Raw genomic sequence first — 55434 nt, forward strand, 5'->3', positions numbered from 1 at the left:
CTCGCGTTGGTACGCAAACACCGGTGAGTACGGCCAGCTGCTCCACGAAGACATCAAGATCCGCAAGTATCTTGAAGCCGAGTTGAAGCAGGCCGCGATCTCCAAGGTCGTGATCGAACGTCCGCACAAGAAGTGCCGCGTGACCATTCACGCAGCACGTCCGGGCCTGATCATTGGCAAGAAGGGCGCCGACATCGAAAAGCTTCGCAAGAAGCTGATGGAGATGACGAAGTCCGAGACGCACCTCAACATCGTCGAGGTTCGCAAGCCGGAGACCGACGCTACGCTGGTCGCACAGTCGATCGCACAGCAGCTAGAGCGCCGCATTGCCTTCCGTCGCGCCATGAAGCGCGCGGTGCAGTCGGCCATGCGTCTCGGCGCAGAGGGCATCCGCATCAACTGCTCGGGCCGTCTCGGCGGCGCTGAAATCGCTCGTATGGAGTGGTACCGCGAAGGTCGCGTTCCGCTGCACACGCTGCGCGCCGACGTCGACTACGGCACTGCCGAGGCAAAGACCGCCTACGGCATCTGCGGCGTCAAGGTGTGGGTGTTCAAGGGCGAGATCCTCGAGCACGATCCGATGGCTTCCGAGCGTCGCGCAACCGAAGGCGAGCATTCGCATGCTGGCGAGCGCCCTGAGCGCCGCCGTCGCGAAAACGCCTGATACGCATAGGAATTTGGAGTTAGAACGATGCTGCAGCCAAAGCGCACAAAGTTCCGTAAGCAGTTCAAGGGCCGCATCCACGGTACCGCGAAGGGTGGCACCAACCTGGATTTCGGCGGCTTCGGACTGAAGGCGCTTGAGCCGAACCGCGTCACCGCGCGTGAGATCGAGGCGGCTCGCCGCGCGATCACCCGCGAAATGAAACGTCAGGGCCGCGTCTGGATCCGTATTTTCCCGGACGTCCCCGTCACGTCGAAGCCGACCGAAGTCCGCATGGGTAAGGGCAAGGGCGCCGTCGACTACTGGGCATGCCGCATCAAGCCAGGTCGCGTGATGTTCGAGATCGATGGTGTCTCTGAGGAAGTGGCGCGTGAAGCGCTGCGTCTCGGCGCCGCCAAGCTCTCGGTCAGGACGCGCTTCGTTCAGCGCATCGCAGAATAAGGAAGGGCTGATCATGAAAGCCTCGGACATCAGGACGAAGACCCAGGACCAGCTCACTGACGAGCTCGCCAGCCTCAAGAAGGAGCAGTTCAACCTGCGCTTCCAGAAGGCGACCGGTCAGCTGGAAAAGACGGCGCGCGTGAAACAAGTTCGTAAGGACATCGCGCGTATCAAGACCATCGCCGCCGAGAAGTCGGCCGGCAAGAAGGCTTAAGGACGAAAACCATGCCAAAGCGCATCCTGCAGGGTACGGTCGTCAGCGACAAGAACGAGAAGACGGTCGTCGTCAAGGTCGAGCGTCGCTTCACGCACCCGGTGATGAAGAAGACCGTGCGTATGTCGAAGAACTACAAGGCGCACGACGAAAACAACGCCCACAAGGTGGGGGATCAGGTGTCTATCCAGGAATCGAAGCCGATTTCCAAGGATAAGCGCTGGGTCGTCATCACCCCGGACCAGGCGTAACAACGAATTTTGGACAAGCCGGGGAGGGCGGTAGCCCATCCCGTTAGAGAAGAAGAAGGCGGCCAGTCATGATTCAGATGCAAACAAACCTCGACGTCGCGGATAATTCCGGCGCCCGTCGTGTCATGTGCATCAAGGTGCTGGGCGGCTCGAAGCGGAAGTATGCTTCTGTTGGCGACATCATCGTGGTGTCGATCAAGGAAGCCATTCCGCGCGGCCGCGTTAAGAAGGGTGACGTGATGAAGGCGGTCGTGGTTCGCACGGCCAAGGACATTCGTCGTCCGGACGGCAGCGTGATCCGTTTCGACAAGAACGCGGCCGTTCTTGTCGATAACAAGAAAGAACCTATCGGCACGCGTATCTTCGGGCCGGTTCCGCGCGAACTCCGCGCCAAGAACCACATGAAGATCATCTCGCTCGCGCCCGAAGTGCTGTAAGGAGCCGGAACAATGCAGAAGATCCGTAAAGGCGACAAGGTTGTCGTTCTGGCCGGCAAGGACAAGGGCCGCACCGGCGAGGTGCTGTCTGTCCAGCCGAAGGAAGACAAGGCAGTTGTCCGCGGCGTGAACATGATCCGCCGCCACCAGAAGCAGTCCCAGACCCAAGAGGGCGGGATCATTACCAAGGAAGCGCCGATCCACCTGTCGAACCTCGCGCTCGTCGACCCCAAGGATGGCAAGCCGACCCGCGTCGGCTTCCAGGTCCAGAAGGACGGCACGAAGGTGCGTGTCGCCAAGCGCTCGGGAGAAGTCATCAATGGCTAAGGCAACCAACGAGCCGCGTCTGAAGAAGGTCTACAACGAGACCATCCGCCAGGCGATGCAGGAACAGTTCAAGTACGACAACGTCATGCAGATTCCGCGCATCGACAAGATCGTGCTCAACATGGGTGTTGGCGAAGCCACCGCGGATTCGAAGAAGCCGTCGGTTGCCGCTGAAGACCTGGCCATGATCGCCGGCCAGAAGCCGGTCATCACCCGCGCCCGCAAGTCGATCGCCGGCTTCAAGGTGCGTGAGCAGATGCCGATCGGCGCCAAGGTGACGCTCCGCCAGGAGCGCATGTACGAGTTTCTGGACCGCCTCGTGAACATCGCATTGCCGCGCGTTCGCGACTTTCGCGGTCTGAACCCGAAAAGCTTTGACGGCCGCGGAAATTACGCTATGGGCCTGAAGGAGCATATCGTGTTCCCCGAGATCAACTACGACAAGGTTGATCAGATGTGGGGTATGGACATCATCGTTTGCACGACCGCCAAGACGGACGAAGAAGCCCGGGCTCTGCTCAAGGCCTTCAACTTCCCCTTCCGGCAGTAACGGCAGCGAGAAAAGGAAAAATCTGAAATGGCAAAGACCAGCTCAGTCGAGAAGAACAATCGGCGCCGCAAGCTTGTGGACCAGTACGCTGCCAAGCGTAAGGCCCTCAAGGACGTCGTCATGGATCAGGCCAAGCCGATCGAGGAACGCTTCCGCGCGCAGCTCAAGCTCGCCGCGCTGCCGCGCAACTCGGCAAAGATCCGTATTCGTAATCGCTGCGAAGTGACCGGCCGCCCGCGCGCCTACTATCGCAAGCTTAAGATGTCGCGTATCGCGCTTCGCGACCTGGGCTCGATCGGGGCGATCCCCGGTCTGGTCAAGTCGAGCTGGTAAGGAGCATTTGACATGTCTTTGAGTGATCCTCTCGGCGATATGCTGACCCGCATCCGCAACGCCTATGGCCGCAAGAAGTCGACCGTGTCGACGCCTGCGTCCAGGCTGCGCGCCCGTGTTCTCGACGTGCTGAAGGCGGAAGGCTACATCCGCGACTACAGCCAGACCGACTTCGAAAACGGCAAGTCCGAGATCGAAATCGAGCTGAAGTACTTCGACGGCCAGCCGGTTATCCGCGAAATCGCCCGCGTCTCCAAGCCGGGCCGCCGCGTCTACGTCTCGTCCAAGTCGATTCCGCCTGTTGCCAATGGCCTCGGCATCTCGATCCTTTCGACCCCGAAGGGCGTGATGGCCGACCACGAAGCGCGCGAACAGAACGTCGGCGGGGAAATCCTCTGCCAGATCTTCTGATCTGCGTAGGCTGAAACAAGAAAGGCACGAGGACTATGTCTCGTATTGGCAAGAAACCCGTTCAGCTTCCGCAGGGCGTTACCGCTTCCGTCGACGGCCAGACCGTCACGGCCAAGGGCCCCAAGGGCGAGCTGAAGTTCGTGGTCAACAACGAAGTTCTGGTCACGATGGAAAACGGCGAAATCGCTGTTCAGCCGCGCGACCAGTCGAAGGACGCGCGCTCCAAGTGGGGCATGTCGCGGACGCAGATCGTCAACATCCTGACGGGTGTTAAGGACGGCTTCGAAAAGAAGCTCGAGATCACCGGCGTCGGTTACCGTGCAGCGCTCCAGGGCAAGAACCTGCAGCTGGCACTTGGCTTCTCGCATGACGTCGTCTATCAGACGCCGGAAGGCATCACCATCACGGTGCCGAAGCCGACCGAAATCGTGGTCAACGGCATCAACAAGCAGCAGGTCGGCCAGGTCGCTGCCGAGATCCGCGAATACCGCGGTCCCGAGCCTTACAAGGGCAAGGGCGTGCGCTAGGCAGGCGAGAAGATCGTCCGCAAAGAAGGCAAGAAGAAGTAACAACAACGCCGCGGTGCGCGGTCGCGGGAAGCAATTGGGCTTACCGCAGATGGCCGCGCCCGTTTCAGAAGGCAAGGAACTGCTACTATGGCTTCGAAAGAATCCACCCTGCGCCGTTCGGCGCGTATCCGCCGCCAGATCAAGAAGGTCGCCAACGGCCGTCCGCGCCTGTCGGTTCACCGCACGTCGAAGAACATCTACGTCCAGGTCATCGACGACGCCAACGGCCGTACGCTCGCTGCCGCTTCAACCCTCGAGAAGGATCTCAAGGGCTCGCTGAAGACCGGCGCCGACACTGCTGCCGCGACCGCGGTTGGCAAGCTGATCGCCGAGCGTGCTTCGAAGGCTGGCGTCAAGGACGTCGTTTTCGATCGTGGCGCCTACATCTATCACGGCCGCGTCAAGGCACTTGCCGAAGCCGCGCGTGAAGGTGGCCTCAACTTCTGATGCAGTCTACGGCGTAGCGCGTGGCGCTGCGCCGCATTACTGAGCAGTTGCAATAAATCCGGCGACGCTATAGACGCCGGATTTGGTTTTTAACCCCCGTGCTTCCGGAAAAAAATAAGGATAGGAATATGGCACAAGAACGTAGGGAAGGTGGTCGCGAGCGTAGCCGTGACCGCGAAGAGCGCGACAGCGAGTTCGTCGATAAGCTCGTCCACATCAACCGCGTCGCCAAGGTCGTCAAGGGCGGCCGGCGTTTCGGTTTTGCAGCACTCGTCGTCGTCGGCGACCAGAAGGGCCGCGTTGGCTTTGGTCACGGCAAGGCGCGCGAAGTGCCGGAAGCGATCCGCAAGGCAACCGAATCGGCAAAGCGCGACATGATCTTCGTGCCGCTCCGCTCGGGTCGTACGCTACACCACGATGTTGAAGGCCGTTGGGGCGCAGGTCGCGTTCTGCTCCGCTCTGCCAAGCAGGGTACCGGCATCATCGCCGGCGGTCCGATGCGCGCTGTCTTCGAGACGCTCGGCATGCACGACGTCGTCGCCAAGTCGATGGGTTCGTCGAACCCGTACAACATGGTTCGTGCGACCTTCGATGCGCTGAAGAGCCAGATGCATCCGAAGGATGTGGCTGCACAGCGCGGCATCAAGTACTCGACGCTTCAGGCCCGCCGCGGCACCGCCGTAGCGGCTGAAGAATAGTCGCTCGAGCTGACCAGGGACAATGACCATGGCCAAGAAAGCAACCAAGACCATCACCGTCGAGCAGATCGGCAGCCCGATCCGTCGTCCGAAGGAACAGCGTGCAACGCTGGTCGGCCTCGGCCTCAACAAGATGCATCGCAAGCGCACGCTGGAGGATACTCCTTCGGTGCGTGGCATGATCGCAGCTGTCCAGCACCTCGTCCGCGTTGTGGACGAGGCGTAAGCCGAGCGCAGGAGATAGAAGATGAAACTCAACGATCTGCGTGACAACGCCGGCGCGACCCACTCCAAGAAGCGTCTTGGCCGTGGTATCGGCTCCGGCTCCGGCAAGACCGGCGGCCGCGGCGTGAAGGGCCAGAAGGCTCGCTCGGGCGTCGCGATCAACGGCTTCGAGGGTGGCCAGATGCCGCTCTACCGTCGCCTGCCGAAGCGCGGCTTCACCAACATCTTTGCAAAGAGCTTCGTCACCGTTTCGCTGGCCCGCATCCAGGCCGCGATCGATGCCAAGAAGCTCGACGCAAAGGAGGCCGTGACCGGTGAGGCGCTCGTCAAGGCCGGCGTGATTCGCCGCGTCAAGGACGGCGTCCGCATCCTCGGCGACGGCGAACTCAAGGCCAAGGTGGCCTTTGATGTTGCCGGCGCTTCCAAGCCGGCGATCGAGAAGATCGAAAAGGCTGGAGGATCGGTGAAGCTGCCTGAAGTGGCAGCCGCCGAGTAAAAGGCTTTGCAAAGTAAGCGGCGGTAGAGATACCGCCGCTTGCATGTTTGCCTCCCGGAGCCTATCTCGTGGCTTCGGTGACACGCGCCGCGCCCATCGCGGCATTTCGGCGTGACCAAGCGGAGTACCCTGAATGGCATCGGCTGCTGAACAACTAGCATCCAATCTGAATTTCGCAGCCTTCGCCAAGGCCGAAGACCTCAAGAAGCGTATCTGGTTCACGCTTGGCGCGCTTTTGGTCTACCGCCTCGGTACCTACATTCCGCTTCCGGGAATCAACCCCGACGCATTTGCGCAGGCTTTCACCCAGCAGAGCCGCGGCGTGCTCGGCATCTTCAACATGTTTGCCGGTGGTGCTGTCGAGCGCATGGCGCTCTTTGCGCTCGGCATCATGCCCTACATCTCCGCTTCCATCATCATGCAGCTCATGACGTCCGTCGTGCCGTCGCTTGAAGCGCTGAAGAAGGAAGGCGAGCAGGGCCGCAAGATCATCAACCAGTACACCCGCTACGGCACCGTGCTGCTGGCGGTCGTCCAGGCTTATGGTATTTCCGCCGGCCTCGAGGGCGGCAACGGCATCGTTACCGATCCGGGCATGTTCTTCCGTGCCTCGACGGTCATCACGCTTGTCGGCGGCACAATGTTCCTGATGTGGCTCGGCGAGCAGATCACCGCGCGCGGCATCGGCAACGGCATTTCACTGATCATCTTCGCCGGCATCGTCGCAGGCCTGCCGAGCGCCATCAGCGGCACGCTGGAACTCGGCCGCACCGGTGCTCTGTCGACCGGCCTGATTCTCGCGATCATCGTTCTGGCGATCGTCGTCATTGCCCTGATCGTCTTCTTCGAGCGTGCGCAGCGTCGCCTTTTGATCCAGTATCCGAAGCGCCAGGTCGGCAATCGGATGTTCCAGGGCGATACGTCGCACCTGCCGCTGAAGCTGAACACCGCAGGCGTTATTCCTCCGATCTTCGCCTCGTCGCTGCTGCTGTTGCCGGCGACCGTCGCGGGCTTCTCGAACACCGCAACGCTGCCCGGCTGGGTGAGCACTGTCATGGCCGCTCTCGGCCATGGTCAGCCGCTCTACATGCTGCTCTACGCCGCGATGATCGTCTTTTTTGCCTTCTTCTACACGGCAATCGTCTTCAATCCGAAGGACACTGCCGACCAGCTGAAGAAGCATTCGGGCTTCATCCCCGGCTATCGCCCCGGCGAACGAACGGCGGAATATATCGACTACGTGCTGACCCGCGTCACCGTCATCGGCGCTGCCTACCTGGTCGTCATCTGCTTGATGCCCGAGTTCCTGATTTCGGCAACCGGCGTTCCGTTCTACCTTGGTGGTACTTCGCTTCTGATCGTGGTCAATGTAACCCTTGATACCGTGGCGCAGATTCAGGGTCACCTGATCGCCCACCAGTACGAGGGGCTGATCAAGAAGTCGAAGCTCCGTGGAGGTAAGAGGGGAAGATGAAGCTTATTTTGCTGGGACCGCCCGGGGCGGGGAAGGGCACTCAGGCGCAGAGGCTGGTTGAAAAGCACGGTATCCCGCAGCTTTCCACTGGTGACATGTTGCGGGCCGCAGTGAAGGCCGAGACGGAAGTTGGCAAGCGCGCAAAGGCCGTCATGGACGCCGGCGAGCTGGTTTCGGACGAGATCGTCAATGCCATCGTCGCCGAGCGAATCGACCAGGACGACTGCGCCAAGGGTTTCATCCTCGACGGTTACCCGCGCACGCTGGCGCAGGCCGATGCAGTCGCTGACATGCTGGCCGAACGCGGCCTGCATCTCGACGTGGTGATCGAGCTCGTCGTCGACGACAAGGCACTCGTTGGCCGGATTCTGAAGCGCGCCGAGGAAGCACAGGCTGCTGGCCAACCGGTTCGCAAGGACGACAATGCCGAGGTGTTCGAAGAACGCTTGCGCGAGTACTACAAGAAGACGGCGCCGCTGATCGGCTACTACTATGCCAACGACCTGCTCAAGCAGGTCGACGGAATGGCCGACATGGACGACGTTACCGCGCAGATTGAAGCTATCATCGCAGCGGTCACGCACTAAAAACAGCCGTCGTGCTTGACTGACGGGCCGTACTGGCGTATGGCGGCCCGTCTTCCATTCAGGCATGACGGTGTTTGCCCGTTAGGGCGCATAGTCATATTGATACGGAAAACCCGCATGGGCCGGCCTCCACCGGACGCGGGGCAACTTGAAGCGCCGGCACAGTCCGGCCCAAATGGAGTGAGAAAATGGCTCGTATAGCCGGCGTTAACATCCCGACCAACAAGCGCGTTGTGATTGCGCTTCAGTACATTCACGGCATTGGCAAGAAGTTCGCCCAGGAGATCGTCGAGAAGGTCGGCATCCCGGCTGAGCGCCGCGTCAACCAGCTGACCGATGCTGAAGTCCTGTCGATCCGCGAGACCATCGACCGCGACTACCAGGTCGAAGGCGATCTGCGCCGCGAAGTTTCGATCAACATCAAGCGCCTGATGGACCTCGGCTGCTACCGCGGCCTGCGTCACCGCCGGTCGCTTCCGGTCCGCGGCCAGCGCACGCATACCAATGCGCGCACCCGCAAGGGCCCGGCCAAGGCAATTGCCGGTAAGAAGAAGTAATTTCGTTCCCGGCGGGTTTCGGCCCGCCGGTTTCGCCTTTTATGGGCGGGTGTTCGGCCTGACACCTTAAAAGCAGGCTGGTGTAGCCGCTGGTATTACGGCGGTGAAGAGATCAACTGAAAGGACTACCATGGCTAAGGAAGCCGCTCGCGTTCGTCGTCGCGAACGCAAGAACATCTCGTCGGGCGTCGCCCACGTGAATTCGACCTTCAACAACACCATGATCACCATCTCCGATGCCCAGGGCAACACGATTGCCTGGTCGTCGGCCGGTGCACAGGGTTTCAAGGGTTCGCGCAAGTCGACCCCGTTCGCTGCCCAGATGGCTGCCGAAGACTGCGCCAAGAAGGCCCAGGAACATGGCATGCGTATGCTCGAGGTCGAAGTCTGCGGTCCGGGTTCGGGTCGTGAATCGGCGCTGCGCGCGCTCCAGGCTGCGGGTTTCACCATCACGTCGATCCGCGACGTGACGCCGATCCCGCACAACGGCTGCCGCCCGCGCAAGAAGCGTCGCGTCTAATATTTCACCCCGTGCGAGCGCCTTGGGCGCTCGTTACGGTTTCCAGGTCGCCCGCCACGATTGGATGGTGGCGGGGCAACGGAAGGAAGCGAATATGATCCAGAAAAACTGGCAGGAACTGATCAAGCCAAACAAGATCGAGTTCTCGTCCAAGAAGAAGACGCTGACCACGCTCGTCGCCGAACCGCTCGAGCGTGGCTTCGGCCTGACGCTGGGCAACGCGCTCCGTCGCGTGCTGTTGTCGTCGCTTCGCGGCGCTGCCGTCACTGCCGTCCAGATCGACGGCGTGCTGCATGAGTTCTCGTCCATCGGCGGCGTTCGTGAGGACGTCACCGATATCGTGCTCAACATCAAGGAAATCGCCATCCGCATGGAAGGCGACGGCCCGAAGCGCATGGTCGTTCGCAAGCAGGGCCCCGGTGCCGTGCTCGCCGGCGACATCCAGACGGTCGGCGACGTCGAGATCCTGAACCCCGACCACGTCATCTGCACGCTCGACGAGGGTGCGGAGATCCGTATGGAGTTCACCGTCGACACCGGCAAGGGCTACGTCCCGGCTGAACGCAACCGCGCAGAAGATGCTCCGATCGGCCTCATCCCGGTCGACAGCCTCTACTCGCCGGTCAAGAAGGTTTCGTACAAGGTCGAGAACACCCGCGAGGGCCAGGTTCTGGACTACGACAAGCTGACCATGACCATTGAGACCGACGGTTCGATCACCGGTGAGGACGCGGTGGCTTTCGCTGCTCGCATCCTACAGGACCAGCTCGCTCTGTTCGTCAACTTCGACGAGCCGCAGAAGGAAGTTGCAGCCGAGGCCGTTACCGAGCTTGCCTTCAATCCGGCGCTGCTCAAGAAGGTCGACGAACTGGAGCTTTCGGTCCGTTCGGCCAACTGTCTGAAGAACGACAACATCGTTTACATCGGCGACCTGATCCAGAAGACGGAAGCAGAAATGCTGCGTACTCCGAATTTCGGCCGCAAGTCGCTCAACGAGATCAAGGAAGTTCTGGCCGCGATGGGCCTGCACCTCGGTATGGAAGTGCAGGACTGGCCGCCGGAAAACATCGAAGACCTCGCCAAGCGATACGAAGACCAGTACTAAGACGACTTAGTCGAGCAAGGTTCCTAGGACCGGATATTCCGGTCCGACGGCCTTGCGGAAAACCATCAGAGGCCGTGGCCTCTTGAACAAGTGAAGAAGGAAAAGAGCCATGCGCCACGGTTTCAAAGGCCGTCGCTTCGCCCGCAGCGTAAGCCACCGCAAGTCCATGTTCGCCAACCTCTCGGTCTCGCTGATCGAGCACGAGCAGATCGTGACCACGCTCGAAAAGGCGAAGGACCTGCGTCCGATCGTCGAGAAGCTGGTGACGCTCGGCAAGCGCGGCGACCTGCATGCCCGCCGCCAGGTGATCGCCCAGATCGGCAACGAAAACGTCGTGAAGCGTCTGTTCGACGTCGTCGCGCCGCGTTACGCCACCCGCAACGGCGGCTACCTGCGCATCATGAAGGCTGGCTTCCGCCGCGGTGACAACGCCGCCATGGCAGTCATCGAGTTCGTCGATCGCGACACCTCCGCCAAGGGCGCCGGCGACCGCGTTCGCCTCGAAGCCGAAGCTGCCAACGAAGCTGAAGCTGCATAAGCAGCCCGCATCGTTGTTTTGAACCGAAGGGGCCCTCGCGGCCCCTTTTGTTTTGGGCGACCGCCAGAAAAGGCTGCAGCGGTTGTTCCGCATCCCGCGCCAACTATGCGGAAATAAGCGCTTTCGCGCGCATACAGCCTTTCAATTTGCACAATCGTCGCGACAATGGCGCCGACTAGACGTTGGAGGATTCGCAATGCGTGCGAAACGTTATTTGCTGCTTGCGCTGGGTGCCTGGATGGCCGTTGCAGGTGGTGTATCGGCCCAGGAGGCCACCAAGCCCGCCGAGGATCCCGGCCTGTCGGATGTGCTGACGGACCTTTTGAACGGCGGCAAGGATGGCACGGCCACGCCCGGCCCCGACCGTCGCGTGCCCTTCGGCCGCGAGGAGATGCAGCTTTCCTTCGCGCCGCTGGTCAAGGATACGTCTGCCGCAGTGGTCAACGTCTATGCTTCCAAGCAGGTGAAGGCACGCTCGCCCTTTGAGGGCGATCCATTCTTCGAGCAATTCTTCGGCCGTGGCGCGCCGCGCAATCGCTCCTCGCTCGGTTCCGGGGTACTGGTCGATGCGAGCGGCATCGTCGTCACCAACAATCACGTCGTCCAGGACGCCGACCAGGTGAAGGTCGCTCTGTCGGATGGCCGTGAATTCACTTCAAAAGTTCTGCTCAAGGACGACTCGCTCGACCTTGCCGTGCTGAAGATCGATTCCGACAAGCCGTTTCCGACGATCGCCATCGGCGATTCCGACGCGCTACAGGTTGGCGATCTCGTTCTTGCCATCGGCAATCCCTTCGGCGTTGGCCAGACCACGACCAGCGGCATCGTCTCGGCACTGGCCCGCACGCATATCGGCGTCTCCGATTCCGGCTTCTTCATCCAGACCGACGCCGCCATCAATCCGGGCAATTCCGGTGGCGCGCTGATCAATATGGGCGGCCAGTTGATCGGCATCAACACGGCGATCTTCAGCCGCACCGGCGGCTCGATCGGCATCGGCTTCGCCATTCCCTCCAATATGGTGCGCGCCTTCACCGAGGCGGCCAAGGGCGGCGCGGAGTTCTTCGAACGGCCGTTCATTGGTGCCTCGTTCGAGCCGGTGACGCCACAGATCGCAGAATCGCTCGGCATGGACCATCCTTCCGGCGCGCTGATTTCGTCCGTCGACGAAAACGGTCCGGCGGCACGCGCCGGCCTCAAGCCCGGCGATGTCGTTCTGTCGTTCAACGGAGCCGCCATCGAGCATATGGAAGCGCTCGACTATCGCCTGTCGACCCAGCCGATCGGCGGCAAGGCGACGCTGTCGGTTCTGACCAAGGGCGAGGAAAAGGCCGTTGAAGTGGCGCTCGAGCGCGCGCCGGAAGGCGCCAGCACGAACGAGGTGTTGCTGGGCGGCCGCAGCCCGTTTGCCGGCGCCAAGGTCGCCGTGCTGTCGCCGCGCCTGGCTCAGCGCCTGCGCGTTGCGACCGACACCAAAGGCGTCGTGATTGTCGGCGTTGACGGCGGCTCGGCGGCCGCCGGTTTCGGCTTCCAGGCCGGCGACATCGTGCGCGAGCTCAACGGTGAAACGATCGACACCGCAGAGAAGCTCAAGCTGCTTTCCGAAGAGGATACACGCTGGTGGCGCTTCACCGTCGAGCGCGACGGCCGCATCATGCGGCAGATGCTGCGCTACTGAGCGTTTGACCATGCTCGAACTGGACGTGGCACATAACTGGATCGTGGGGAGGGCCACCGCATGAGCTCTCTCTTCGACGAGGTCGTGCCGCGCCCGCTTGCCGAGACATTGCGTCCGCAAAGCCTCAGCGAGGTCATCGGTCAGGACCATATCCTCGGTCCCGACGGTCCGATCGGCCGCATGGTCAAGTCGAAAAAGGCATCGTCCTTCATCCTCTGGGGGCCGCCAGGCGTCGGCAAGACGACGATTGCCCGGCTGGTCGCCAAGGAAATCGGTCTCGATTTTGTTCAGCTCTCAGCGGTTCTCTCTGGTGTCGCCGACCTCAGGAAGGTCGTGGACGCTGCCAGGCAGCTGCGCAGCGGGGCAGGGCGCCAGACGGTGGTGTTCGTTGATGAGCTCCACCGCTTCAACAGAACCACCCAGGACGCGCTGCTGCCGCATGTCGAGGACGGCACCATCGTGCTGATCGGTGCGACGACGGAGAACCCGAGCTTCAGCCTTGTTGCGGCTCTGCTGTCGCGTGCCAAGGTCTACACGCTCAAACGTTTCGAGAAGCCTGACCTTGCCATCCTGGCCGAGCGGGCCGAGGCGCATGCCGGCAGGAAGCTGCCGCTGGACGCTGACGCGCGTGATACACTTCTAACCATGGCGGATGGCGATGGGCGCTACCTGATCGGGCTCTGCGAGGAGCTGCTCGCGCTGCCTCCAGGCGTGGTGCTCGATGTCGGCGGCCTCGCCGAGACGGTGCAGAAGCGTGCTCCGGTCTACGACAAGGGGCAGGAAGAGCACTACAACATGCTCAGCTGCTTCCATAAAAGCCTGCGCGGCAGCGACGTGCAGGCGTCGCTCTACTGGGCAGCGCGCATGGTTGTCGGCGGCGAATCTCCGGCGACGATCTTCCGCCGCCTGGCTTGCGCCGCATCCGAAGACGTCGGCATGGCCGACCCGCAGGCGATGCCGCAGGTCATCGCTGCCTGGACGGCGTTCGAGCGGGTAGGGTGGCCGGAAGGGCGCCTGTTCATGGCCCAGGCGATCACCTATGTAGCGACGGCGCCCAAGTCGAACGCGTCCTATATGGGTTTCAACCAGGCGATTGCCATGGCCCAGCAGACTGGTTCTCTGGCGCCACCAAAGCACATCCTCAACGCCCCGACCAAGCTGATGAAGGAACTCGGCTACCACGAGGGCTACAAGTACGACCACGATTATCCCGACGCGTTTTCGGGCCAGGAATTCATGCCAGATGAGCTTGCCGGCGCCAACCGTCCGGAATTCTACGCGCCCAATGAACGCGGCTTTGAACGCGACATCAAAAAACGCCTCGAATTTTGGGCACGCAACAAGGCCAACCGCAGCCACTCCGACGACTAGTCGCCGGCGATGTCGTCCGTTGCACATTTGCCCGGACGCGAGCTCGGTCCATGACCAATTTCTGCCGTTTGCCAATCCGCACGCTTCGTTTCGCGCCTTGACATATGCAGAGTATCGATTGCAAAAAAATGCAATCATATATACGTAATTTATGAAAGCGAACCAATGCGGGCGCCGTCAAACGGACGCTAGGGCGATCCGGACATGCGCAAATCCAAACCGAGGTCAATGCCGTGAATCCCGAAGCCAACAAGGCGATATCTGAACTGCTTGAACGGGCGGGGGAGGCTTCAGAATTTCTGAAGAAGCTCGCCAATCCCAATCGCCTGATGATCGTTTGTGCCCTCGTCGACGGCGAGCGTTCGGTGCGCGCCCTCGAAGACCGCCTCGACATCCGACAACCGGGCCTGTCGCAACAGCTCGCCGAGCTGCGCGACGCCGGATTGATTGCCGGCCGCAAGGAATCGAAGTCGGTCTTCTATCGTCTGGCCGACGAGCGCGTCGCGGAAATGGTTGCGCTGCTCTACCGCATGTTCTGTGCGCCGGCGACCGCGCCAATTTCGAACGAAAAGCAGGAACAATGACTGAATTTACCCCCATCGCGTCGACAATAGGCGGCATCCTGATCGGCCTGGCGGCCGTGCTGCTGATAGCCTGGGAAGGGCGCATAGCGGGCATCAGCGGCATCGCCAGCCGCCTTTTGCCGCCCTAAGCCGACGGTGCTTTCCCGTCGCACCTCGGCTTCGTTCTCGGCGTGGTCGCCGCACCCCTGATCTATCTGATGGCATCCGGAAACGAGGTGCTCCAGACCGTTTCATCGAACCTGTCGCTGATGGCCATCGCCGGTCTGCTGGTCGGTTTTGGTTCGGTCTATGGCAGCGGCTGCACCAGTGGACACGGTGTCTGCGGGCTGTCGCGGCTGTCGATGCGGTCGCTGCTTGCCACCGTCACCTTCATGACCACGGCCTTCGTCACGGTTTTCATCGTCCGGCACGTCTTAGGAGACTGACCATGTCGTTTCTTGTCAATCTCGCGCTTGGCCTGGTGTTCGGCATAGGCCTCGTTGTTTCAGGCATGTCCGACCCGGCCAAGGTGTTGAATTTCCTTGACGTGACTGGCACCTGGGATCCGTCGCTGGCCTTGGTCATGGGTGGCGCCGTCATCACCGCATTCGTCGGCTATCGCCTTGTATTGAAACGCTCAAAGCCGTTGGCCGCTGCCGCGTTCCAGCTTCCGGCCAAGACGGAGATCGACTGGCCGCTTCTGTTGGGCTCGGCCATTTTCGGCATCGGCTGGGGACTTGGCGGCTTTTGCCCGGGGCCAGCACTGACGGCAACCACGCTCGGAGCTGCCGGCACATATGCCTTCCTGCCAATGATGCTTGTCGGCATGTGGCTGGCCAGGGTGTTTGAATCCAGGCGCGTCGCGGCACCGGCATGACCTGTTGCTGTGCCGCCGCGACCTTGCGGCGATCCAGTAACGACTAATATACGGGCAGGGTGGTCGTCAGCCCCGTTTGCGGAACGTGCTGAACTGGAATAGCTGCACGCTGTCCCATGGCGTCCTGTGTTCGTGGCGGCGCGTGTCGACGAGCTCGTAGCCGTCGCCCAGCAATGTGCCGATACTGCCGGCATCGTGCCTGACGATCGGCAGCCCGCTGCATTTCTCAGGACCGTCGGGTGCGAAAGTGCCGATGATCGCATGGCCGCCGGGCTTCAGCGCGCTGTCCAATACCGTGGCGTAGGTTTCCTGATCGCTGGCCTCGGTAAGGAAATGAAACGCGGCGCGGTCATGCCAGATGTCGTAGCCGCGGTCCGGCCGCCATGCGGTTACGTCGCTGCGGATCCAGGTCACGCGGCTTGCGTCCGGTCCAAGGCGCGCGCGGTCCGCATCAAGTGCTGCCTGCGAGATGTCCAGCACGGTGACATCGTCAAAGCCTCGTCCGAGCAACACGTCGACCAGATGCGAGACGCCGCCGCCGATGTCGATGACGGCTGATGCCGGTGAGGCGCCGACGAGCTCAAGCAGCGTCAGCGACTGCTCCGGCGACTGCTGATACCAGCTGACTGCGTCTTCGGCCTTGGTACCGTAGATGCCGTCCCAATGGGTTTTGCGTTGCCTGTCCGACGTCACGTCCTGTCTCCATGGCCATCATAGCAACAACAAGGCTAAAGCGCTTCCGCTGCCGCATACAGTCACTCGTTGTGATACGGATTGCTGCTCGACCTGCCAGCGGATTGGTTCGATGTAACCGACGATTTGCCGCGCGACGCACCGCCGACGCTTGCGCGCAACTCGGGCGTCGGAGCGCTCCAGTTTTCGATCGCCCGCTACCACAGCGGCAAACATCGTGCTGGCAACGTACACATTGCTATGGGGGTTGGCGATCCGGAAATAGCGCAAGAGCTGGCCGAGGCAACGCGGATGATCGGATCAATCGACTTTTGATCGTGACGTTCGCATTGTGAGTTCTGGGCGAAGTGCGACTTTGAGCCATGGCAAGGTAGCTGGTTCATCGCCGGGCAGCCAGAAGCTTGTGCCTGAACACTTCCGCTGGCGTTCTGAAGCCAAGACATTTACGTGGTGTCGCGTTGAGATGAGCACCCGCTTGCTTGAGGTGGCGGTCATCGAAGGGCAGTGGGTCGGTGTCACGCGACAGCCATTTGCGAGCGCGCCGGTTGGTGTTCTCGACGGTACCTTTCTGCCATCGAGACTGTGGGTCGCTGAACACCGAGGCCGGCCTGCAGGTAGGGCCAGTCGGTGAATTCCGTGCCGCGGTCGAAGGTGATGGAACGACGTGCTGCAGCGGGCAGGGGCGCCAGCGCCTCGATCAATCCATCCATGATCGGTTTTGACTGACGGTCGTTGTTGCGCAGGAAGACCGTGAAGCGACTGACCCGTTCAACCAGTGACGTCACATTGACCTTGCCGAACTTCTTGCGGAATTGCAGCAGGTTGCATTCCCAGTGCCCCAGCTGTTTTCTGTCCCGGACGATGTCAGGACGGTGCAAAATGCTCAATTCCGGGCTGAACCGTCGGCCATGGCGACGCCGCGCATAGCGCGGCCGGCGCCTGGCACGCGCTTCCGGCAGTGGCGCCAGAGCTTCATGTCGCGGCCGTCACTGGAATAGGCAAAGCGGTAGATCGTCTCGTGGCAGACGCGGACGCTGCTGCGCTCGCAAGCCACCGGCCGGCTATCTGCGCCGGCGACCAACCATGTTTGATCCGCTCGATGATTGCGGCCTGGAGCTGCGGATGTCGAACAAGCTTGCGATATCGCAGAAGTAGCCGGTCAGATCGGGCATCTCCCGATCCTCGAACTTGTTCCGCGCGATCTCGCGGAAGATCGTCGAGAGATGGCGTCCGCGCTTCTCAGCGATCGCGTCGACACTTACTCCGGCTTGGCGCCAGCGCTCGATCTTACGGCGTTCATCCAAATCGATCTGGGAGTAGGTGCGTCTCATCTGCGGTTCCTTGCGTGCGATAACCCATTGGTATCGCTGCAAAGTCGCACTTCAAGGTAGAACCCACCCGGCTACAAATTTAAGTCGCATAAGATAGATTATGGAACAATTCAACTTTTCAGAAACGCCGATTAGCTGGGTTTTTGCTGTTCCCGGTCGTCTCTGCAAGCTTGGCTGACGATCGGCTTGGACGCATTCGCCGCAATGCGCGTTATTGGCCGGCTGCGATGCCACTCAGGCGCGCGTCAAACTGTCGGCTTATCACTCTGTCGAAAATGGCATTTCGATCGTCATGCCGTCATAGGCCGGTTCGACATGTGCCGGCGTGGCGTCCATGACGGCGGCGTAGTCCAGCGGCACGTGCATATGGGTCAGCACGGCCTTGCTTGGTTTGAGCTTCCCGATCCACTCCAACGCCTCCGAGAGCGACAGATGGCTGACATGCGGCCTATGCTGCAAGGCGTCGACGACGAGCAGTTCCAGGCCCATCATCAATGTGACCGTCGCATCAGGGAAGTCACTGACGTCGGAACAATAGGCCAGAGGCCCGACACGGAAGCCGAGCGAGATGATGTCGCCATGGATCTGCGGCAGCGGCAGAAAGGTGAGGGCACCCCCCTCTCCCGTTATGACGAATGGTTGGTCGTGCGCGATCGCATGCGGCCGCACGATCGGTGGGTATGAGCTGCCCGGCGGCGTTTCGATGCAGTAGCCAAATGCCTGTTTCAGCCTGTCGAGCGTGAAAACGTCGGCCCAGATATCAACGAGGCTACCGCGCTCGAGCACATAGCCCCGGAGGTCGTCAATGCCGTGGATATGGTCGGCATGCGGGTGCGTGTAGACCGCGCCGTCGATGTGGCGAATGCCGGCGGCCAGCATCTGGGCGCGGAAATCCGGCCCCGTGTCGATGACGACGCGCGTGACGCCGGTGTCGGAAATGCGCTCGACCATGGCGGCCGCGCGGGTGCGCCTGTTCTTCGGGTTTGTCGGGTCACAGGCGCCCCAGTCGCCGGTGATGCGCGGCGTGCCTGGCGACGAGCCGCAACCCAGAATGGTAAGGCGCAGCACGTCGGCCATGGCGTCAGGCTGGCCTCGGCATCTTGGTGAACAGCCGGAAGAAGTTGGCTGTGGTGATGTCGGCGATTTCAGCTGCGCTGACACCGATGGTTTCGGCCAGCACTGCAGCCGTCTGCGCCACGAAGGCCGGCTCGTTGCGTTTGCCGCGATGCGGCGGCGGCGCAAGGTATGGCGCATCGGTTTCGACCAGCAGCCGGTCGCGCGGCACGTCCTTGGCGATTTCGCGCAGCTCGGCCGAGTTCTTGAACGTCAGGATGCCGGAGAACGAGACATAGCCGCCAAGCGCGACGCCGATGCGCGCCAGCTCGGCCCCTGACGAGAAGCAGTGCAGGATGAAGGGGAAGGCACCCTTCCCTGTTTCCTCCTTGAGGATATCAGCCATGTCGTCATCGGCGTTACGGGCGTGGATGACCAGCGGCAATCCGGTTTCCCGGGATGCCGCGATGTGCACGCGAAGCCCTTGGGCCTGGGCGTCGCGTGGCGACTTGTCGTAGAAATAATCGAGGCCGGCCTCGCCGATCGCCACAACTTTCGGGTGCTGTGCCAGCCGGACCAGATCTGCGGTCGTCACGTCGAGTTCTTCCGCAGCGTTGTGCGGATGGGTGCCGACGGAGCAGAAAACTTCGCCGAATTCTTCAGCGATCGCAAGGATTTGTTCGAAGCGCTTCACGCGCGTCGAGATCGTGACCATCCGCTCGACGCCCGCCGCCTTGGCGCGCGCGATGATATCGGCGCGCTCCTCGGCGAAATCGGGGAAGTCGAGATGGCAATGACTGTCGACCAACATTTCTGCCGGCCTCAGCTTTCCGCTGCCTGTTCGACATAGCGCGGGAACACCGGCTGCGGTGCCGGCAGTGCCGCACCCGAGACCAGCGCATGCGCGGCGTCGACATGGACGAAGTCCCGGTCGGTGACTGCAAGCAGGTCGAGCAGCTTGGTTGCCGAGGCCGGAATGAACGGCTGGCACATGATTCCGACGCGACGGATCACCTCGGCCGTGGTCCACAGCACCGTTTCCATGCGCGCCGGGTCCGTCTTCTTCAGTGCCCAGGGCTCCTGTGCCGCGAAGTAGCGGTTGGCCTCGGCAACGACGGCGAAGATCGCGGCGAGGGCGTGGTGGATGCCCTGCTCCGCCATTGCCTTGCGCGCCGTCGCCAGCGCCGCCACGGCCTGGTCGAGGATCGCCTTGTCGGCCTCCGCCAATTCGCCGCGCTGCGGCACCACGCCATTGCAGTTCTTGGCGATCATCGACAGCGAGCGCTGCGCAAGATTGCCGAGGTCGTTGGCGAGATCCGCATTGGTGCGGTTGACGATTGCCTCGTGGCTGTAGCTGCCGTCCTGGCCGAACGGAACCTCACGCAGCAGGAAGTAGCGTACCTGGTCGAGGCCATAATGTTCGACCATGGTGAACGGATCGACGACGTTGCCGAGCGACTTCGACATCTTCTCGCCGCGGTTGAACAGGAAGCCGTGGCCGAACACCCTCTTCGGCAACTCGATGCCGGCGGACATCAGGAAAGCCGGCCAGTAGACGGCATGGAAGCGGACGATGTCCTTGCCGATGATATGAACGGCAGGCCAGTAAGCCCACTTCTCGGCGCTGGTGTCCGGATAGCCGAGCGCCGTGATGTAGTTGGTCAGCGCGTCGACCCAGACATACATCACGTGCTTGTCGTCGCCGGGCACCGGCACGCCCCAGTCGAATGTCGTGCGCGAGATCGACAGGTCCTTCAGACCCGAACGGACGAAGCTCGCAACTTCGTTGCGGCGCTCGTTGGGGCCGATGAAGTCGGGCTTGCTGTCATAGAGCGCCAGCAGCTTGTCCTGATAGGCCGACAGGCGGAAGAAGTAGCTCTCCTCCTCGACCCATTCAACCGGCGTGCCCTGCGGGCCATAGCGCACATTGTCGGGACGGACTTCGGTCTCTTCCTCGCCGTAATAGGCTTCGTCGCGCACCGAATACCAGCCGGCATAGCTGCTCTTGTAGATGTCGCCCTTGTCAGCCATCGCCTTCCAGATCGCCTGGGAGGCAGCATAGTGACGCTCTTCGGTGGTGCGGATGAAATCGTCGTTCGACGCATTCAGAAGTGTTGCCATCTTCTTGAATTCGTTCGAATTGCGGTCTGCCAGTTCACGCGCGGTGATGCCTTCGCGGTTGGCCGTCTGCAGCATCTTGATGCCGTGCTCGTCGGTGCCGGTGAGGAAGAAAACATCCTTGCCGTCATGGCGCTGGAAGCGGGCAAGAGCATCGGTTGCGATCAGCTCGTAGGCGTGGCCGATATGCGGCTTGCCGTTGGGATAGGAGATCGCGGTCGTGATGTAGAATTTTTCGCGGGACATGGGTGGGCCGTCATGAATGTCGGATTGAAAGGGTCGCGGTCAGACAACGCATCGGCATGGCGTTTGCCATCCGGCTCGGACGAGCGTCACATTCGCAATGCGGCATTCAAGCGGTCGATCATGGCCAGGACGTGTTGTTTCTTGTCGAGATTGTAGGTCTCGGTCTCGGATATCGCGTTTTGCGCGTCGTGCCAAGCATCGGACAAGGCGTTGGCCCGTGAAAGGTCGGAGTTGTAGGCAGCTTGCGTCGCCGTATCCGCCAGCAGGTCGAGCGCGCGGCGATTGAAGACGTCGAACTGGATGGCGCTGTCCCTGCCCGCCACCGCATCGGCGAGCTTGTGCGCGGCGCCGATGTCGTTGCGTCCGGACCGCACGATCCTGTCAAGCGCTTCGGCGATCTCCAGCCCGCCATACTGGGTGAGCAGGATGGCAGCGCGCACGCTGCCCCCTGCCCGCTGCACCAGTGCCGCGCGCGCCTCCGGCTCGTCAGGCGCCGGCTGATCGGTGCCGGCAAGGGCTGCCAGCAGCGCATTGTCGTCGAGCGGGGTCAGGCGGATGGTCTGGCAGCGCGAACGGATCGTCGGCAGCAGACTGCCGGGCGCATGGACGATCAGGACGAACAGTGTACGCGCCGGCGGCTCTTCAAGGTTTTTGAGCAGCGCATTGGCGGCATTGGTGTTCAGGTCGTCGGCCGGATCGACGATGACGACACGGTAGGCGCCATCATGCGAGGTCATCGACAGGAAACGCGACACTTTTCGGATCTCGTCGACTGTCACGACCGACTTGAAACCCTTGGTCTTGTCGTTCTGCGGCCGCGTCAGGTGCAGCACCGAAGGATGCGCGCCGGTGGCAACCTGGCGGAACAGTCCCGACTTCGGGTCTGGATGCGCGAGCTCTTCGGGCGCGCTGCGATAGTCGGGATGACGCAGCAGATGATTGGCGAGGTGAAAGGCCAGTGTCGCCTTGCCGATGCCTACCGGGCCGGCGAGGATAAGGGCATGCGGCAGCTTGCCCGAGCGATAGGCCGCGGTCAGCATCGCGGCCGCCTGTTCATGGCCGAACAGGCGCGGGTTTTCGGCCGGCTCGGCAATGCCGTCGAGCGTGTCGTGTTGTTCGGGGGCGATCCGTTCGAACATCAGGCGTCGGCCCTGGCCCGGCTGCCGGCAGTAGCGCGCGCCTCGAGGGCGGCGAAGACGGCGTCGGTTATCTGGTGCTCGACCTCTTCCTGATCCTTCGATGCGTCGATCAGGATGCATCGTTCAGGTTCGTTCTCGGCGATCGCCAGATAGGCCTCGCGCCGGCGCTGGTGGATCTCGACGGTCTCCTTCTCGAAACGGTCTGCCACATCCTGTCCGCGCCTGGCAGTGGCGCGCCGAAGGCCTTCAGTCGGGTCGAGATCGAGGATCAGCGTCATGTCGGGCATCATGCCATTGATTGCCACGCGCTCGACAGCCGCCATGAAGTCGGGATCGAGGTCGCCCGTAACCCCTTGGTAGACACGCGACGAATCGAGAAAGCGGTCGCACAGTACGATGGCACCACGCTCGACGGCCGGTCGGATCACCTGCTCGACATGGTCGGAGCGCGCGGCAGCAAACAGCAGCGCTTCCATTTCCGGTCCGAATGGCTCGGCGGCACCCGACAGCAGCACATGGCGCACCGCTTCGGCTCCGGGCGAGCCGCCGGGCTCACGCGTAACCAGAATGTCATAGCGCTTGTCGCGAAGCTTGCTGGCCAGGCGTTCGATCTGGGTCGACTTGCCTGCGCCCTCGCCGCCTTCGAATGTGATGAAGAAGCCGCGCGCCAAACCAATGCCTTTCTGTCCGCTGCACCGCACGTCATGCCGCACGAACGGCCTCACGGCATATCTTATGTAGGTGCCGAAGCTCTAGCGTCGAGAGCCGCAAAGGTCCACCCGAACTATCTGAGCCAGCCGACCGCGAGTTCCTTGACCGCGTCGAGGGCACGGCTTTGCAGTGAACCTACTTCGACAGCCTCTGCGGCATAGAGCGGGGTTTCCTGGCTCAGCGTGTCGCCGATCCAGACCTTGAGCGAGCCGATCGGCGTTCCCTGTGCAATCGGAGCTGCCACCGGGCCGTCATAGACGATGCGTGCCACGAGCCGCTCGCGATTGGTAATCGGTAAAAACAGCGAGATCGGCTTCTGGGCCACCAGCGCGACATGCGATCTGGTGCCGCCAAACACCTGCGCTTCGCCGACTGTCTCGTTGGCGGCAAAGATCTCCGACTTCTCGAAGGATCGCATGCCCCAGTCGAGCAGCTTGCGTGCTTCCTCCGAGCGCTCGCGGTCGCTGGCAAGGCCGGCCATGGCGGCAAACAGCCGCCTGCCCTCTCGGTTGACCGAGCCGACGATGGCAAAACCCTCGCCTTCGGTGAATCCGGCCGCCATGCCGTCGGCGCCGATGTCCATGGTGATCAGCGGATTGCGGTTGCGCTGCAGGATCTTGTTCCAGTTGAACTCCGGTAGGCTGTAATAGCGGTAGAACTCGGGATATGTGCGCCAGATATGCAGGCCGAGCGTGGCAAGCTCGCGCACGGTGGTGGTCTGGCCGGGCGCCGGCAGGCCCGTCGAATTGACGAATGTCGACTTCTGAAGCCCGATCTCGCGGGCGCGTTCGGTCATCTGCAGGGCGAAATTGGCTTCCGAGCCGGCCATGCCTTCGGCAAGCACGATGCAACCGTCATTGGCGAGTTGTACAGTAACGCCCTGGATCAGGTCCTCGATGCGGATCTGCGACTTGACCGCGGCAAACATCGTCGAGGCACGCGATGCGGCGCCACCGGTGCGCCAGGCGTTTTCGCTCACTGCAAAGGTGTCGTCGAGCTTGTAGCGGCCCGACTTGATGGCGTTGAACACCACCTCCATGGTCATCAGCTTGGCCAGCGAGGCCGGAGCCATCGGCTTGTCGGGATCCTTCGAAAACAGCACGGTGCCAGTTTCGGCATCGATCATGTAGGCTTGGGTGGCCTTCGTTTCGAACAGCTGAGCCTCAGCCTGTCCTGTGAAGGCAAGCGCTGCAAGCAAGCCGATCATCAAGCTGAGCGGCGCGGATAGTCTGAAATTCATGAGAGATACTGCCCCGTTCGGCCCCGTTCCGGTCGAGCGTCGTGAACCTATCAGTCTTCGATCGATGGGATCAACCGTGGCGGGGCAGATAGCCACAGCTCCGCAGGCGCGAATGCCTTAATCGTGAACCGCAAACGCGTCGGGTGCGCCATGCGACCAGGCCGCCTTCAGCATGGCGTCGATCGAGGTCTTGCCATCGGGATAAAGGTCGACCGAATACCAGGTCTTGCCTTCGAAGTCGGACTGCTCGACCAGGGTACGACCGTAAGCCGATAGCGCCTTCGCGATACGCTGGGCTTCTGCGCTGTCCTCGAACGTGCCGGCTGCGACATAAGCTTCCAGCTTCTGCTCGGCACGCGGCCCGGGATTGAGGCGTTTCCAAGACTCGACGATGTCACTCGACGTCATCGAATTGCCTGCAAGTGCGTCGAAGGCGCGGGTCGCAGCACTCTCGCTTTCGCTGGCGTAGCCCATGGTGGCGAGCGCCACGCGGGTTTGCGGCACCATCATACCGTCGGGACGTTCAGGCGCGATCGGCCCGAAATCCGGCAGCACGACGTCGACGATGCCCTGCCCTTGCGCAGCCACAGCCGGCTGTTCGAACTGGACCGCCTGGGCGGCAAGCGTGTTGGCTGGCGCGCTGGCCTGCTGGATCATTGCAGGCGCTGCGTTTGTGGTCATCGTGCCCGGGAAGGCTGCCGCCTGGCTGACGCCGACGCTCGGCGTCGGACCGTTCATGGCAATCATCACGCCAGCCGGCAAGCCGTCATTGATCGGATCGGCCATGCCCTTCCCCGGGCGGTAGGACGCCAGCAGGTACTGGTCGTCGCGGCCGTCGAGCGGTGCCCGACCGACATATTCGACTTTCACATTGGCCGTGCCGCTGTGGGCATAGTCGAGCATCTCGGCGGCGCGCTTGGAGAGGTCGATGACACGGTCGTTCGAATAGGGTCCGCGATCGTTGATGCGCACGATCACCGATGAGCCGTTCTTGGTGTTGGTGACGCGCGCATAGCTCGGCAGCGGCATGGTCGGATGCGCCGCAGTCAGATGCGTCATGTCGTAGATTTCGCCATTGGCGGTCAGGCGGCCGTGGAAGGCGTCGCCGTACCATGAGGCCGGGCCCATCGCGGCGTAATTCTTGTCTTCCTTTGGGTAGTACCACTTGCCGCGCACCTTGTAGGGCTTGCCGGTCTGGTCCCGGCCGCCGCCGCGCGGCAGGTTCGACATTGCTGTCGTCACGCGCGGGCTTGCCTTCACGCCATATTCGGACTCGGCGAAATATTCCTTGGAGCGCTTCTTGCCGGCGACTGTGGTCGGCTTCTGGGAGGCGCAGCCGGCAATGAACACAGCGGTCGCTGCGAGAATGCTGATCGTGGCTGCGCGCCCAAGGCGCGTCCGCGTCGAGTTCTGCATTGTCGTGAAGTCCCCTGCCAGTCTACTCCGGCCCTGCCAAACGATCGCAGTGCCGTCACGCATAAAATGGAGTTAGCTCGCGCACCTATCCCCAGTCCCCTATGTGCGCAGCTAATGCTTGCCAGCCTATTAATCGACTGTGGTCCGAAACGGGCGGGATTGTGGCGTAATTGCGGCGCTTGCCCTCGAGTAACTTGACTTCAACCAAGTTCGCCGTGGCAGAACAAGCGCAGCGTCGCAGCGTAAGAAAGCTATTATTTTCAGGTCATTATGGCAAAAAACATAACAAGAAGATAATCCACTTCGACAGCTGAAGCGGCCTCATTGGCTGTTTGGGTTCCGATGGCAGGAAAACTGACGACTACCTTCACGCCGGGTTTGTTGTCTTCCAGCGTTGTCGAAGCGCGGTGCAGATCGGCGATTGCGTGCGCCAGGGTTGCGGCGCAGTGTTGCCAACCGGTTCGCCGAAGCCGGATGCGCCACTTGCCGCCCAATGACGATGTTGGGCGTTTCTCTTCTTGTTTAAGATTCGCGGCGTTGACGGCGAGCTAAGGAAAGCTATAAACGCGGCACTCGTGACCAGATGGTTGCAAGCCCAGCGCAAGCCGATCCGATCTTCTCGGACCAGGCAAATAGCACAGCGGCTGCAATGGTTTGGAGAGATGGCCGAGTGGTTTAAGGCAACGGTCTTGAAAACCGTCGAGGGCGCAAGTTCTCCGTGGGTTCGAATCCCACTCTCTCCGCCACATGCCATTGTAATCATTAACATTTTTTTTGATCAGATGAGGGCGCTCCCAAATGCGGCCCCAACTCGCGGCTAGCTTGCGTTCCTCACCATGGAATGATTCATTTAACGCCCCCGGCCAGAGGCACAGGCATGAGCGACGCGCAGAGCCCGGTAGCGACCAACAGCACGACCACGATGTTTCCGGGTACATTCGAGGTCAGTCCATAGTGGAGTATGTATCCGCCGGTCTGGCGATTGGCTCGGCTGGCTTGTCTGAAGCTGTAATGCTGCCAATTCGTAGGGTCATGCAAAAGCGGCTCAATATGCTCGAAGAGATCTTGATTGCCCAGCTGCGTAGCGGGCTTATTGATCCCAACGATGTCATCGAGGAAGACCGCCTAGCCTCTTTCGTGCTGCGTGTTCGTCGCGCGGCTCTGGAAGGTGTCGCTCAAAGAAAAATCACGATCATTGCCCGCTACTTCTTCCGCCATGCAACGACTGCGAGTTACCAAGAAGACAAGATGGCGGAGTATGCTGCCATCACTGAACAGCTCACAGATGACGATATGCGATGTCTAGCCGCGGTCCAGGGCGGCCGAATTGCAGGCTTACTTAAGCAGGATATCGATCCGCAGACAAAGCGGAGCAGGTTCGAAATTCCTTACGATATGGATACCCGGGGGGCATTTGAAAACAGGCGCGATTTTCGTCACGCCGTTCTTGCATTGATCAGATTCGGGTTCATCGACGTCTCTTCCGTATGGGGTGGAATGGCAATTCATGTCACCCCGCGCTTTCTAGCGTATCTAGACGAACTAGAGCTTAAAGATTGGGCGGCCTAGCCGACTACGATTGCAATCAACAGTGCCTAGAAAACGTTGAAACCAAAGCAACAGCAATTGCATGCTTGCCGATCCCATTGAAGGCGGCCCAACATGAGCGAATCTAGAGGTCATTGCCCGCAAGGACGGAATCATCAATAGTTCGGATGCGAAGCTTTATCTTCGTCATTTCCCGTTCTGTGCTTGCCGTTAGTAACCGGTTCGCCTTCTCAAGGCTATCGGCACGTTCAGGCAGGTCAATCCTTGCTTGTGCTGCTGCCGGTTCCAAGCCAGACTCTTGTTCTTCTGTTAAGAAAGGATCTCCACCGTAGCGAGCTGGCGCGCTTATTGAAGAGAGGCAGTCAATCAACTTCTCGCAAGAATCAATTAAAATATCGCGATTAGCCTCTATCAAGGCAGTATCGGACTTTGAATGCTGATACTCCTCTAGTGTACGGCATAAATCTCGAACATCGCGCTCTACGTCGTCGGCCCAAAGTGGATTTATGCTATCTGGATCATATGATTCTTCATCCCACATATTTCCATATATTGTGCGCCACACATTATTGCATATCGAAGTTGCTTTTTCATTTGTGGTCTCTAGACGACGTTCGATCCCTGCAAGCCGTGTTGCGATAACGTCTCGCGCCATAATGTCATGCTGCGCATACATATTCTGCAACTGCAGCCAGACCGGCTTGCCAGCGTACCAAGCCGCCCCCATTGCTAGGCCAGCGGCAATGAATGTCTGAAAATCCCGCACAAATCGGTAAGCGTGGCAAACGAGGTCCTTGCATGCGCCCTGAGCGCTAGCATTGGACATTGCGCCGGCGGCGATAAGCAGGATTGACGAAAAAACAAGTGCAGCAGCGATCACCGCTAGAGTCGAATTGTTTTTCATGCGTACTGCTCCCCAAATCACTGATTGTCATTGGGGAAGCGAAAGATCAATCCTGACGGCTCTCGTTGTCCAAATACGTCCTTGCCTCGTGTCGCAGCCTACGTGAGAACGATTTCTTCGCCTTGTGAGCTAGGCCGGCCTTCCGAAAGACTTTTAGCGATTGGCGCGCACGCTTCGTGAGCGCGTCAAACTCATCGCCGCTCTTCATCTTTTCTCGGTGGCCCATCATGGCGTATTTCCTGCTCGCCCGGCGTCGGCGAAATGTGAATAATGTAATAGACCGGATCTGCAACGCCTTTTGCCAAGGCGAGCGCGTCACGGGCGCCTTGGACTGTTCTCCGACCCGCCTTATTCATGGTGCCTCCGCCGCGCCGCGTGTTTTTGTCCGGGTAGCCTTGGCAAGATACTGCGCAATGTCACTTTCGCGATAGAGGATACGGCCGGCACGCTTGACGTACGCGGGGCCTGTGCCGTCGCCGCGCCATCGCGCCAGGGTTTGGACCGACGCGCGTAACAGGGCGGCGGCCTCCACCGTCGTGTAGAGCTCCTCAAGCTGCACAATCGCTCCTAGGGGCGCGCGGTTCTTCAAGGACGCTGCGTAGCAGATGCCACACGTCGATAGACTGAATTCCATCAGGGAAACGCCTGCTGCAGCTAAGTCCACCCAAGGCGCGCTCTCCGGCTTCTTTTATTTAGCACTCCCTTAACCATAACGCTTCGTAACTGTGGCCTCGCACTCAAAGTGCCCCCTCGCCGCGCGTATTACGAAGATATGGCAGTAAGGTTCAAATCCTTGGAAAGACTTTCGGCTGGGTACGCATGCTAGACAGACTGAACGCAATAACACAGCGCCGGTGGGGCCAGGTCGCGCTTCTGACCCTGGCTGGTGCGCTTTTGTTCGTAATCGTCGGACTGGGCTTCCGTGTCCTTGTCTTTGCCGGCGTGGATGCTGAAATTCTCTGGCGTGATGCGGTCAACGCTTTTGTCTTGCCACTGCTGTTCATCGCCCCCCTGCTTGTGCTGCTGGGCCTGAGCCTGACCGAAAACGCCTCGCTGAAGCAAAAATACGCCCAGGAGCTGGCGCATGACAGCCTAACGTCATGCCTCACCGGCCCGTTGTTCACCGCGGCAATCGACGTCATTGCAACGAGCTCTGCGACAGGGCGGCGGCCGGGCGCGCTGCTGGTGATCGACATGGATCATCTCAGACGCCTCAACGAGCAGATCGGCTATGCCGCCGGCAACCAGGCGCTCAGCGCGATCGCCGCAATCATCCGTGCTTCGGTGCGAAGCGGCGATCTTGTCGGGCGCATCGGCGGTGACGAATTCTCCGTCTACCTGCCCGGAGCGACCAAGGCGAATGCCGAGAAAGTTGCCGAGCGTATCCGCAATGCGGTTGCCGAGGCGAGTTTCGAACCCGTTGCCGGCGGTTTGACCTGGCCCTTGACCGTCAGTGTCGGCGCCGTGCTGTTTGAAACCGACGCGACCGCCGACGAGCTGCTGCTCACTGCCGATCGCCAGATGCAGGCGGCGAAGGAGAAGGGACGCAACCGTATCGAATACGCCCACCTCCGGCAAGGCTCCTCGCCTTCCCGCCCTTCGCTCCACTGAAGCGGTACGGTCTCTCATAAGGCGACCGCCAGCCCTTCGGAACAGGCGCTGGCTCTAAACATCAACTCGTTCTGCCGGATTTCCCTTCGTTCTGCGACAGTGCAAGGCGTATCGCGCAGAGCCACCTTGCCATGCACAGCGCCCCGGCCTCGCATTTTTGACGAAATCACGAGACTACATCCGCCCTGTCGGCGCCCAGGGTGACAATCATTCCGAGGACAATCATGCCCAGATCGACTGCATCAGTCGCCACCGAACATGCCAGCCGCTATTTGCAGCAGCTCTGCAAGCACTGGAGCCACAAGTTTTCAGTCGACTTTTCACCGGCTGAAGGCCGCATCGACCTTGGCGAAGGACGTGTTGTCGACCTGCGCGCCGACGACCATATGCTGACGGTCAATGTCGAGGCCGAAGACCTGCCCCGCATGGAACAGGTCGTTGTCGACCATATCGTGCGTTTCGCCTTCCGCGAGGAACTGAAATTCGAGTGGCGCCCGGCCTGAGCGATCGAGCAATCCATCCACCGGTCATGAGGTAGCCGCAAGCCGGCTACCTCGTGCTGATCCAAACCGGGGCATGGTCGCTCGCGTCTTCGCGGCCGCGTATATCGCGATCGACGCCAGTCCCAGTCAGGCGCTTGGCCATCTTCTTGCTGAGCAGCAGATGATCGAGCCGCAGGCCGGCGTCGCGCGGCCAACGGTTTCGCCTGTAGTCCCAGAAGGTGTAGACCACCTCGGCGGGAAAGGCCTTGCGAATGGCATCGGTCCAGCCCTGATCGAGCAATTGCCTGAAGGCGGTACGGCTCTCGGGCTGGACGAGAGCGTTGTCGTCGTAAGATTTGGTTGCGTAGACGTCGCGGGGCTCGGGCGCGACGTTGAAGTCGCCCGCAAGCACCGCCGGAACATCGGCCGCAAGCAGCGTTGCCGCATGGGCGTTGAGCCTGCTGTGCCAGGCCAGCTTGTAATCGAATTTGGGCCCCGGTTGTGGATTGCCGTTCGGCGCATAGAGCGAAGCGATCAGCACGCCGTTGACCGCAGCCTCGATATAGCGGGCCTGGCGGTCGTCGGGGTCGCCGGGCAGCTCCCAGCGTGTCACGACCGGCTCCGCATCGCGGGCGAGGATCGCCACGCCGTTCCAGGTCGACTGTCCCCGCCAGACCGCGCCATAACCCGCCGCCTCGATGGCCGAACGCGGCAGCTGTGTGTCCGCCGCCTTCAGCTCCTGCAGGCATACGATATCGGGTTTTGCTTCCTTCAACCAAGCCAGCAGGTTTTCGAGCCTGCGGTTGACGTTGTTGACGTTGAAGGTGGCGATCTTCATTCGGTCAGGTCAGCCGGGCCGACCAGCCGGCGACCGCTTCGCCCAGCGTTTTCAGGTGATCCGCGGCGGAAAAGCCGGAAATGCTCTTGCGCGGTTTGAGATCGTGGTCGCCATCCTCGAGCCACAGCAGCTCGATGCGCTCAGACAGCTCATAGCCGGGAACTTCCTCGACCGTTCCGAACTCGTCGCGTGTGCCCTGAACCATCAGCGTCGGCGTCTTCAGTGCCGCAAGATGTTTGGTGCGCAACTGCGTCGGTTTGGCCGGAGGGTGGAACGGATAGCCAAGGCACAGGAGTCCGACGATCTTGCCCGACGCAAACAATTCGTCGGCGACCATGCTCGCGACACGCCCGCCCATCGACTTGCCGCCGATGACAAGCGGACCCTTGGCGGCAAGTTGGTCAACGGCTGCCTTGTATTCGGGGTTCAGCGTTTCCGCCCTTGGCGGTGGCTTTCGTGCGCCTTCGCTCCGCCGCGCCGCCATGTAGCCGAATTCGAAGCGCGCCACGCGAAAGCCGACCTTGGCAAGCGCGCTGGCAGCGGCCGTCATCGACGCCGAGTCCATCGGCGCGCCCGCGCCGTGAGCCAGAAGCACGGTGACGGCAGCGTCTTCCGGCCCGTCGAAAAGAAAATGCAATGCCATCTAGCTTGCCGTCCGTTCCCTGAGATGCAGATCGGCATATTGGATGCCCTTGGCGGCGGTCTTGGCCCATTCCGACGTGCCGTCGAGCTCAAGATAAAGCGACCACCAGCGCCTGGCTTCGGCCAGGTCGCCGGCCTCGTATTCGAGGTTGGCGAGGTTGAACATCGCATCGGCGTAGGTCGGGTCGAGCGCCACCGCCTTTTTGAGGTGGCGCCGTGCGGTGTGCACCTTGCCTTCGGCGGCAAACAGCCCGCCGAGGTTGAACCAGGCTTCGACGAATTTCGGGTCGAGCTTGATCGCCCTGAGATAGGTCTGCATCGCCTCCTGGCTGTTGCCGGCCGCGCGCAGGCAGTTGGCGCGGTTGAATGCCGCGACGCTGTCGCTCGGATCGGCGGCAAGGCAGCGTGCGTAGAGCGCCGCCGCCTCGGCATAAGAACCACCCTCCTCCGCCTGTTCGGCGAGCGCGAACATATCCTCGAGTTCGGCATCGCCTGGGCGTCCCAGCGGCAACAGCCGCTGGCCGTCCAGTTCGGCCAGGTCTTCACCAAGACGGGCATAGATCGAGTCCTTGCCGTCGGCATGCAACGACAACGCGCTGAGCGACGCGACGGCACCCGAACGGCGGACCGACCTGGCAATGGCGCTCCAGGTTGCACCGCCAGCCAGCAGCCCGGCATATTTCCGGGCCAGGATCAGGTCGCGAAACGCATAGGGCTCGCTGTCGCCTTCGAAGGCGTCGAACAGCGACAGGAAGTCGAAGGCGTGCGGCTCGATGCGCGACTGCTCGATCAGCGACTGTCGGGTCATCTCCGCGCCATCGACCCGATCGAGCAGGTCAAGCGCGCGGAGGAAGCCATTTTCGCTGAGCACCGGTCGACCGGAGGCAAGCGCGGCGTCGAGCCGCGCCTCCAACTGCGCCTCGTCAAGCTTGGCGAGCAACATACGTCCGACCACGACATGCGTCGTCCGCCGCGTCACGCCATGCTGCAGTTCACCGCCCTGTCGAGCGACCTCGCGCACGGCAAGCCGCCTGGGAAAGGCGGCAAGCGCACCGACCAGGCCAAAGATCCTGCCCGAAAGTGCCGTCACTTCTTGCCTTTCGCTGCCTTGCCGCTGCCAGCGGCCGCAAGTTTGGCTGCGGGCTTCTCTGCCGGTTCGGCCTTGGTCTTGCTCTTGGCCGGCGGTTTGGCCTGGCCGAGGCTGGCTTTCAGCGCATCCATCAGGTTGATGACGTTGCCACGCTCTGGAGCCGCCGCGATGATCGGCTTGTGACCCTTCAGCTTCTCCTTGATCATCTTCATCAAGGCGATCTCGTAGCGGTCCTCGTAGTTTTTCGGATCGAATGTCGTCAGCTTCTGCTTGATCAGCGCTTCGGCCAGCTCCAACATTTCCGGGTCCGGGTTGCCAGCGGGAATGTTGCCGAAATATTCAGACGTGCCACGCACTTCGCTCGGATTGCGCAAGGTGCAGACGAACATGCCGTTCTCACGTGCGCCGATCGTCACCACGCGCTCACGGCTGGACAGGACCAGGCGGGCGATGGCGAGCTTGCCCGATTTGCGCAAGGCCTCGCGCAGCACGGCGAAGGTCTCCTCCGCCATTGCGCCGTCAGGGGCAAGATAATAGGGCGCGTCCTGATAGATCACGTCGACGGAGTCTTCATCGACGAAGGCTTCGATGTTCATCGTGTGATTGGATTCGATCTTGACGCTGTCGATGTCAGCTTCGTCGATGATGATGTATTTCTTGTCTTCGTATTCGTAGCCTTTGACGAGGTCGGAGCGTTCGACGAGACCGAGTTCCGGATCGACGGGCTTCATGTTGATGCGGTTGTGCGTGTCTTTGTGCAGCTGATTGAAGCTGATGCGCTCGCTCGTGCTGGTCGCCGGGTACAGCCGCACCGGGCAGCTGACCAGACTGAGTTTCAGATACCCCTTCCAACTTGCCCTTGGTGCCATGCTTGTCTCCTACGCGACACAACTCAAGACATACTCGTGGTCAAGACTTACTCTTGGCAGTGACCTCGACCGGCAAGTCCTTGGCATGATCTGATATGTCTGCCCAAGGATCGCCCGACCTGGCCACAAGTCCGGGAAGCGAAGAATAGTTCAAATCCGCTGGAGCGTCGATGGACTCGAGATCGGCCCAGCTCAATGGAGTCGACGCCGGCATGTTGGTGCGGGCGCGAAGACTGTAGGGCGCAGCGGCGGTCGCGCTGCGCGCGTTGCGGTGGAAGTCGATAAAGATGCGCTTCTTGCGGTTGTCCTTGCCCATCACGGTGGTGAAAGTGTCGGGCGCGGTCCTGGCGATCCGCGACGAGATTTCGCTGCTTGCCTGATGGAACTGCTTCCAGCCGAGCTTGCCTGTCGTCGGCACGACGACGTGGATGCCGCTGCCGCCCGAGGTCTTCACGAACGGCACCAGCCCCATCTTCGTCAGCTCGTCGCGGACATGCACGGCCGCCTCGACCACCTCGCGCCAGCCGATCCCCTCGCCCGGATCGAGATCGAAGACGACCCGATCGGGCTTGTCCAGGCGCTTGCGCAATGCACCCCAGACATGAAACTCGACGACGCCGAACTGCGCCAGCGCGAGGTAGCCCTTGGCGTCCTCGACCGAAATGTAGGTTTTTGTCTCGTCCTCGGAGTTCTTGGTCTCGAACCGCGCGATGGTTGCCGGCATGCCGGTGAAGGCGTGGCGCTGGAAGAAACAGTCCTTGTGCTGGCCGGTCGGGCACCTGAACAGCGACACCGGCCGCCCCATGATGTGCGGCAGCATGAAATCGCCGACGGCGGCGTAATAGACGGCAACGTCGAGCTTGGTCGGCCCTGACTTGCCGAGCATTCGGCGCTCCGGATTGGTGATGGTGACGGCGGCAAGGTCGGCGTCGGTGATCAGCCGCTTGCGCGGGGCCAGGGGCGCCTCCGACAGCTCGGCCTCGCGCAGCCCCTTGAACACCGCATGCCGCAACGCATTGTCGGCGGTGCGGTTGGCGTAGTGGATGCGGGCATTGAGCACGGGTCGCACAGGGATGACCTCCTTCGGCGCGCCATCGAGCTTCGCCGCACCTTCGCGCAGCCCCTCCAGCCGGTGCAGCAATGACTGCAACGTCTCGGCGTCGAAGCCGGTTCCAACCTTGCCGCGATACTGCAGCTCGCCGTCGACCCATTCGCCGAGCGCAAGGGCCGCGAGGCCCTCTGCGGCTTCGGATGTGGTGTAGCCGGCGATGACGAAGTCGCCCGGTATCGGCGCCTTGGTCTTGGTCCAGCTGTGCGAGCGGCCGCGGGTGTAATGCGCCGAGCTTCGCTTCGACACCACGCCTTCCAATCCCATCAGGGTTGCCTGGTCGTACAATGCCTGGCCGTCGCCCTCGACATGCCCGCTGACCTGCAGCGCCGACTGCGCGTGGACATGGCCGGCAAGAAGGGTCTCCAGCAAGTCCTTGCGTTTGCCAAGCTCTACGCCCGTCAGGCCCCAGCCGTTGAGATGCAGAAGATCGAAGGCGTAGAACACCAGGAGCTCGTCGTGCCCGCTGGCCAGCGCGTCCTGCAAGGCGGCAAACCGGCTGATGCCCTTGTCGTCAAGAACGACGATCTCGCCATCGATGACCGCGTCGCTGCATGGCAGGTCGCGAAACGCCGCCGAAAGCTTGCCGTAACGCTTTGTCCAGTCGATGCCGCTGCGGGTGATCAGCCTGGCTGTTCCGCCTTCCAGATGCACCATGGTGCGATAACCATCGAACTTGATCTCGTGCAGCCAACCCTCGCCCGACGGCGGCTTGGGTGCTGCGGTGGCCAGCTGCGGTTCGATCCGCGCCGGCATCGGCGCCCGCACCGCCCCCGCGAGCTTGTCGGGCTTGAGGTCGCCGGGCTTCGGTGGCGCCGGCTTCCTCGGAACCACGACCAGCTCCTCGATGCGCCGCCCGGACTTTACGCTTTCTGGCCGCGCTTCGAGAATGTCCGTCGTCTCGTCGGCCGCCGGGTCATGTTCCTTGAACAGCAGCCAGTTGCGCTTGTCTTCGCCCGGCTTCGGCTTCAGCCGCGCCAGCATCCAGCCGCCCTTGAGCTTTTCGCCCCAGAGCCGGAACTTGAACGCGCCTTTGTCGAGCGACGCCCGGGCGTCCTCCATCGGCGCCCAGACGCCGCCGTCCCAGACGATCATCGGCCCACCGCCGTATTCACCTTCAGGGATCAGGCCTTCGAAGTCGATATATTCGATCGGATGGTCCTCGGTCTCGACGGCAAGCCGCTTGTCGGCCGGATTGAGCGACGGCCCGCGCGGCACCGCCCAGCTCTTGAGCACGCCGTCGAGTTCGAGGCGCAGATCGTAGTGGTCGGCGGTGGCATGGTGCTTGTGCACGACGAAGCGGTTGCCCTCGCCCGCCTGTTCGACGCCGCGTGGCTCGCGCGTCCTGGTGAAATCGCGCTTTTGCCGGTAGGTGCGAAGCTTTTCCGCTGCCATCCCGGCCTAGCGCGCCGCGTCTTCGGGCGCGGGCTCCAGTTCAAGCTCCCTGGGGGTCGCACCCGCCATCAGCCTGTCGAGCAAGGCGTCGCTGACGTCGTAATACTGGCCCGCGACGAGCACCCGCGACACGGTCTGGCCGTCGCCTCGAAACAGCCTGGAACTGACGAATACCTTATGGCGGCCGAGCGCGTCGGAGACGGCCCTGCGCTTCCTGATCTGGTTGGCAACCGGTGTACGCATACGCCCAAGGGCTCCTGAACCAATGGCGCCGACTATCTCCCAAAGTCGATCCTTGATCAATGCAGGCGTTGTTGGTCCATCACGAGACATGTTGTCATGGCCCAGCTCAGATCGGCTTGGTCAGCACGCCGTCACCGACAAGTCGCTCTTTCAACATGGCGATGAACATCAACATCGGCCTGGAAAGTGGCGCTTCGCGCAGCGTGGCGATACCGTAGTCGCTCCACAGCGGCGGCGCGAATGGCCGCATGACAACGCGTTCGGACTTCAGCAGGCTGCCGATCAGCGCCGGGATGATCGAAACGCCTATGCCCTCGGCGACCAGCGCGACGCTTGCCTCCACCGAATGCGCTTCGACCCGGCAACGGACCGCACCCTGGGCACGCCGCAGCCGCTCTTCGATGTCTTCGCGGCTCGATCTCAGCCGCCCGAGCAGCACCAGATCGGAGCCTGCAAGATCGTCGGCACTGATGGTCTCGCGCGCTGCCAGCGGATGACCGGCCGGCAAAACACATAGCTGCCCGCTCGACACCAGCGGCATCGTCACCAGGCCACGATCTTCGGTCGGCAACCGGACAAAGCCGAAATCGACGCTGCGGCCCATGACCGCGCGTTCGATCATATCGTAGGGGCCGGCCACCAGCTCGATACTGACCTGATCCTGCGTTGCCAGAAAGTCGGCGACCAGCTTCGGCAACAGCGTCGTCGTCAGCGAGTGCGGAAACCCCATCTTGATCAGCGTCCGGCCCGAGCGCCCGGCACTGAGTTCGTCGGTCCGGCGCTTCAGCCGTGCCAAGACGTCCGAGAGTTCGCCGACCTCCTGGAGCAGTGCGGTTGCCTCAGGCATTGGAACCAGCCTGCCCTTCTCACGACGAAACAGCTCAAAACCGATCTCTTCCTCCAGGCTCGTGAGCTGGCGGCTGATTGCCGACTGTGACAAGGCGAGCACGCCCGATGCGCCGATCGTCGAACCGGTCTGCATCACCGCGCGAAACACGTCCAACTGCTTCAGGTTCATTCAGCTTTCAGTTCCCCACGCTGCTGCACGGCCCTTTTCGCATCGAGTAATGCACAAAACTCATAAGATTGCGCGCCTGCCGCCCTCGCTGTTACGTCGCACGACAACAGGCAGTCGGCAACCGGCGCCGGGAGGAGAGCATTCACGTGATGACCGGGCGCAGCCCATTCAGGCAAGTCATGCAAGGAGCGCAAACGCGATGACGATCTTCATCATCCGCCGCTTCAGCCAGAGCCTGTTTGTCGTATTCCTGACGTCGCTTCTGGTTTTTGTCGGCGTCTACGCCATCGGCAATCCAGTCGACATCCTGATCCCTGCCGACGCCAGCTTCGCCGAGCGCGAGGCGGCGATCCGGGCGCTCGGGCTCGACCGCTCGCTGGTCGCGCAATACGGCACCTTCCTTGTCAACGCGCTGCACGGTGATTTCGGCCGCTCCTTCGTCTTCAACCAGCCGGCCATCAGCCTCATCTTCCAGCGGCTGCCGGCCACACTCGAACTCGCTTTCGTCGCACTCGCCATCGCGCTCGTGCTCGGCATTCCCCTCGGCCTGATCGCAGGGCTCAAGCCGCGTTCGGTGACGGACGAAACCATCATGACCGGTTCGATTCTCGGTTTCAGCCTGCCAAATTTCTGGCAGGGCATGATGCTGATCATGATTTTTTCGGTCTGGCTCGGTTGGCTGCCGTCATCGGGGCGCGGCGAAACCGGAGAGATCTTCGGCATCACGACATCCCTGGCTACCTGGGACGGGCTCGCTCATCTTATCTTGCCGGCGACCAACCTCGCCTTGTTCCAGCTGTCGCTTGTCATCCGGCTGACCCGCACCGGCGTGCGCGAAACGATGCCGCTCGACTTCATCAAGTTCGCCCGTGCCAAGGGTCTGTCCGAACGCCGTATCATTTCCGTCCATGTGATGAAGAACATCCTGATCCCGATCGTCACCGTGGTCGGCATGGAATTCGGTTCGCTGATCGCCTTCGCGGTGGTGACCGAGACCATCTTCGCGTGGCCCGGCATCGGCAAGCTCCTGATCGATTCCATCACCGTGCTCGACCGGCCCGTGGTCGTTGCCTACCTGCTGGTCGTCGTCACCATGTTCATCTTCATCAATCTTGCCGTCGACATCGTCTATTCGATGCTCGATCCGCGCATCCGGCTGAGTGAAACGCAATGACAGCGCTCACCCACCGTTTCCAGGAAAGCCAGTCGTTCTGGGCGCGCTCGCTGCGCGGCATTCTCGGCAGCCCCAAGGCGACGATCGCGCTCGCGATCTGCCTGATCTTGATCGCCACGGCCATTTTCGGCCCCGCGCTGGTACCGCAGAACCCGTATGATCTCGCAGCGATCGACTTCTTCGACGCGCGCCTGCCACCGATGTCCAACAGCATGTCGGGCACAACCTATTGGCTCGGAACCGACGGCCAGGGCCGCGACATGTTCTCGGCGATGGTCTACGGCCTGCGGACGTCGATGGGCGTCGGCCTGTTCTCCGGAGTCATCGCTCTTGCGGTCGGCACGGCACTTGGCCTCACCGCAGCCTATTATGGCGGCCGCATCGACACGCTGATCATGCGCCTTGTCGACCTGATGCTCGGCTTCCCCACCATTCTGGTGGCATTGATGCTGTTGGCGTTGCTTGGCCAGGGCGTGTGGAAGGTGGTGCTGGCATTGGTCATCGTACAGTGGGCGCAGTTTGCCCGCGCGGTGCGTGCAGCAGCGCTGATCGAGCGCGGCAAGGAATATGTCGAGGCCGCCGCATCGCTGGGGCTTTCCAAGCCGCGCATCCTGTTCGGCCATATGCTGCCCAACTGCCTGCCGCCGATCATCGTCATCGGAACGCTTCAGGTGGCCAACGCCATTTCAGCCGAAGCAACGCTGTCCTTCCTTGGCATCGGGCTGCCGATCACCGAGCCGTCGCTCGGCCTGTTGATCGCCAATGGTTACCAGACGCTGTTGTCGGGCCAATACTGGATATCGGTCTATCCCGGCCTTTTGCTGCTGGCGCTGGTCTTCAGCATCAACATCGTCGGCGACCGTCTCCGTGAAGTACTCAACCCCCGACTTTCGGAGCGATGAGATGACGCTGAAGGTCGAAAATCTCTGCACCTATTTCTTCACCCGGGCCGGCGTGGCCAAGGCGGTGGACGGCGTGTCGTTCGAGGTTGGCCGGGGCGAAATCCTCGGCCTGGTCGGCGAGTCCGGTTCCGGCAAATCGATCACGGGCTTTTCAGTTCTGGGCCTTGTCGATCCGCCGGGACGTGTCGCCGGCGGCAGGATCCTGTTTCATGGCGAAGACCTTGTCGGCCGTTCGCAGGGCGAGATGCGGACACTCAGGGGCAAGAAGATCGCCATGATCTTCCAGGACCCGATGATGACGCTCAACCCGGTGTTGTCGATCGAGACCCAGATGGTCGAGACGGTGCGCGCCCATGATCGCGTCTCCAAGGCCGAGGCGCGGGCTCGCGCCGTCGAAGCGCTCGGTCTGGTCGGCATCCCCTCGCCCGACGAACGGCTTGCCGCCTATCCGCATCAGTTTTCCGGCGGCATGCGCCAGCGTGTCGCCATCGCCATAGCACTGCTACACCGACCGGAGCTCATCATCGCCGATGAGCCGACGACAGCGCTCGACGTCACCATCCAGTCGCAGATACTGGCGGTAATCCAGGGGCTGAGCCGAGACTTCGGCATGTCGCTGATCTGGATCAGCCATGATCTTGGCGTCGTCGCCGGCCTCGCCCACCGGATAGCGGTGATGTATGCCGGCAGGATCGTCGAGACCGGCGAAACCGACACCGTGCTCGACAGTCCGGTCCATCCCTACACGATCGGCCTGATGCGTTCGGTTCCAGCCAATCTCGAACGGGGCGAACCGCTGACGCCCATTCCCGGCATGGCGCCGCCACCGCTTGGGCGACCTGCGGGCTGTCCATTCCGCCTGCGCTGCTTTGCGGCCACAGCAGCCTGCGAAACCGAACCAGAAGAAGCCACAGCCGACGGCCACCGCTGGCGCTGCTTCCACCCGCAGATCGCGAGGGCAGCATGACGCCTCTTGTCGAAGCCACATCGATTTCTCGACGTTTCACGCGCGGGCTCGATTACGCCGAACGCCTGGCGCGCTTTCTTGGCGCCGATATAGAGGAGCGCGTCGTTCATGCCGTCGACGGCGTCTCGCTAACGATCAACCCCGGCGAAGTCGTCGGGCTCGTCGGCGAGTCCGGCTGCGGCAAATCCACGCTCGGTCGCATCATGGCTGGCATCCTGCCCCAGTCCGATGGCGTGATGAACTGGCAGGGCAAGGATATGTCGGCGCTGCCGCGTGCCGAGGCAAAAGCTGCGCGGCTTGCCTCGCAGATGATCTTCCAGGACCCGATGTCTTCGCTCAATCCGCGCAAGACGATACGCGACATCATCGGCGAAGCGCCAATCGCCCATGGCATGGTGGCGCGGCGTGATGCCGCCGAAATGGTGACCGCGCTGATGCAGCGTGTCGGCCTCGACCCGTCCTATCTCAACCGTTACCCGCATCAGTTCTCTGGTGGCCAGCGCCAGCGGATCGGCATCGCGCGTGCCCTGGCGGTGAATCCACGCTTCATCATCTGCGATGAATCGGTGTCGGCACTCGACGTCTCGATCCAGGCGCAGATCCTCAATCTGTTCATGGAGCTCAGGCAGGAACTCGGTCTGACCTACCTGTTCATCAGCCACGACCTTGGCGTGGTCAAGCATATCTCCGACCGCGTTGCCATCATGTATCTCGGCCGCATCGTCGAAAGCGCCCCGGCGGACGCCTTCTTCGCCGCGCCCAATCATCCCTACACGATCGCACTCCTTTCCGAAGTGCCGACGATCAAGCAGCGCAAACGCCAGTTCAATCCGGTGAAAGGCGAGATCCCCTCGCCGCTTCATCCGCCTTCGGGCTGCCATTTCCATCCGCGCTGCCCGCACGCCTTCGACCGTTGCCGCATCGAGCGGCCGATCTTGCGTGAGATCGCGGCGGGCCACGTCAGCGCCTGCCATCTCAACGAGTTGCCGGGCAAGACGGCCTCGTCCGCCATCCCGACAACCGCAATTGCATGAACAGAAAAGGGAACACGACCATGCAGATCATCCGTTCGTCTTTCGCAGCTTTGCTTTTCGCCAGCAGCTTTTCCATGGCCGCATCTGCCGCCGACCTTACAGTGGGCATTTCCGCCGAGCCTTCGGCGATCGACCCGCAATTCTCGCGCACCGGCAACAACCAGAATGCCGCCCAGCATATTTTCGGGCGGCTGGTCGAACAGGACGAAAACCTTCAGATCAAGCCGAACCTGGCCGAATCCTGGAAGAATACCGATCCGCTCACCTGGGAAGTGAAGCTGCGTCAGGGCGTCAAGTTCCACGACGGCTCACCGCTGAGCGCTGAGGACGTCGTCTATTCGCTCGAACGCGTGTCGACGATCGAAAACAGCCCGGCACCGTTCACTGCCAATGTCGGCTCCATCGCAAAGATGGAGATCGTCGATCCGACCACCATCCGCTTCACCACCAAGAAGCCGACGCCGCAATTCATGGAACTGGCCGGCATGGTCTACATCGTTTCCAGGAAGGCCTCCGAAGGCAAAGGCATCGCGGATTTCAACAGTGGCGCTGCGACCATCGGCACCGGTCCCTACAAATTCGTCGAATGGGTGCCGGGCGACCGCCTTGTGCTTCAGCGCAACGACGATTTCTGGGGCGACAAGCCGGAATTCGAAAAGGTCACTTTCCGCACGATCTCCAACAACGCCGCCCGCGTGGCGGCGCTTCGTTCCGGCGCTGTCGATCTTATCGACGCCGTGCCGCCGGCGGATGTCGCAACGCTGAAGAGCGTCGAGGGCATCGCACTGCATTCCACGCCCTCGGCACGGATCATCTATCTGGCACTCGACAGCGCACGCGACGAGAGCCCGTTCGTCACCGACAAGGCGGGCGCCAAGCTGGCGCCGAGCCCGCTGAAGGATGTTCGCGTGCGCAAGGCGATGTCGAAGATGGTCGACCGCCAGCTTCTGATCGACCGCATCCTGTCGGGTGCAGGTGCCGCCGCCGGCCAGCTCGTGCCTGAAGGCATCGGCGGCCACTCGGCCAATCTCAAGCCGGACGCGATCGATCTCGCCGGCGCCAAGGCTTTGCTTGCCGAGGCGGGTTATCCCGACGGTTTCGGCATCACAGTGCATTCGTCCAACGACCGTTTTGCCGGCGACGCCGATGTCGGCCAGGCACTGGGCCAGCTGTTTGCGCGTGGTGGACTCAAGGTCAACGGCGTCGTCACCCAGCCCTACAGCGTCTATGTCGCGGCGGCCGGCAAGCAGGAATTCTCGGCCTTCGTATTCTCCTTCGGCACAACCACCCCGTCTGCGGCGCCCGGCATGACCAACGTGCTGATGACGTTCGACAAGGAAGCTGGCACCGGCTCCTTCAACCGGGCGCGTTATTCCAATCCCGCCTACGATGCCAAGATGAAGGAGGCGCTGGCCGAATTCGACGTCGACAAGCGCAACGCGCTGTTGGCCGAAGCTGCCGAGGTCGCCTTCGGCGACGTCGCCATCATGCCGCTCTACTGGCCGGTGGTCACCTGGGCGAGCCGGGACAGCATCGCCTTCACCCCTTCCAAGGGCGAAGACACGCTCGCCACCTTTGCCCACACGACGAAGTAAGGCAGTCATGAAAGCAGCAGCCGAAACGATGGACGTCGCGTCCTTGCCCGCGCTCGAGCCGGTGAGCCCCGGCGTCGTGGTCCACCGCGATGTGATGGTGGCAATGCGCGACGGTGTCCGGCTCGCGGCCGACATCTATCGTCCGGCAAATGACGGCAGGGTGTTGGAAGACGCCCTGCCCGTCATCCTGGAACGTACCGCCTACGGCAAGGATGAGCGCTCGCGCTCGGAAATCGAACTCGGCATGGCGAGGCCGATGACGCGGGCCGAAGTCGCAAGCCACTTCGTCCGCCACGGCTATGTCGTGATCTATCAGGATTGCCGCGGCCGACATGGTTCGGAAGGCGCGTTCACCAAGTACCTCGCCGAAGGTCTTGACGGTTACGACACGCTTGCCTGGATCGTCGAGCAACCCTGGTCGAATGGCAAGATCGGCACGATGGGGCTGTCATATGCCGCGCACACCCAGATGGCTCTGGCCTGCCTAAACCCACCCGGCCTTGCTGCGATGGTCATGGACTCCGGTGGGTTCTCCAACGCCTTTACCTGCGGCATTCGCCAGGGCGGTGCGTTTGAATTGAAGCAGGCAACCTGGGCGTACAACAATGCCCGCGAGAGCACCGCGGCCAAACACGACCCCAACCTGCTGCGCGCACTGGAAGCGGAGGATGTCAGAAGCTGGTTCAACGCCATGCCCTGGTCCGAGCGGCGCTCACCGGTGCGTTGGGTCCCCGAATACGAGGACTATCTGCTCGAACAGTGGCGTCACGGCACCTTCGACGACTACTGGAAGCAGCCCGGCATCTATGCTGCCGAAAGCTACGATACTTTCCCGAATGTGCCGGTCGCGCTGTTGTCGAGCTGGTACGATGCCTATGTGAAAACCACCTTCGAGAATTACGAAGGACTGGCGCGTGACCGGGATCGTCCGATGGCGCTCATCATGGGCCCCAATCTGCACGGCAACCGCAACGCCACCTTCGCCGGCGATGTCGAGTTCGGCGCGGCCGCCCCCTTGGGCGGCAATGTCAGCGAAAGCTGGCTGGAGTTTCGCCGCCGCTGGTTCGACCGCTGGATGAAGGACGCAGACAATGGCGTCGACAGAGAACCGCGCGCGCGCCTGTTCGTCATGGGCGGTGGGTCGGGCCGCAAGACTCCACAAGGCCGCCTCGACCATGGTGGGCGCTGGATCGCCGCGCCCGATTGGCCGGTACCGACCTCCGAGGAAACGGTGCTGCACCTCCACGAGGACGGCCGCCTGTCGACCGAGGCCCCTGCCCGGACGGCAGCTCCATTCGTCTACGACTTCGATCCGAAGCACCCCGTGCCGACCATCGGCGGCGCGCTGACCAGCGGCCAACCGGTGTTCGAGGGCGGCGGCTTCGATCAGCGCGAACAGGCGCGGTTCTTCGGCTGTGACAACACCAATCTGCCGCTTTCGGCTCGGCTGGACGTTCTTTCCTTCGAAACCGAGCCATTTGCCGAAGACATTGCCGTCGTCGGTCCGGTGACCGTTGAGCTTTTTGCTTCCACTGACGGCCCCGATACCGACTTCACCGCAAAGCTGATCGACGTTTATCCACCGAGCGAGGACTATCCCACCGGCTTCGCCATGATCCTGACGGACGGCATATTCCGCTGCCGATACCGCGATGGCTTCGATGCGCCGAGACCCTGCGTCCCGGGCGAGGTGATGAGCATCACCATCGAACCCTTTGCCACGGCCAATCTGTTCAAGAAGGGCCATCGGATTCGGCTCGACATATCCTCGAGCAATTTTCCCAAGTTCGACGTCAATCCCAACACCGGCGCACCGGAAGGCCGCGGCCGCGCCAAGCGTGTCGCCCGCAACATGGTCTATTGCGACCAGGAACGCGCCTCCCGCATCAGGTTGAGGACACTCTCGGCGGCTGCATTGCAGGATATCGCCCGGATTTCGGACTAGCGTTTCCGCTTTTCTTCGAATCGTGGAAACTCTCCATCCTCTTGTTTCTGCGCAATTCCGGACAGAAAGCCGCTGCACACTTTTCCTGGAATTGCTACAGGCTCTGTCCTGGCGAATTGACCGCCAACCGGGTCGAATGTCCCGATGCCGGATGTCACCGCTCGACTATGGCGGTGGCATCGGCATGATATCCTGAATGATTCGACGCAGACCTGGCCAGCGCCAGCGACGAGGCACAGCCTTGGCCCAGCGTTCATGCGGTGAGAAAACCTGTTGCTCGAGACGGCCCTCTACAGCCCGGTAAAACGCTTCCTCGAAGGCCTCGGCTTCGAGGTCAAGGGCGAGATCGGCGGCTGCGACCTGCTGGCGCTGAGCAGCGATGCGCCGCCCATCGTCGTCGTCTGCGAACTGAAGCTGCAGTTCAATCTCGAGCTCATCCTGCAAGGTGTCGATCGTGCTGCCGCCGCCGACGAGATCTGGCTTGCCGCCCGCATGTCGCCGCGCGGCAAGGGCCGTGAGGGCGACAAACGCTTCCGCAATCTCTGCCGTCGCCTGGGTTTCGGCCTGCTCGGCATATTCGACGACGAACGGGTCGAAGTCCTGCTCAGCCCGGAGGCACCGGCGCCGCGCCGCGATCCGAAACGGCGCTCGCGCCTCGTATTAGAACATCGCCGGAGGCAGGGAGACCCAGTCGTCGGCGGTGGCTCGCGCGCGCCTGTTATGACCGCCTATCGCCAGGACGCGCTGAAATGCGCCGTGGCCCTTGTCGACGGCCCCAGGCGGCCGCGCGACCTCAGCCAGTCAGTGTCGCGCGCGCCAAAAATCCTGCAGGACAATGTTTATGGCTGGTTCGTCCGCATTGATCGCGGCATCTACGAATTGACGGATACGGGTCGTGCAGCGCTGCAGCGCTGGCCTCAGCAGCCGCCCACCGTGATCTGAACGAAACTCAACGGTCGAACAGGAAATAGGCAAAGGCGATGCCGGCGGCGTTCGGCTGTGCTTCGATCTCCGTGCGGATTTTCGGGAACAGGTCGGAAGCGAGCTCGGGGTCCTTGATGTCGGCAGCCTTGATGCCGCTGTCGCTCGCCAGCGCCACGATCAGATGCGGTTCGGGCGCCGTGGCCTCCTGGTCGTTGAGCGGGAACAGCTTCATGCTGAAGCTCGCCGCGTCGGGCCCGGATTTCTTGAGCAGGCTGGCGAAGTTGTAGACGACGCCGTCCTTGCCGATCAGCAGCAGGTTGACATTGCGGCTGCCGGTCCGGCTCAGCGTGCCTTGCAGCGAGTCCCCGACCTTGAGGTTGTCCTTGTTCAACTGCAGGGTCGGGCCCTGGCCGGTGTCCGGATGCACCGCTTCGAGGAAATCAGCGACTGGGCACTGCTCGCGCTCGATCATGCGCGGATTGACCTTTGGGCCGTTGCCGAAGGCCGAAGCAAAGTCGCGGCTCAGCTTGTCGAACGGCGCCTTCGAGGTCGCCAGCCCCTCGACCTCGGGGCTGGGCGCCGATGCGTTGGCCACCGAGGCATAGAAGCAGGGACCGCCGTCAAAGGACTTGAACCAGTCGGCGGCGCTCATCGCAGCCTTCGGGGGCTCGGGCAAGGCAATTGGCTTGACCGGCTCGGCGGGCTTCGGCTTGGCGATGTCAGTCGGTGCCGGCGCCTTTGCCTCGGTTACAGGCGCGGGCTCTGGCAAAGGCTTGGCCGGAACCTGCACCGTCTCCTTGGCAGATGGCGGCGCTGGCGTGAGCTTGCCGCCAGCGGCTTCCTGCCCCGATGTGAGATCAGTTTCTCCCGGCAGGAGCCCGTCCATCAACCCGGAGAAATAGGCGCCGGCGCCCAGGGCGGCCACGGCGGCCAGCAAGACTGTACCTACCAGCGCACCGCGTGGTGACTTGGTTGCGCTCGCGGCGGGTGCAGGTTTGGGGGCCGCTCTTTGCCGTGGGTCGGGCATTGGCCTGCCCGTCGTACCGGCGGTGCGCCACGGCGCATCGCGCGGCAGCACCGCCTCAGCCGGCATCGGCTTCTGCCCGCTCGATGTCGATCCCGGCGGCCGCCAGGCTTCGGCAGGCTTGCGCTGTTCCTGGTCATGCAGCGGCATGCCGGGCAGCGTGACGGGCGGCGCCGTTGCACCGCTGGTCTCGCGCAGCCATTCGACGATCGCCGCCGCACTTTCCGGGCGATCCCTGGGGTCGGGCTGCAGCATCGATTGCAGCAACGGCAGAAGATCGGGGTCGATGCCGGTGAGGTCCGGTACCGTGCGGCGTTTCTCGATCACCTCGACCGGCGATCCGCCCATGTCGAGCTGCTTGCCGCGCAAGGCGGCGGCCAGCACCAGGCCGAGGCTGTAGATGTCGGACTGGTCGGTAATTTCGCCGCCATACAGCCCGAGCTGCTCGGGCGACACAAAGCTGTATTTGCCGGCGAAGCTGCCGCCGAGCAAAGTGCCGCCGCCGACATTGGCCGAGCGCGCAATGCCGAAATCGATGATCTTGGTCTTTTCGACCTTGCCGCCGGGCAGGACGATGTTGTCGGGCGACAGATCGCGGTGGATGACACCTGCCTCATGCGCCACCGACAGGCCGGAGGCCACGCGAGCCAGCATCTTGCGCGCCTCGCGCGTGTCGAGCGGGCCATTGCGGATGCGCTCGCCGAGCGACTGGCCGTCGACGAACTCCATGGCGAGATAGGGCCGGCCGATGGTCGGATCGATGGTGAAGACGTGATAGCGCACGATGGCGTCGTTGGAGAGGTGATTGAGGATCGACGCCTCCTTGCGGAACAGCGCCAGAATGCCCTGGTCGCGCGCGAATTCGCGCAGCACGACCTTGATCGCCACCGGGTCGCCGGTCTGGATGTTGTGGCCGCGATAGACCTCGCCCATGCCGCCGGTGGCAATGTGCTCGTCGATCTCATAGATGCCGTTGAGCTGCACGCCCTGATGAACACCGGTATCGGGCGCGATACGTGTCTTGTCCTCCGGCGTCATGACCTGGTTCCATCCATGCGTGAGCGCCGTTCGGCCATTGCTTCACACCTGCGATTTTTCGATCACCGGACTGACAATAACACGGATTTTCGCGATGGGGACTTTTGCTCGCGGAGGCCTTTGCGCGCGCCGGGCAATAGGCCATTTGATCTATGTCGACTGCGTTGACACAGGTCCATGTCAGGAGGATGCTTCACCGCTAATAGATGCAAGCCGTGCCAAGCCTGTAAAGACTGCATGTCCGGAAGGAGCAGTTCATGGTATGCGAAGGCTGCTTGCCTGCTCGCAATGCTGGCGTTCTCGCGCGCCTGAGCGGCGCTCTCGCCGCCTGCGGTCTCATCCTGCTCCTAGCCCTGAGCACAGCCTTGGCGGCTGACGGCGTGTCAGGCCGCCGCGCTGCACTGGTCATCGGCAACACCGCCTACCAGCATCTGGCCCCGCTGCCCAACCCCGCCAACGACGCCGACCGCATCCGCGAGGTGCTGGAACGCGCCAATTTCGAGGTCACGCTCGGCAAGGACCTCGACAAGAAGGGGCTTGAAGAGACCATTCTCGGCTTCCTCAGGACGCTCAACGACGGCGACGTCGCGCTGTTCTACTACAGTGGCCATGCCGTGCAGGTCGGCGGCCACAACTTCATGATCCCGGTCGACGCCACACTGGCGACCTCCTACGATCTTGAGGTCCAAGCCTACAACATGTCGAGCCTGCTCGAATACATGCGCGAAACGTCCTCGCTGCAGATCGCCATCCTCGACGCCTGCCGCGACAATCCCTTCGCCAACAATTCCTATTATGTCGGCCAGACCAAGGTCGCGGTCGAAGGCAAGAAGGGCCTGGCTTCGGTCGCGCCCCAGGACGGCACGCTGATCGTCTATTCGACAGCGCCCGACCGTGTCGCGCTCGACGGCAATGATGGCTTGAGCCCGTTCACCGGCACCTTCGCCGAATATGCGCTGAAGCCTAATGTCGAGGTCAGGAAGCTGCTCAGCGACATCCGCGCCGAGGTGATCAAGCGCACAGATGGGCGCCAGACGCCGTGGGATGCGTCGAGCCTCACCTCATCTTTCTTCTTCGTAACCCGCCAGAACCTGTTGATCATAGAGGATATGCGCGAGGTTCGTGTTCCGCCTGAAACCAAGGAGGTGGCGCTGCGCATCTCGCCGCCGATCACCAGCGGCAACGCCGAGCTGACGGTCAATTTCACCAAGCTGCCCGACCAGGGCACGCTCTGGCTCGGCGACCAGCAGCTCAGCCTCGACAGCAAGATTGCGGCCGATCGCATCGAAGAGGTCATGTTCAAGCCGGCTTCCGTCGACATGACCGCTGACGAGGTGCGCTACACCGTCACCACCGATGGCGGCCGCAGCGCCAGCGGCATCGTCCGCGTCGTCGTCGATAGCAAGTCCGTCGCCGAGGCGCAGGTCAAGCCGGCGCTCAACATCCAGCAGGGCGACGAGCCGAAGCCGGCAGCGCCCGAACAGGCAAAGCCGATCCTCGTCGCCATGGCATCTGACATAGGCACCGGCTTCGCCGCCATGCCCGAAGACGTGGTGCGCTCGACGAGTGCCGCCCCCACCGGCTGGCTCCGTCTGGAAAAGCGCGATCCGGAGACGCAGGTGGCGGTCGACGGCAAGATCGTTTCCGAGGGCGACCTGATCAAGGCCGAAGACATCACCAAGCTGCGCATCCGCCCGTCGCTCAAGCTCGTCGCTGCCGAGGACGATGCCAGGCCGGTGACGGAGACGGTGGCGATGAACACCAGCAGCGGCGGCGCCAAGGTCGACACCAGCACCGACAGCATGGAGGTCAAGCCGATCCCCCTGCCCGCCGACAAGGCGCCTGCCAAGGAGCCGCTGCGCACCGTCGTGCTGATGCCGGCTGCCAAGACCGCAGCACCCGCCCCGATCACCATCAACGTCGCCGTTTCGGTCAATGAATGCGACACGCTCGCCGCCGAACCGCTCGACGTCCAGGCGGTTGCCGACGGCAAGCTGCCCAACGACATCGACGTGCCCAGGGCGCTCACCGCCTGCAAGGCAGCCGCCGACCAGCATCCCGAGATCGCCCGATTCAAGTACCAGTACGCCCGTGCCCTTTATGCCCAAGGCGATTTCAAGGACGCCCTGACCGAACTCAACGCCGCCAGCGACGCTGGCCATGTCCGCGCCAGCTATCTGCTCGGCAGGCTCTATCAGTTCGGCGCCGCGGTCGAGCGCGATCCGGCCAAGGCAATCCCGCTGTTCGAAGCCGGCGCCAAGCGCGGCGATCCCTATTCGCAATATGCGCTGGGCAAGGCCCTCGTGAATGGAACGGGGGTGAAAGCCGATGTGGCTCGCGGCATGGGTCTTGCTGAGCGCGCTGCCGAATCGGGACACACATATGCGATGAATTTGCTCGGAACTGAGTATTATCTCGGACGCTTTGTCAAAAAGGACTACGCTCGAGCCCTTCAGTTCTTCCAAGAATCCGCAAAGCGTGAAGACGTCTACGGGATGGTCAATCTTGGCGTCCTGTATCGGGACGGCGCAGGTGTCGAAAAAGATCTGAGTAGGGCAACGGAGTTGTTCGAGAAGGCACGCGCTAAAGGCCATCCATCGGCAGGTCGGCTACTTGGCTTCATGGCTGTACAAAACGGCAATGCGAACACCGACACCCTGCTTGGTTGGTATCGCGAGAGCGCAGAAAGAGGCGATGCTTGGGGTGGGTACTTCGCCGCCAAGCTGCTCAAAGATAACCCGAACCTTCAACGTGATAGCGGCGAGGTAGTGCGGTTACTTGCCCTAGCAGCATCACAAAACATGAAAGACATCTCCCCCGAAGCAAAAGCCGACCTAGGCAAAAGCAGCGCCTCGGACATCGGTAAAGAAGTGCAACTGGCGCTCCAGCGAGCGGGTCAAGATGTTGGAGATATTGACGGAAAGCTGGGCGCTCGTACGCGAGAGGCCGCAACCGCCGTCCTCGGTGATGATGCGCCACGCGATTCACGGGAGTTGCTGATGGCACTTCTGCGCAAGGAATGGATCGATTCACGGCCACGTCTGGACATGCTGGGCTCATGAAGGGGAGACGTTACATGCGATCGCATACCATCAGTCTTCTTATGGCAACTGTACTTCTGCCGCTGGGCGGCTGCGGTTCCATGATGAAAGTCGAGGAACAGGCAGCGGTTCAACCCGTGCAGCCAGTGCAGGTCAAGAAAGCGGCCCCGGTGAGGAAGGTCGCTGTCGCGGCGCCGGTTCAGCCAAGGGTCGTCAAGAAGCCGATCGTTCCGGCGACGCCGAGTGTTGAACGCAGCGAAAGAAGCGACAGCGGCGGTGGCGGCGGCCCTAGCGATTGGTAGGCTCTTCGCTCGAACTCTTTTACCCAAACTCGTAGCTGAACCCCTCACCTGACGCGCCGACCGTCACGCGCGTCAGCTTTTCTCCATCGAGCGAACGGTTGAGCACGCCGCGGCTCAGTTCCGGCAACAGCGTGTTGGTCAGGATCGCATCGATCATCCGGCCGCCGGATTCGATTTCGGTGCAGCGCGCCTTGATCAGTTCCATCACGCCATCGCCGATCACCAGTTCCGCGCCGTGGCTGACCTGCAGCCGGCGGGCGATCTTGCCGAACTGGTGGCGGGTGATCGCCTCGATCATCTCGCCTGACAGCGGATAATAGGGGATCGTCACGACACGGCCGATGAAGGCCGCCGGGAACACCTTGAGCAAGGGCGCGCGCAAGGCCGCATCGAGATGCTCGACATTCTCGCGCAGTTCGCCGCCCTTGGTCTTGGTCATGATGACCTCGGAGCCGACATTGGAGGTGAGCAGGATCAGCGTGTTCTTGAAGTCGATGCGCCGGCCTTCGCTGTCGTCCATCATGCCCTTGTCGAAAACCTGGAAGAAAATCTCGTGCACGTCGGGATGCGCCTTCTCGACCTCGTCGAGCAGGATCACCGAATAGGGCCGGCGCCTGACAGCCTCGGTCAGGATGCCACCCTTGCCGTAGCCGACATATCCGGGAGGCGCGCCTTTCAGCGTCGACACGGTGTGCGCTTCCTGGAATTCCGACATGTTGATCGAGATCAGGTTCTGCTCGCCACCATAGAGCGTCTCGGCCAGCGCCAGCGCCGTCTCGGTCTTGCCGACACCCGAGGGGCCACACAAAAGGAACACCCCGACCGGCTTTTCCGGTGCCCCAAGCCCGGCGCGGCTGGTCTGAACGCGTTTGGCGATCATTTCCATCGCATGATCCTGGCCGACCACGCGCTCGGACAAAGTCTGCGCCAGCCGCAATGCCTTTTCCGTCTGGCTTGTCAGCATCCGTCCCGTGGGAATGCCGGTCCAGTCCTGCACCACTGAGGCCACCGCATTGCGGTCGACGGAGAGCAGGATCAACGGCGTTTCGCCCTGCGCCTCGGCCAGCACCGCCATCAGCTGCTTGAGCCGCACAAGGTCGGCCCCGGGATCGGAGACTGCCTCTGTTTGCTGAGCGGTTTCGACCTGCTCAACCTGGGGTATGCTGTCAGCCGCGACATCCTGATCGACAGCAGCATCGTCATTGGCAGCGATCGGTTCCTCGGCTGCCTCTTCCGACGCCTGCGCCTCCGCGACAACGGGATCGAGCGCCACGCCCTGCCCGCGCAGCCTGGCGCGCAGGTCGAGAATTTCGGCGACGGCGGCCTTTTCCTTGTCCCAGCGCTCCTGGGCCGCAGCCAGTGCGGCGTCCGTCTCGACCAGCCCGGCCTCGACGCGCGCCTTGCGCTCGTCCACTTCGATGCCGATCGCCGCCTCGCGGCCAATGATGCCTTGCTCGACCTCGAGCGCCTGCCTGCGGCGCATCAGGTCCTCGACCTCGCCAGGCCGGGAGTGCTGGGAGATGGCGACGCGGGCACAGGCTGTATCGAGCAGGCTGACAGCCTTGTCTGGCAGTTGCCGCGCCGGGATGTAGCGATGCGACAGCTTGACCGCCGTTTCGATCGCCTCGTCGAGGATCTGCACCTCATGGTGCTTTTCCAGCACGCCGGCGACGCCGCGCAACATCAGGATCGCGGCGGCCTCGTCTGGTTCCTCGATCTTGACCACCTGGAAACGCCGGGTCAGCGCCGGGTCCTTTTCGATATGCTGCTTGTATTCGGCCCAGGTGGTGGCAGCGATGGTGCGCAGTTCGCCGCGCGCCAAGGCCGGCTTCAGAAGGTTTGCCGCGTCCCCCGTGCCGGCAGCACCACCCGCGCCAATCAGTGTGTGCGCCTCGTCGATGAACAGGATGACGGGCGTTTCGGAGGACTGCACCTCGTCGATGACTGCCTTCAGCCGCTTCTCGAACTCACCCTTGACGCTGGCGCCGGCCTGCATCAGCCCGACGTCGAGCATGCGCAGGCTCACCCCCTGCAGCATCGGCGGCACGTCGCCTTCGGCGATGCGTAGCGCAAAGCCTTCGACCACAGCCGTCTTGCCGACGCCGGCCTCGCCGGTCAGGATCGGGTTGTTCTGGCGCCGGCGCATCAGGATATCGACGATCTGGCGGATTTCCGGATCGCGGCCGACGACGGCGTCGATCTTGCCGTCGCGTGCCCGCTGCGTCAGGTCGGTGGCATATTTCGCCAGCGCCGACTCCCCGCCAGGTGACAGGCGCCGCGGCGCCTCGTCGGAGGGCGTCGCTGCACTTGCGGCGGATCCTTCCAGCGAGCCGTCGATCACATCGGCAAAACGCGAGATCACGCCGTCGGCGTCGATCTTGTCGAACTCGGTGCTGATCTTCGACACCAGCCCTTCCAGCACCGGCACCTTCAGGCAGGCCAGGATCACATGGGCGCTGCGCACCTCGTCCGAGCCGAACTCCAGCGTCGCCAGGTTCCAGGCCTCCTGGATGGCGTGAAAGATGTGGTCGGAGAACTCCTCGATCGAGGTCGCGCCATAAGGCAGCTTGTCGACCGCGTGTGTCATGTCGCCGGCGACGCGTGCCGCATCGACGCCGGCGTCAGCCAGGATCATCTGCACGTCGGAGCGATCCGAAAGTACAAGTTGTTCAATGAAATGAACAAGTTCCACGTAAGGGTTGCCACGCAGCTTTGCTGCGTCGGCCGCCGCCTTGAAAGCGCGCAAGCAGGTGGGATTGAGCTTGCCGACCAGTTCCTTGCGCTTGAAGCCCTGGGACGACCTGCGCTGCTGCATGCCCTTCTGTTCCATGGAATTTCTCCAATGGCCGGACTGCGATCACTGCAATTTGCCACACAAACCGCGACTTTACAAAGCCGGCCCACGAGCGGGGGCGGACGGTATCCGCGCCCCCGCCACCGAACGACTATAACAATTCGCGCGGCCGTGGTGACTAACGCTTAAGGGCTAGACGCGTCCAACTTTGAGCGGCGCCTGAACTGTGCTAAAACTGAAATCGAGTGGAATACCGGCTACTTCCGACCTGAGTATGGCGTGGGGGGGTGCGTGGTTGATCTTGCTCTTTGGCTCAACCCTTTGAACGGTGAAAACCCGTCGGGGGAAGATTTGCGCAATGATCCGCGCTTCCATGATCTCGAGCGCCTCGCCGTCCCGCAATCCGATGTCGTCCATGACGAGCGCAACCGGCCCTCGGCCGAAGTCAGCATTCCCGTCGACTGGGATGACGTCCTCGAAAAAGCCGACGAATTGCGCACCCATGGCCGCGACCTGCGCCTGCTGACGCTGGTCACCCGCGCCTTGGCCAATTCCCGCGGACTGGCAGGCCTTGCCGAAGGGCTGATGCTGATCGCGCGGACCTTCGACGCGCATTGGGACACGATGCACCCCGCTTTGCGGCCCAACGCGCCACCGCGCGATGCAGCACTGCGCCGCGTCAACGCGGTGCTCGACCTGCAGAACGGCCAGGAGCCTGGTCTGCTCCACGACCTCAGGAAGATGGTGTTCTTCGCGCCGCGCGGCTTCGGCCCGGTTACCGGCCGCGAGCTCGAGCAGGGTGCGCTCGACGACCGCGTCATGCTGCAGGAAGCGGCACAGGGGCTGAACGCCGCCGAACGTGCAGCCCTGTCGACCAAGCACGAGCAGCTGTTGACGCGGCTGCGCAGCGCTTGCGCCGCCCAGGCCGATCAGGCTGCCGCGGCCCTGGAACAATTGGTTGCCGATGCCCGCGCGGCGGCTGCCGCCCTTGCTGCCCTCGACTCGGCGCTCAACAAGCGCCTGGAAAGCACCGGACCGGCTGTCCCGGAGCTCAAGAAATTTCTCGACCGGATGCTGACCACGATCGAGCGCGGAGCCGCCGCGCGGCCGGCGCCCAACGCGGCAACAGTGCCGGAGACGGCGGCCTCGGCACCTGCGGCCGCACAGCCCAACGGCCACGCGCCAGAGCCAGTGGTCAACCATGCTGGACCGACAATGGCACTCCCCGAACGCCTGACCTCGCGCGACGACGTCGTCAAATGCCTCGATCTCGTCGTCGCCTTCTACGACCGTACCGAACCGTCGAGCCCGATCCCGCACCTCGCCCGGCGCGTGCGTCGCATGGTGCACATGGATTTCGTCGAGCTGATGGAAGATCTCGCCCCCTCGGGGCTCAAGGAATTCCGGCTCCTCGCCGGCGTAACTGACAAGAAGACGCCTCAGAAGGATGAAAGGTAGCCAAGCATGCCAGCCGAAAGCAAAGCAAAGGTCATCGAGCGAAATCGCGCGCCGCGCGTGCAGATCGCCTATGACGTCGAGACCTACGGCAGCCCGACGACGATTGAACTGCCTTTCGTGATGGGCGTGATGGCCGATCTCGCCGGGTCGTCACAGACCAAGGAGGCGCAGAAGACGGTGCTCGACCGCACCTTCGTCGAGACCGATG

At 62.2% G+C, this 55434-nt stretch carries 59 protein-coding genes, 1 tRNA gene and 2 pseudogenes (2 of these 62 running past the window's edge); 41 read left to right on the top strand and 21 right to left on the bottom strand.

What is annotated here, in order from left to right; all coding sequences use genetic code 11:
* The 25 genes and pseudogenes from rpsC to IG197_RS00960 form a co-directional block, all read left to right on the top strand.
* Positions 1-664: the 3' portion of a 30S ribosomal protein S3 gene (gene rpsC, locus IG197_RS00840; protein WP_067961888.1), read on the top strand. 56 nt of this gene lie to the left of the window's left edge; the window shows 664 of its 720 coding nt (coding positions 57-720); its start codon lies beyond the left edge, outside the window; the stop codon is at positions 662-664.
* A 27-nt stretch (positions 665-691) separates the two neighbouring features.
* Complete coding sequence (gene rplP, locus IG197_RS00845; RefSeq protein WP_055976423.1) at positions 692-1105, top strand: 50S ribosomal protein L16; 414 nt, start codon at positions 692-694, stop codon at positions 1103-1105.
* A 13-nt stretch (positions 1106-1118) separates the two neighbouring features.
* Positions 1119-1319: a 50S ribosomal protein L29 gene (gene rpmC, locus IG197_RS00850; protein ID WP_018427849.1), complete on the top strand. Its 201-nt coding sequence runs from the start codon at positions 1119-1121 to the stop codon at positions 1317-1319.
* A gap of 11 nt (positions 1320-1330) precedes the next feature.
* Complete coding sequence (rpsQ, locus tag IG197_RS00855; RefSeq protein WP_055976426.1) at positions 1331-1570, top strand: 30S ribosomal protein S17; 240 nt, start codon at positions 1331-1333, stop codon at positions 1568-1570.
* Positions 1571-1638: 68 nt separating this feature from the next.
* Positions 1639-2007 carry a 50S ribosomal protein L14 gene (rplN, locus tag IG197_RS00860; RefSeq protein ID WP_006205457.1) on the top strand — a complete coding sequence of 123 codons (369 nt, stop codon included), beginning with the start codon at positions 1639-1641 and terminating at the stop codon, positions 2005-2007.
* A 12-nt stretch (positions 2008-2019) separates the two neighbouring features.
* A complete protein-coding gene (rplX, locus tag IG197_RS00865) occupies positions 2020-2334 on the top strand; it encodes a 50S ribosomal protein L24 (RefSeq protein ID WP_067961890.1) in 315 nt (104 codons plus the stop codon).
* A complete protein-coding gene (gene rplE / locus IG197_RS00870) occupies positions 2327-2884 on the top strand; it encodes a 50S ribosomal protein L5 (RefSeq protein ID WP_067961892.1) in 558 nt (185 codons plus the stop codon). Before rplX ends, rplE begins: the two co-directional genes overlap by 8 nt.
* A gap of 27 nt (positions 2885-2911) precedes the next feature.
* On the top strand, positions 2912-3217 hold the full coding sequence (gene rpsN, locus IG197_RS00875; RefSeq protein WP_067961894.1) for a 30S ribosomal protein S14: 306 nt from the start codon (positions 2912-2914) through the stop codon (positions 3215-3217).
* A gap of 12 nt (positions 3218-3229) precedes the next feature.
* On the top strand, positions 3230-3628 hold the full coding sequence (rpsH, locus tag IG197_RS00880) for a 30S ribosomal protein S8 (RefSeq protein ID WP_067961896.1): 399 nt from the start codon (positions 3230-3232) through the stop codon (positions 3626-3628).
* Positions 3629-3663: 35 nt separating this feature from the next.
* Complete coding sequence (rplF, locus tag IG197_RS00885; protein WP_192316354.1) at positions 3664-4155, top strand: 50S ribosomal protein L6; 492 nt, start codon at positions 3664-3666, stop codon at positions 4153-4155.
* A 129-nt stretch (positions 4156-4284) separates the two neighbouring features.
* Positions 4285-4644 carry a 50S ribosomal protein L18 gene (rplR, locus tag IG197_RS00890; protein WP_192316356.1) on the top strand — a complete coding sequence of 120 codons (360 nt, stop codon included), beginning with the start codon at positions 4285-4287 and terminating at the stop codon, positions 4642-4644.
* A 128-nt stretch (positions 4645-4772) separates the two neighbouring features.
* Complete coding sequence (rpsE, locus tag IG197_RS00895; RefSeq protein WP_109577154.1) at positions 4773-5342, top strand: 30S ribosomal protein S5; 570 nt, start codon at positions 4773-4775, stop codon at positions 5340-5342.
* 28 nt (positions 5343-5370) lie between these two features.
* Entirely contained in the window at positions 5371-5568 is a 198-nt protein-coding gene (rpmD, locus tag IG197_RS00900; protein ID WP_067961904.1) for a 50S ribosomal protein L30, read from the top strand.
* 21 nt (positions 5569-5589) lie between these two features.
* Positions 5590-6063: a 50S ribosomal protein L15 gene (gene rplO / locus IG197_RS00905; RefSeq protein WP_192316358.1), complete on the top strand. Its 474-nt coding sequence runs from the start codon at positions 5590-5592 to the stop codon at positions 6061-6063.
* 133 nt (positions 6064-6196) lie between these two features.
* Positions 6197-7537: a preprotein translocase subunit SecY gene (gene secY / locus IG197_RS00910; protein ID WP_067961908.1), complete on the top strand. Its 1341-nt coding sequence runs from the start codon at positions 6197-6199 to the stop codon at positions 7535-7537.
* Complete coding sequence (locus IG197_RS00915) at positions 7534-8124, top strand: adenylate kinase (RefSeq protein ID WP_192316360.1); 591 nt, start codon at positions 7534-7536, stop codon at positions 8122-8124. Before secY ends, IG197_RS00915 begins: the two co-directional genes overlap by 4 nt.
* A gap of 188 nt (positions 8125-8312) precedes the next feature.
* On the top strand, positions 8313-8681 hold the full coding sequence (gene rpsM / locus IG197_RS00920; protein ID WP_055976458.1) for a 30S ribosomal protein S13: 369 nt from the start codon (positions 8313-8315) through the stop codon (positions 8679-8681).
* Positions 8682-8811: 130 nt separating this feature from the next.
* On the top strand, positions 8812-9201 hold the full coding sequence (rpsK, locus tag IG197_RS00925) for a 30S ribosomal protein S11 (RefSeq protein ID WP_055976460.1): 390 nt from the start codon (positions 8812-8814) through the stop codon (positions 9199-9201).
* 94 nt (positions 9202-9295) lie between these two features.
* On the top strand, positions 9296-10306 hold the full coding sequence (locus IG197_RS00930; RefSeq protein ID WP_055976463.1) for a DNA-directed RNA polymerase subunit alpha: 1011 nt from the start codon (positions 9296-9298) through the stop codon (positions 10304-10306).
* Positions 10307-10415: 109 nt separating this feature from the next.
* Positions 10416-10844: a 50S ribosomal protein L17 gene (gene rplQ / locus IG197_RS00935; protein WP_067961913.1), complete on the top strand. Its 429-nt coding sequence runs from the start codon at positions 10416-10418 to the stop codon at positions 10842-10844.
* Between the two features lie 196 nt (positions 10845-11040).
* A complete protein-coding gene (locus IG197_RS00940) occupies positions 11041-12522 on the top strand; it encodes a DegQ family serine endoprotease (RefSeq protein ID WP_192316362.1) in 1482 nt (493 codons plus the stop codon).
* A 60-nt stretch (positions 12523-12582) separates the two neighbouring features.
* Positions 12583-13893 (top strand): replication-associated recombination protein A, encoded by a 1311-nt coding sequence (locus IG197_RS00945; protein WP_192316364.1) that lies wholly within the window; start codon positions 12583-12585, stop codon positions 13891-13893.
* A 233-nt stretch (positions 13894-14126) separates the two neighbouring features.
* Positions 14127-14477, top strand: coding sequence for a helix-turn-helix transcriptional regulator (locus IG197_RS00950; protein ID WP_067961920.1), 351 nt, complete (start codon positions 14127-14129; stop codon positions 14475-14477).
* A pseudogene (locus IG197_RS00955) lies at positions 14474-14902 on the top strand (YeeE/YedE family protein). The gene IG197_RS00950 and the pseudogene IG197_RS00955 overlap by 4 nt, the downstream one beginning before the upstream one ends.
* Before the next feature lie 2 nt (positions 14903-14904).
* Complete coding sequence (locus IG197_RS00960; protein ID WP_192316365.1) at positions 14905-15333, top strand: DUF6691 family protein; 429 nt, start codon at positions 14905-14907, stop codon at positions 15331-15333.
* 66 nt (positions 15334-15399) lie between these two features.
* Here IG197_RS00960 and IG197_RS00965 read toward each other — a convergent pair whose 3' ends face one another.
* On the bottom strand, positions 15400-16026 hold the full coding sequence (locus IG197_RS00965) for a trans-aconitate 2-methyltransferase (RefSeq protein WP_067961926.1): 627 nt from the start codon (positions 16024-16026) through the stop codon (positions 15400-15402).
* Between the two features lie 81 nt (positions 16027-16107).
* On the opposite strand from IG197_RS00965, the gene IG197_RS00970 reads away from it, so the two are divergent.
* The gene (locus tag IG197_RS00970; RefSeq protein ID WP_192316367.1) at positions 16108-16341 is read left to right on the top strand and encodes a hypothetical protein; all 234 of its coding nucleotides are present in this window, start codon (positions 16108-16110) and stop codon (positions 16339-16341) included.
* A 64-nt stretch (positions 16342-16405) separates the two neighbouring features.
* Here the strand turns inward: IG197_RS00970 and IG197_RS00975 are convergent.
* The 9 genes and pseudogenes from IG197_RS00975 to IG197_RS01015 form a co-directional block, all read right to left on the bottom strand.
* Positions 16406-17357, bottom strand: a pseudogene (locus tag IG197_RS00975) (IS30 family transposase).
* Between the two features lie 261 nt (positions 17358-17618).
* Positions 17619-18434 (bottom strand): MBL fold metallo-hydrolase, encoded by an 816-nt coding sequence (locus tag IG197_RS00980; RefSeq protein WP_192316369.1) that lies wholly within the window; start codon positions 18432-18434, stop codon positions 17619-17621.
* A gap of 4 nt (positions 18435-18438) precedes the next feature.
* Entirely contained in the window at positions 18439-19221 is a 783-nt protein-coding gene (locus tag IG197_RS00985) for a TatD family hydrolase (protein WP_067961932.1), read from the bottom strand.
* An 11-nt stretch (positions 19222-19232) separates the two neighbouring features.
* On the bottom strand, positions 19233-20774 hold the full coding sequence (metG, locus tag IG197_RS00990) for a methionine--tRNA ligase (RefSeq protein WP_067961934.1): 1542 nt from the start codon (positions 20772-20774) through the stop codon (positions 19233-19235).
* 86 nt (positions 20775-20860) lie between these two features.
* Complete coding sequence (locus IG197_RS00995; RefSeq protein WP_192319520.1) at positions 20861-21916, bottom strand: DNA polymerase III subunit delta'; 1056 nt, start codon at positions 21914-21916, stop codon at positions 20861-20863.
* On the bottom strand, positions 21913-22584 hold the full coding sequence (tmk, locus tag IG197_RS01000) for a dTMP kinase (protein ID WP_192319522.1): 672 nt from the start codon (positions 22582-22584) through the stop codon (positions 21913-21915). Before tmk ends, IG197_RS00995 begins: the two co-directional genes overlap by 4 nt.
* Before the next feature lie 113 nt (positions 22585-22697).
* Positions 22698-23831 (bottom strand): D-alanyl-D-alanine carboxypeptidase family protein, encoded by a 1134-nt coding sequence (locus tag IG197_RS01005; RefSeq protein ID WP_067961938.1) that lies wholly within the window; start codon positions 23829-23831, stop codon positions 22698-22700.
* 150 nt (positions 23832-23981) lie between these two features.
* Complete coding sequence (locus IG197_RS01010) at positions 23982-25280, bottom strand: septal ring lytic transglycosylase RlpA family protein (RefSeq protein WP_192316370.1); 1299 nt, start codon at positions 25278-25280, stop codon at positions 23982-23984.
* A 260-nt stretch (positions 25281-25540) separates the two neighbouring features.
* Positions 25541-25774 carry a hypothetical protein gene (locus IG197_RS01015; protein ID WP_192316372.1) on the bottom strand — a complete coding sequence of 78 codons (234 nt, stop codon included), beginning with the start codon at positions 25772-25774 and terminating at the stop codon, positions 25541-25543.
* Between the two features lie 162 nt (positions 25775-25936).
* Between IG197_RS01015 and IG197_RS01020 the strand changes: the two genes are divergently transcribed.
* Positions 25937-26026, top strand: a tRNA-Ser gene (locus IG197_RS01020).
* A gap of 208 nt (positions 26027-26234) precedes the next feature.
* Positions 26235-26849: a hypothetical protein gene (locus IG197_RS01025; RefSeq protein WP_192316374.1), complete on the top strand. Its 615-nt coding sequence runs from the start codon at positions 26235-26237 to the stop codon at positions 26847-26849.
* Between the two features lie 103 nt (positions 26850-26952).
* Here the strand turns inward: IG197_RS01025 and IG197_RS01030 are convergent, their stop codons facing one another.
* Complete coding sequence (locus tag IG197_RS01030) at positions 26953-27732, bottom strand: hypothetical protein (protein ID WP_192316376.1); 780 nt, start codon at positions 27730-27732, stop codon at positions 26953-26955.
* A 352-nt stretch (positions 27733-28084) separates the two neighbouring features.
* Positions 28085-28366 (bottom strand): helix-turn-helix domain-containing protein, encoded by a 282-nt coding sequence (locus IG197_RS01035; RefSeq protein ID WP_192316377.1) that lies wholly within the window; start codon positions 28364-28366, stop codon positions 28085-28087.
* 185 nt (positions 28367-28551) lie between these two features.
* On the opposite strand from IG197_RS01035, the gene IG197_RS01040 reads away from it, so the two are divergent.
* Positions 28552-29343 carry a GGDEF domain-containing protein gene (locus IG197_RS01040; protein ID WP_192316379.1) on the top strand — a complete coding sequence of 264 codons (792 nt, stop codon included), beginning with the start codon at positions 28552-28554 and terminating at the stop codon, positions 29341-29343.
* Positions 29344-29567: 224 nt separating this feature from the next.
* Entirely contained in the window at positions 29568-29846 is a 279-nt protein-coding gene (locus IG197_RS01045) for a DUF2218 domain-containing protein (protein ID WP_182574143.1), read from the top strand.
* Positions 29847-29892: 46 nt separating this feature from the next.
* Here the strand turns inward: IG197_RS01045 and xth are convergent, their stop codons facing one another.
* From xth to IG197_RS01080, 7 genes are all read right to left on the bottom strand, one after another.
* On the bottom strand, positions 29893-30663 hold the full coding sequence (xth, locus tag IG197_RS01050; protein ID WP_192316381.1) for an exodeoxyribonuclease III: 771 nt from the start codon (positions 30661-30663) through the stop codon (positions 29893-29895).
* A gap of 4 nt (positions 30664-30667) precedes the next feature.
* Positions 30668-31306, bottom strand: coding sequence for an alpha/beta family hydrolase (locus IG197_RS01055; protein WP_192316383.1), 639 nt, complete (start codon positions 31304-31306; stop codon positions 30668-30670).
* Complete coding sequence (locus IG197_RS01060; protein WP_192316385.1) at positions 31307-32395, bottom strand: tetratricopeptide repeat protein; 1089 nt, start codon at positions 32393-32395, stop codon at positions 31307-31309.
* On the bottom strand, positions 32392-33264 hold the full coding sequence (locus IG197_RS01065) for a Ku protein (RefSeq protein WP_192316386.1): 873 nt from the start codon (positions 33262-33264) through the stop codon (positions 32392-32394). Before IG197_RS01065 ends, IG197_RS01060 begins: the two co-directional genes overlap by 4 nt.
* 40 nt (positions 33265-33304) lie before the next feature.
* Positions 33305-35767, bottom strand: a complete 2463-nt coding sequence (ligD, locus tag IG197_RS01070; protein WP_192316388.1) for a DNA ligase D — start codon at positions 35765-35767, stop codon at positions 33305-33307.
* A gap of 6 nt (positions 35768-35773) precedes the next feature.
* A complete protein-coding gene (locus IG197_RS01075; RefSeq protein ID WP_192316390.1) occupies positions 35774-36010 on the bottom strand; it encodes a hypothetical protein in 237 nt (78 codons plus the stop codon).
* 106 nt (positions 36011-36116) lie between these two features.
* The gene (locus IG197_RS01080) at positions 36117-37028 is read right to left on the bottom strand and encodes a LysR family transcriptional regulator (RefSeq protein ID WP_192316392.1); all 912 of its coding nucleotides are present in this window, start codon (positions 37026-37028) and stop codon (positions 36117-36119) included.
* A 199-nt stretch (positions 37029-37227) separates the two neighbouring features.
* On the opposite strand from IG197_RS01080, the gene IG197_RS01085 reads away from it, so the two are divergent.
* From IG197_RS01085 to IG197_RS01115, 7 genes are all read left to right on the top strand, one after another.
* Entirely contained in the window at positions 37228-38202 is a 975-nt protein-coding gene (locus IG197_RS01085) for an ABC transporter permease (protein ID WP_154386497.1), read from the top strand.
* Positions 38199-39104, top strand: coding sequence for an ABC transporter permease (locus IG197_RS01090; protein WP_067962011.1), 906 nt, complete (start codon positions 38199-38201; stop codon positions 39102-39104). The genes IG197_RS01085 and IG197_RS01090 overlap by 4 nt, the downstream gene beginning before the upstream one ends.
* 1 nt (position 39105) lies before the next feature.
* Complete coding sequence (locus IG197_RS01095) at positions 39106-40071, top strand: ABC transporter ATP-binding protein (protein ID WP_192316393.1); 966 nt, start codon at positions 39106-39108, stop codon at positions 40069-40071.
* A complete protein-coding gene (locus tag IG197_RS01100; protein WP_192316395.1) occupies positions 40068-41105 on the top strand; it encodes an ABC transporter ATP-binding protein in 1038 nt (345 codons plus the stop codon). The genes IG197_RS01095 and IG197_RS01100 overlap by 4 nt, the downstream gene beginning before the upstream one ends.
* A gap of 74 nt (positions 41106-41179) precedes the next feature.
* Positions 41180-42700: an ABC transporter substrate-binding protein gene (locus IG197_RS01105; protein WP_246765282.1), complete on the top strand. Its 1521-nt coding sequence runs from the start codon at positions 41180-41182 to the stop codon at positions 42698-42700.
* A gap of 7 nt (positions 42701-42707) precedes the next feature.
* Positions 42708-44645, top strand: coding sequence for a CocE/NonD family hydrolase (locus tag IG197_RS01110; RefSeq protein ID WP_192316399.1), 1938 nt, complete (start codon positions 42708-42710; stop codon positions 44643-44645).
* Positions 44646-44918: 273 nt separating this feature from the next.
* Positions 44919-45587 carry a DUF2161 domain-containing phosphodiesterase gene (locus IG197_RS01115; protein ID WP_192316400.1) on the top strand — a complete coding sequence of 223 codons (669 nt, stop codon included), beginning with the start codon at positions 44919-44921 and terminating at the stop codon, positions 45585-45587.
* Between the two features lie 7 nt (positions 45588-45594).
* Here the strand turns inward: IG197_RS01115 and IG197_RS01120 are convergent, their stop codons facing one another.
* Positions 45595-47631, bottom strand: coding sequence for a serine/threonine-protein kinase (locus IG197_RS01120; protein WP_192316402.1), 2037 nt, complete (start codon positions 47629-47631; stop codon positions 45595-45597).
* Positions 47632-47906: 275 nt separating this feature from the next.
* Between IG197_RS01120 and IG197_RS01125 the strand changes: the two genes are divergently transcribed.
* Positions 47907-50693, top strand: coding sequence for a caspase family protein (locus tag IG197_RS01125; RefSeq protein WP_192316404.1), 2787 nt, complete (start codon positions 47907-47909; stop codon positions 50691-50693).
* Positions 50694-50707: 14 nt separating this feature from the next.
* Entirely contained in the window at positions 50708-50974 is a 267-nt protein-coding gene (locus tag IG197_RS01130) for a hypothetical protein (protein ID WP_192316406.1), read from the top strand.
* Positions 50975-50993: 19 nt separating this feature from the next.
* Here IG197_RS01130 and tssH read toward each other — a convergent pair whose 3' ends face one another.
* The gene (gene tssH / locus IG197_RS01135; protein ID WP_192319523.1) at positions 50994-53789 is read right to left on the bottom strand and encodes a type VI secretion system ATPase TssH; all 2796 of its coding nucleotides are present in this window, start codon (positions 53787-53789) and stop codon (positions 50994-50996) included.
* Between the two features lie 270 nt (positions 53790-54059).
* On the opposite strand from tssH, the gene tssA reads away from it, so the two are divergent.
* Together tssA and tssB are read left to right on the top strand one after the other, a co-directional pair.
* On the top strand, positions 54060-55226 hold the full coding sequence (gene tssA, locus IG197_RS01140) for a type VI secretion system protein TssA (protein WP_192316408.1): 1167 nt from the start codon (positions 54060-54062) through the stop codon (positions 55224-55226).
* A 6-nt stretch (positions 55227-55232) separates the two neighbouring features.
* Positions 55233-55434, top strand: the beginning of a protein-coding gene (gene tssB, locus IG197_RS01145) for a type VI secretion system contractile sheath small subunit (RefSeq protein WP_115732040.1). The gene runs 338 nt beyond the window's last position; only the first 202 of its 540 coding nucleotides appear in the window; the start codon lies at positions 55233-55235; its stop codon lies beyond the right edge, outside the window.

The organism is Aminobacter sp. SR38, assembly GCF_014843375.1.
Lineage (GTDB): Bacteria > Pseudomonadota > Alphaproteobacteria > Rhizobiales > Rhizobiaceae > Aminobacter > Aminobacter ciceronei.

Bases quoted from the DNA above. Each gene is read 5' to 3' on its own strand.
- IG197_RS01080 (WP_192316392.1), bottom strand. From the start codon at position 37,028: ATGAACCTGAAGCAGTTGGACGTGTTTCGCGCGGTGATGCAGACCGGT.
- rpmC (WP_018427849.1), top strand. From the start codon at position 1,119: ATGAAAGCCTCGGACATCAGGACGAAGACCCAGGACCAGCTCACTGAC.
- IG197_RS01075 (WP_192316390.1), bottom strand. From the start codon at position 36,010: ATGCGTACACCGGTTGCCAACCAGATCAGGAAGCGCAGGGCCGTCTCC.
- tssH (WP_192319523.1), bottom strand. From the start codon at position 53,789: ATGCAGCAGCGCAGGTCGTCCCAGGGCTTCAAGCGCAAGGAACTGGTC.
- rpsQ (WP_055976426.1), top strand. From the start codon at position 1,331: ATGCCAAAGCGCATCCTGCAGGGTACGGTCGTCAGCGACAAGAACGAG.
- IG197_RS00915 (WP_192316360.1), top strand. From the start codon at position 7,534: ATGAAGCTTATTTTGCTGGGACCGCCCGGGGCGGGGAAGGGCACTCAG.
- rpmD (WP_067961904.1), top strand. From the start codon at position 5,371: ATGGCCAAGAAAGCAACCAAGACCATCACCGTCGAGCAGATCGGCAGC.
- rplO (WP_192316358.1), top strand. From the start codon at position 5,590: ATGAAACTCAACGATCTGCGTGACAACGCCGGCGCGACCCACTCCAAG.
- rplR (WP_192316356.1), top strand. From the start codon at position 4,285: ATGGCTTCGAAAGAATCCACCCTGCGCCGTTCGGCGCGTATCCGCCGC.
- IG197_RS01130 (WP_192316406.1), top strand. From the start codon at position 50,708: ATGCGATCGCATACCATCAGTCTTCTTATGGCAACTGTACTTCTGCCG.
- rplP (WP_055976423.1), top strand. From the start codon at position 692: ATGCTGCAGCCAAAGCGCACAAAGTTCCGTAAGCAGTTCAAGGGCCGC.
- xth (WP_192316381.1), bottom strand. From the start codon at position 30,663: ATGAAGATCGCCACCTTCAACGTCAACAACGTCAACCGCAGGCTCGAA.
- rpsM (WP_055976458.1), top strand. From the start codon at position 8,313: ATGGCTCGTATAGCCGGCGTTAACATCCCGACCAACAAGCGCGTTGTG.
- IG197_RS00960 (WP_192316365.1), top strand. From the start codon at position 14,905: ATGTCGTTTCTTGTCAATCTCGCGCTTGGCCTGGTGTTCGGCATAGGC.
- IG197_RS01120 (WP_192316402.1), bottom strand. From the start codon at position 47,631: ATGACGCCGGAGGACAAGACACGTATCGCGCCCGATACCGGTGTTCAT.
- IG197_RS00980 (WP_192316369.1), bottom strand. From the start codon at position 18,434: ATGGCCGACGTGCTGCGCCTTACCATTCTGGGTTGCGGCTCGTCGCCA.
- IG197_RS01045 (WP_182574143.1), top strand. From the start codon at position 29,568: ATGCCCAGATCGACTGCATCAGTCGCCACCGAACATGCCAGCCGCTAT.
- rplN (WP_006205457.1), top strand. From the start codon at position 1,639: ATGATTCAGATGCAAACAAACCTCGACGTCGCGGATAATTCCGGCGCC.
- metG (WP_067961934.1), bottom strand. From the start codon at position 20,774: ATGTCCCGCGAAAAATTCTACATCACGACCGCGATCTCCTATCCCAAC.
- IG197_RS01085 (WP_154386497.1), top strand. From the start codon at position 37,228: ATGACGATCTTCATCATCCGCCGCTTCAGCCAGAGCCTGTTTGTCGTA.
- IG197_RS00985 (WP_067961932.1), bottom strand. From the start codon at position 19,221: ATGTTGGTCGACAGTCATTGCCATCTCGACTTCCCCGATTTCGCCGAG.
- IG197_RS01035 (WP_192316377.1), bottom strand. From the start codon at position 28,366: ATGGAATTCAGTCTATCGACGTGTGGCATCTGCTACGCAGCGTCCTTG.
- secY (WP_067961908.1), top strand. From the start codon at position 6,197: ATGGCATCGGCTGCTGAACAACTAGCATCCAATCTGAATTTCGCAGCC.
- rplQ (WP_067961913.1), top strand. From the start codon at position 10,416: ATGCGCCACGGTTTCAAAGGCCGTCGCTTCGCCCGCAGCGTAAGCCAC.
- rpsK (WP_055976460.1), top strand. From the start codon at position 8,812: ATGGCTAAGGAAGCCGCTCGCGTTCGTCGTCGCGAACGCAAGAACATC.
- ligD (WP_192316388.1), bottom strand. From the start codon at position 35,767: ATGGCAGCGGAAAAGCTTCGCACCTACCGGCAAAAGCGCGATTTCACC.
- rpsH (WP_067961896.1), top strand. From the start codon at position 3,230: ATGTCTTTGAGTGATCCTCTCGGCGATATGCTGACCCGCATCCGCAAC.
- rpsE (WP_109577154.1), top strand. From the start codon at position 4,773: ATGGCACAAGAACGTAGGGAAGGTGGTCGCGAGCGTAGCCGTGACCGC.
- IG197_RS01105 (WP_246765282.1), top strand. From the start codon at position 41,180: ATGGCCGCATCTGCCGCCGACCTTACAGTGGGCATTTCCGCCGAGCCT.
- rplF (WP_192316354.1), top strand. From the start codon at position 3,664: ATGTCTCGTATTGGCAAGAAACCCGTTCAGCTTCCGCAGGGCGTTACC.
- rpsN (WP_067961894.1), top strand. From the start codon at position 2,912: ATGGCAAAGACCAGCTCAGTCGAGAAGAACAATCGGCGCCGCAAGCTT.
- IG197_RS01040 (WP_192316379.1), top strand. From the start codon at position 28,552: ATGCTAGACAGACTGAACGCAATAACACAGCGCCGGTGGGGCCAGGTC.
- IG197_RS01095 (WP_192316393.1), top strand. From the start codon at position 39,106: ATGACGCTGAAGGTCGAAAATCTCTGCACCTATTTCTTCACCCGGGCC.
- rplE (WP_067961892.1), top strand. From the start codon at position 2,327: ATGGCTAAGGCAACCAACGAGCCGCGTCTGAAGAAGGTCTACAACGAG.
- IG197_RS01055 (WP_192316383.1), bottom strand. From the start codon at position 31,306: ATGGCATTGCATTTTCTTTTCGACGGGCCGGAAGACGCTGCCGTCACC.
- IG197_RS00945 (WP_192316364.1), top strand. From the start codon at position 12,583: ATGAGCTCTCTCTTCGACGAGGTCGTGCCGCGCCCGCTTGCCGAGACA.
- IG197_RS01110 (WP_192316399.1), top strand. From the start codon at position 42,708: ATGAAAGCAGCAGCCGAAACGATGGACGTCGCGTCCTTGCCCGCGCTC.
- IG197_RS00940 (WP_192316362.1), top strand. From the start codon at position 11,041: ATGCGTGCGAAACGTTATTTGCTGCTTGCGCTGGGTGCCTGGATGGCC.
- IG197_RS01090 (WP_067962011.1), top strand. From the start codon at position 38,199: ATGACAGCGCTCACCCACCGTTTCCAGGAAAGCCAGTCGTTCTGGGCG.
- IG197_RS01065 (WP_192316386.1), bottom strand. From the start codon at position 33,264: ATGGCACCAAGGGCAAGTTGGAAGGGGTATCTGAAACTCAGTCTGGTC.
- IG197_RS01030 (WP_192316376.1), bottom strand. From the start codon at position 27,732: ATGAAAAACAATTCGACTCTAGCGGTGATCGCTGCTGCACTTGTTTTT.
- rplX (WP_067961890.1), top strand. From the start codon at position 2,020: ATGCAGAAGATCCGTAAAGGCGACAAGGTTGTCGTTCTGGCCGGCAAG.
- IG197_RS01010 (WP_192316370.1), bottom strand. From the start codon at position 25,280: ATGCAGAACTCGACGCGGACGCGCCTTGGGCGCGCAGCCACGATCAGC.
- IG197_RS01005 (WP_067961938.1), bottom strand. From the start codon at position 23,831: ATGATCGGCTTGCTTGCAGCGCTTGCCTTCACAGGACAGGCTGAGGCT.
- IG197_RS00930 (WP_055976463.1), top strand. From the start codon at position 9,296: ATGATCCAGAAAAACTGGCAGGAACTGATCAAGCCAAACAAGATCGAG.
- IG197_RS01100 (WP_192316395.1), top strand. From the start codon at position 40,068: ATGACGCCTCTTGTCGAAGCCACATCGATTTCTCGACGTTTCACGCGC.